This window comes from Curtobacterium sp. NPDC098951 (assembly GCF_044759965.1).
Lineage (GTDB): Bacteria > Actinomycetota > Actinomycetes > Actinomycetales > Microbacteriaceae > Curtobacterium.
In genome coordinates, this window is the sequence record NZ_JBIWAG010000001.1 from 401,945 (window position 1) to 457,121 (window position 55,177).

61 protein-coding genes and 1 pseudogene (2 of these 62 cut by a window edge) are annotated in these 55,177 nt (G+C 73.3%); 33 read left to right on the forward strand and 29 right to left on the reverse strand.

The window, feature by feature from the left end; genetic code table 11:
* The 7 genes in view from ACIQUC_RS01855 to ACIQUC_RS01885 are tightly spaced (at most 55 nt apart) and all read left to right on the forward strand, a layout consistent with a single transcriptional unit that may run on beyond the window.
* On the forward strand, positions 1 to 51 hold the 3' portion of the coding sequence (locus tag ACIQUC_RS01855; RefSeq protein ID WP_402262588.1) for a hypothetical protein. It extends 585 nt beyond the left edge of the window; 51 of the gene's 636 nt are visible here — the last part of the coding sequence; its start codon lies beyond the left edge, outside the window; it ends in the stop codon at positions 49 to 51.
* The gene (locus tag ACIQUC_RS01860) at positions 48 to 1,400 is read left to right on the forward strand and encodes a FliI/YscN family ATPase (protein WP_402262591.1); all 1,353 of its coding nucleotides are present in this window, start codon (positions 48 to 50) and stop codon (positions 1,398 to 1,400) included. Before ACIQUC_RS01855 ends, ACIQUC_RS01860 begins: the two co-directional genes overlap by 4 nt.
* A complete protein-coding gene (locus ACIQUC_RS01865; RefSeq protein ID WP_402262594.1) occupies positions 1,400 to 1,831 on the forward strand; it encodes a flagellar FliJ family protein in 432 nt (143 codons plus the stop codon). The genes ACIQUC_RS01860 and ACIQUC_RS01865 overlap by 1 nt, the downstream gene beginning before the upstream one ends.
* Positions 1,828 to 2,535, forward strand: a complete 708-nt coding sequence (locus ACIQUC_RS01870; protein ID WP_402262598.1) for a C40 family peptidase — start codon at positions 1,828 to 1,830, stop codon at positions 2,533 to 2,535. Before ACIQUC_RS01865 ends, ACIQUC_RS01870 begins: the two co-directional genes overlap by 4 nt.
* The gene (locus tag ACIQUC_RS01875; protein ID WP_402262601.1) at positions 2,532 to 4,130 is read left to right on the forward strand and encodes a flagellar hook-length control protein FliK; all 1,599 of its coding nucleotides are present in this window, start codon (positions 2,532 to 2,534) and stop codon (positions 4,128 to 4,130) included. Before ACIQUC_RS01870 ends, ACIQUC_RS01875 begins: the two co-directional genes overlap by 4 nt.
* Positions 4,131 to 4,170: 40 nt before the next feature.
* Positions 4,171 to 4,605: a flagellar hook assembly protein FlgD gene (locus ACIQUC_RS01880; RefSeq protein ID WP_402262604.1), complete on the forward strand. Its 435-nt coding sequence runs from the start codon at positions 4,171 to 4,173 to the stop codon at positions 4,603 to 4,605.
* 55 nt (positions 4,606 to 4,660) lie between these two features.
* Positions 4,661 to 5,836 carry a flagellar hook protein FlgE gene (locus ACIQUC_RS01885; RefSeq protein ID WP_402262607.1) on the forward strand — a complete coding sequence of 392 codons (1,176 nt, stop codon included), beginning with the start codon at positions 4,661 to 4,663 and terminating at the stop codon, positions 5,834 to 5,836.
* 352 nt (positions 5,837 to 6,188) lie between these two features.
* Here the strand turns inward: ACIQUC_RS01885 and ACIQUC_RS01890 are convergent, their stop codons facing one another.
* The 3 genes from ACIQUC_RS01890 to ACIQUC_RS01900 form a co-directional block, all read right to left on the reverse strand.
* Positions 6,189 to 7,061 carry a universal stress protein gene (locus ACIQUC_RS01890; RefSeq protein ID WP_402262610.1) on the reverse strand — a complete coding sequence of 291 codons (873 nt, stop codon included), beginning with the start codon at positions 7,059 to 7,061 and terminating at the stop codon, positions 6,189 to 6,191.
* A 204-nt stretch (positions 7,062 to 7,265) separates the two neighbouring features.
* Positions 7,266 to 7,391, reverse strand: a complete 126-nt coding sequence (locus ACIQUC_RS01895; RefSeq protein ID WP_402262613.1) for a hypothetical protein — start codon at positions 7,389 to 7,391, stop codon at positions 7,266 to 7,268.
* A gap of 218 nt (positions 7,392 to 7,609) precedes the next feature.
* Positions 7,610 to 7,858: a hypothetical protein gene (locus ACIQUC_RS01900; protein ID WP_402262616.1), complete on the reverse strand. Its 249-nt coding sequence runs from the start codon at positions 7,856 to 7,858 to the stop codon at positions 7,610 to 7,612.
* A gap of 270 nt (positions 7,859 to 8,128) precedes the next feature.
* On the opposite strand from ACIQUC_RS01900, the gene ACIQUC_RS01905 reads away from it, so the two are divergent.
* On the forward strand, positions 8,129 to 10,009 hold the full coding sequence (locus ACIQUC_RS01905; protein ID WP_402262619.1) for a heavy metal translocating P-type ATPase: 1,881 nt from the start codon (positions 8,129 to 8,131) through the stop codon (positions 10,007 to 10,009).
* Here the strand turns inward: ACIQUC_RS01905 and ACIQUC_RS01910 are convergent.
* A complete protein-coding gene (locus ACIQUC_RS01910) occupies positions 9,984 to 10,814 on the reverse strand; it encodes a universal stress protein (protein ID WP_402262622.1) in 831 nt (276 codons plus the stop codon). The genes ACIQUC_RS01905 and ACIQUC_RS01910 overlap by 26 nt on opposite strands.
* Positions 10,815 to 11,110: 296 nt before the next feature.
* On the reverse strand, positions 11,111 to 11,779 hold the full coding sequence (locus ACIQUC_RS01915) for a BON domain-containing protein (protein WP_402262625.1): 669 nt from the start codon (positions 11,777 to 11,779) through the stop codon (positions 11,111 to 11,113).
* A 176-nt stretch (positions 11,780 to 11,955) separates the two neighbouring features.
* Here ACIQUC_RS01915 and ACIQUC_RS01920 point away from each other — a divergent pair, with 176 nt between their 5' ends.
* Positions 11,956 to 12,801 carry a universal stress protein gene (locus ACIQUC_RS01920; protein WP_402262628.1) on the forward strand — a complete coding sequence of 282 codons (846 nt, stop codon included), beginning with the start codon at positions 11,956 to 11,958 and terminating at the stop codon, positions 12,799 to 12,801.
* 6 nt (positions 12,802 to 12,807) lie between these two features.
* Here ACIQUC_RS01920 and ACIQUC_RS01925 read toward each other — a convergent pair whose 3' ends face one another.
* From ACIQUC_RS01925 to ACIQUC_RS01965, 9 genes are all read right to left on the reverse strand, one after another.
* Entirely contained in the window at positions 12,808 to 13,305 is a 498-nt protein-coding gene (locus ACIQUC_RS01925; protein WP_402262631.1) for a BON domain-containing protein, read from the reverse strand.
* Positions 13,302 to 13,736 carry a pyridoxamine 5'-phosphate oxidase family protein gene (locus ACIQUC_RS01930; RefSeq protein WP_402262634.1) on the reverse strand — a complete coding sequence of 145 codons (435 nt, stop codon included), beginning with the start codon at positions 13,734 to 13,736 and terminating at the stop codon, positions 13,302 to 13,304. Before ACIQUC_RS01930 ends, ACIQUC_RS01925 begins: the two co-directional genes overlap by 4 nt.
* Positions 13,737 to 13,848: 112 nt before the next feature.
* Positions 13,849 to 14,913 carry an alcohol dehydrogenase AdhP gene (adhP, locus tag ACIQUC_RS01935; protein WP_022905774.1) on the reverse strand — a complete coding sequence of 355 codons (1,065 nt, stop codon included), beginning with the start codon at positions 14,911 to 14,913 and terminating at the stop codon, positions 13,849 to 13,851.
* 65 nt (positions 14,914 to 14,978) lie between these two features.
* The gene (locus tag ACIQUC_RS01940; RefSeq protein ID WP_402262637.1) at positions 14,979 to 15,416 is read right to left on the reverse strand and encodes a hypothetical protein; all 438 of its coding nucleotides are present in this window, start codon (positions 15,414 to 15,416) and stop codon (positions 14,979 to 14,981) included.
* Positions 15,417 to 15,774: 358 nt separating this feature from the next.
* A complete protein-coding gene (locus ACIQUC_RS01945) occupies positions 15,775 to 16,416 on the reverse strand; it encodes a response regulator (protein WP_402262640.1) in 642 nt (213 codons plus the stop codon).
* Positions 16,413 to 18,125, reverse strand: a complete 1,713-nt coding sequence (locus ACIQUC_RS01950) for a GAF domain-containing protein (RefSeq protein ID WP_402262643.1) — start codon at positions 18,123 to 18,125, stop codon at positions 16,413 to 16,415. Before ACIQUC_RS01950 ends, ACIQUC_RS01945 begins: the two co-directional genes overlap by 4 nt.
* A 68-nt stretch (positions 18,126 to 18,193) precedes the next feature.
* The gene (locus tag ACIQUC_RS01955) at positions 18,194 to 18,670 is read right to left on the reverse strand and encodes a cation-transporting P-type ATPase (RefSeq protein ID WP_402262646.1); all 477 of its coding nucleotides are present in this window, start codon (positions 18,668 to 18,670) and stop codon (positions 18,194 to 18,196) included.
* A complete protein-coding gene (locus tag ACIQUC_RS01960) occupies positions 18,667 to 19,524 on the reverse strand; it encodes a universal stress protein (protein WP_402262649.1) in 858 nt (285 codons plus the stop codon). Before ACIQUC_RS01960 ends, ACIQUC_RS01955 begins: the two co-directional genes overlap by 4 nt.
* Positions 19,524 to 20,399, reverse strand: coding sequence for a universal stress protein (locus ACIQUC_RS01965; protein ID WP_022908652.1), 876 nt, complete (start codon positions 20,397 to 20,399; stop codon positions 19,524 to 19,526). The genes ACIQUC_RS01960 and ACIQUC_RS01965 overlap by 1 nt, the downstream gene beginning before the upstream one ends.
* A 205-nt stretch (positions 20,400 to 20,604) precedes the next feature.
* Here ACIQUC_RS01965 and ACIQUC_RS01970 point away from each other — a divergent pair, with 205 nt between their 5' ends.
* A complete protein-coding gene (locus tag ACIQUC_RS01970; RefSeq protein WP_402262652.1) occupies positions 20,605 to 21,372 on the forward strand; it encodes a universal stress protein in 768 nt (255 codons plus the stop codon).
* A 19-nt stretch (positions 21,373 to 21,391) separates the two neighbouring features.
* Here the strand turns inward: ACIQUC_RS01970 and ACIQUC_RS01975 are convergent.
* A pseudogene (locus ACIQUC_RS01975) lies at positions 21,392 to 21,751 on the reverse strand (phosphoketolase); the annotation flags it as partial.
* Positions 21,752 to 21,917: 166 nt separating this feature from the next.
* Here ACIQUC_RS01975 and ACIQUC_RS01980 point away from each other — a divergent pair.
* A complete protein-coding gene (locus tag ACIQUC_RS01980) occupies positions 21,918 to 22,832 on the forward strand; it encodes a universal stress protein (RefSeq protein WP_402262655.1) in 915 nt (304 codons plus the stop codon).
* 21 nt (positions 22,833 to 22,853) lie between these two features.
* Here ACIQUC_RS01980 and ACIQUC_RS01985 read toward each other — a convergent pair whose 3' ends face one another.
* Positions 22,854 to 23,318 (reverse strand): DUF2231 domain-containing protein, encoded by a 465-nt coding sequence (locus ACIQUC_RS01985; protein ID WP_022908285.1) that lies wholly within the window; start codon positions 23,316 to 23,318, stop codon positions 22,854 to 22,856.
* Positions 23,319 to 23,477: 159 nt separating this feature from the next.
* On the opposite strand from ACIQUC_RS01985, the gene ACIQUC_RS01990 reads away from it, so the two are divergent.
* The 7 genes from ACIQUC_RS01990 to katG all read left to right on the forward strand — a co-directional run bounded on the left by ACIQUC_RS01990 (position 23,478) and on the right by katG (position 31,660).
* Positions 23,478 to 24,197, forward strand: coding sequence for a VIT family protein (locus tag ACIQUC_RS01990; RefSeq protein ID WP_402262658.1), 720 nt, complete (start codon positions 23,478 to 23,480; stop codon positions 24,195 to 24,197).
* Position 24,198: 1 nt separating this feature from the next.
* Positions 24,199 to 24,882 (forward strand): response regulator transcription factor, encoded by a 684-nt coding sequence (locus ACIQUC_RS01995; protein WP_402262661.1) that lies wholly within the window; start codon positions 24,199 to 24,201, stop codon positions 24,880 to 24,882.
* Complete coding sequence (locus ACIQUC_RS02000) at positions 24,879 to 26,243, forward strand: sensor histidine kinase (protein WP_402262663.1); 1,365 nt, start codon at positions 24,879 to 24,881, stop codon at positions 26,241 to 26,243. The genes ACIQUC_RS01995 and ACIQUC_RS02000 overlap by 4 nt, the downstream gene beginning before the upstream one ends.
* Before the next feature lie 191 nt (positions 26,244 to 26,434).
* Entirely contained in the window at positions 26,435 to 27,901 is a 1,467-nt protein-coding gene (locus tag ACIQUC_RS02005; RefSeq protein ID WP_402262666.1) for a ferric reductase-like transmembrane domain-containing protein, read from the forward strand.
* Positions 27,898 to 28,422: an FMN-binding protein gene (locus ACIQUC_RS02010; protein WP_402262669.1), complete on the forward strand. Its 525-nt coding sequence runs from the start codon at positions 27,898 to 27,900 to the stop codon at positions 28,420 to 28,422. Before ACIQUC_RS02005 ends, ACIQUC_RS02010 begins: the two co-directional genes overlap by 4 nt.
* Complete coding sequence (locus ACIQUC_RS02015) at positions 28,419 to 29,237, forward strand: FAD:protein FMN transferase (protein ID WP_402262672.1); 819 nt, start codon at positions 28,419 to 28,421, stop codon at positions 29,235 to 29,237. The genes ACIQUC_RS02010 and ACIQUC_RS02015 overlap by 4 nt, the downstream gene beginning before the upstream one ends.
* 131 nt (positions 29,238 to 29,368) lie before the next feature.
* Positions 29,369 to 31,660, forward strand: a complete 2,292-nt coding sequence (katG, locus tag ACIQUC_RS02020) for a catalase/peroxidase HPI (RefSeq protein ID WP_402262675.1) — start codon at positions 29,369 to 29,371, stop codon at positions 31,658 to 31,660.
* A 109-nt stretch (positions 31,661 to 31,769) separates the two neighbouring features.
* Here the strand turns inward: katG and ACIQUC_RS02025 are convergent, their stop codons facing one another.
* The 3 genes from ACIQUC_RS02025 to ACIQUC_RS02035 are packed head-to-tail and all read right to left on the reverse strand — an operon-like array spanning position 31,770 to position 33,304.
* Positions 31,770 to 32,159, reverse strand: a complete 390-nt coding sequence (locus ACIQUC_RS02025) for a hypothetical protein (RefSeq protein WP_402262678.1) — start codon at positions 32,157 to 32,159, stop codon at positions 31,770 to 31,772.
* Between the two features lie 9 nt (positions 32,160 to 32,168).
* Positions 32,169 to 32,750 carry a hypothetical protein gene (locus ACIQUC_RS02030; RefSeq protein ID WP_402262681.1) on the reverse strand — a complete coding sequence of 194 codons (582 nt, stop codon included), beginning with the start codon at positions 32,748 to 32,750 and terminating at the stop codon, positions 32,169 to 32,171.
* Complete coding sequence (locus ACIQUC_RS02035) at positions 32,747 to 33,304, reverse strand: RNA polymerase sigma factor (protein ID WP_031261095.1); 558 nt, start codon at positions 33,302 to 33,304, stop codon at positions 32,747 to 32,749. The genes ACIQUC_RS02030 and ACIQUC_RS02035 overlap by 4 nt, the downstream gene beginning before the upstream one ends.
* Before the next feature lie 143 nt (positions 33,305 to 33,447).
* Between ACIQUC_RS02035 and ACIQUC_RS02040 the strand changes: the two genes are divergently transcribed.
* The 3 genes from ACIQUC_RS02040 (at position 33,448) to ACIQUC_RS02050 (ending at position 36,201) form a co-directional block, all read left to right on the forward strand.
* Positions 33,448 to 33,681, forward strand: coding sequence for a hypothetical protein (locus ACIQUC_RS02040; protein WP_022905533.1), 234 nt, complete (start codon positions 33,448 to 33,450; stop codon positions 33,679 to 33,681).
* A gap of 1,101 nt (positions 33,682 to 34,782) precedes the next feature.
* Positions 34,783 to 35,556, forward strand: coding sequence for an aquaporin Z (gene aqpZ / locus ACIQUC_RS02045; protein WP_402262685.1), 774 nt, complete (start codon positions 34,783 to 34,785; stop codon positions 35,554 to 35,556).
* A 105-nt stretch (positions 35,557 to 35,661) separates the two neighbouring features.
* Complete coding sequence (locus ACIQUC_RS02050) at positions 35,662 to 36,201, forward strand: DoxX family protein (RefSeq protein ID WP_402262688.1); 540 nt, start codon at positions 35,662 to 35,664, stop codon at positions 36,199 to 36,201.
* Between the two features lie 93 nt (positions 36,202 to 36,294).
* Here the strand turns inward: ACIQUC_RS02050 and ACIQUC_RS02055 are convergent, their stop codons facing one another.
* Both ACIQUC_RS02055 and ACIQUC_RS02060 read right to left on the reverse strand, forming a co-directional pair.
* Positions 36,295 to 37,056, reverse strand: coding sequence for a hypothetical protein (locus ACIQUC_RS02055; protein ID WP_402262690.1), 762 nt, complete (start codon positions 37,054 to 37,056; stop codon positions 36,295 to 36,297).
* 47 nt (positions 37,057 to 37,103) lie between these two features.
* The gene (locus tag ACIQUC_RS02060; RefSeq protein WP_022905527.1) at positions 37,104 to 37,853 is read right to left on the reverse strand and encodes an ABC transporter permease; all 750 of its coding nucleotides are present in this window, start codon (positions 37,851 to 37,853) and stop codon (positions 37,104 to 37,106) included.
* A 70-nt stretch (positions 37,854 to 37,923) separates the two neighbouring features.
* On the opposite strand from ACIQUC_RS02060, the gene ACIQUC_RS02065 reads away from it, so the two are divergent.
* Positions 37,924 to 38,586: a response regulator transcription factor gene (locus ACIQUC_RS02065; protein WP_022905526.1), complete on the forward strand. Its 663-nt coding sequence runs from the start codon at positions 37,924 to 37,926 to the stop codon at positions 38,584 to 38,586.
* On the forward strand, positions 38,583 to 39,605 hold the full coding sequence (locus ACIQUC_RS02070; RefSeq protein WP_022905525.1) for a sensor histidine kinase KdpD: 1,023 nt from the start codon (positions 38,583 to 38,585) through the stop codon (positions 39,603 to 39,605). The genes ACIQUC_RS02065 and ACIQUC_RS02070 overlap by 4 nt, the downstream gene beginning before the upstream one ends.
* Here ACIQUC_RS02070 and ACIQUC_RS02075 read toward each other — a convergent pair.
* The 3 genes from ACIQUC_RS02075 to ACIQUC_RS02085 form a co-directional block, all read right to left on the reverse strand.
* Positions 39,550 to 40,377, reverse strand: coding sequence for a hypothetical protein (locus ACIQUC_RS02075; RefSeq protein WP_402262694.1), 828 nt, complete (start codon positions 40,375 to 40,377; stop codon positions 39,550 to 39,552). The genes ACIQUC_RS02070 and ACIQUC_RS02075 overlap by 56 nt on opposite strands.
* 35 nt (positions 40,378 to 40,412) lie before the next feature.
* On the reverse strand, positions 40,413 to 41,030 hold the full coding sequence (locus ACIQUC_RS02080; RefSeq protein ID WP_402262697.1) for a DedA family protein: 618 nt from the start codon (positions 41,028 to 41,030) through the stop codon (positions 40,413 to 40,415).
* Between the two features lie 68 nt (positions 41,031 to 41,098).
* The gene (locus ACIQUC_RS02085; protein ID WP_402262699.1) at positions 41,099 to 42,679 is read right to left on the reverse strand and encodes a Na+/H+ antiporter; all 1,581 of its coding nucleotides are present in this window, start codon (positions 42,677 to 42,679) and stop codon (positions 41,099 to 41,101) included.
* Positions 42,680 to 42,782: 103 nt separating this feature from the next.
* Between ACIQUC_RS02085 and ACIQUC_RS02090 the strand changes: the two genes are divergently transcribed.
* Positions 42,783 to 44,207, forward strand: a complete 1,425-nt coding sequence (locus ACIQUC_RS02090) for a hypothetical protein (protein ID WP_402262702.1) — start codon at positions 42,783 to 42,785, stop codon at positions 44,205 to 44,207.
* A gap of 40 nt (positions 44,208 to 44,247) precedes the next feature.
* Positions 44,248 to 45,009, forward strand: a complete 762-nt coding sequence (locus ACIQUC_RS02095; protein WP_402262704.1) for an SDR family oxidoreductase — start codon at positions 44,248 to 44,250, stop codon at positions 45,007 to 45,009.
* An 83-nt stretch (positions 45,010 to 45,092) separates the two neighbouring features.
* Here ACIQUC_RS02095 and ACIQUC_RS02100 read toward each other — a convergent pair whose 3' ends face one another.
* The 5 genes from ACIQUC_RS02100 to ACIQUC_RS02120 form a co-directional block, all read right to left on the reverse strand.
* Positions 45,093 to 46,661 carry a helix-turn-helix domain-containing protein gene (locus ACIQUC_RS02100; RefSeq protein ID WP_402262706.1) on the reverse strand — a complete coding sequence of 523 codons (1,569 nt, stop codon included), beginning with the start codon at positions 46,659 to 46,661 and terminating at the stop codon, positions 45,093 to 45,095.
* Between the two features lie 134 nt (positions 46,662 to 46,795).
* Positions 46,796 to 47,617, reverse strand: coding sequence for an anti-sigma factor domain-containing protein (locus ACIQUC_RS02105; RefSeq protein ID WP_402262708.1), 822 nt, complete (start codon positions 47,615 to 47,617; stop codon positions 46,796 to 46,798).
* Complete coding sequence (locus ACIQUC_RS02110) at positions 47,614 to 48,159, reverse strand: RNA polymerase sigma factor (protein WP_402262711.1); 546 nt, start codon at positions 48,157 to 48,159, stop codon at positions 47,614 to 47,616. The genes ACIQUC_RS02105 and ACIQUC_RS02110 overlap by 4 nt, the downstream gene beginning before the upstream one ends.
* Positions 48,160 to 48,212: 53 nt before the next feature.
* Positions 48,213 to 48,818, reverse strand: coding sequence for a sortase domain-bontaining protein (locus ACIQUC_RS02115; protein WP_402262714.1), 606 nt, complete (start codon positions 48,816 to 48,818; stop codon positions 48,213 to 48,215).
* Between the two features lie 50 nt (positions 48,819 to 48,868).
* On the reverse strand, positions 48,869 to 49,726 hold the full coding sequence (locus tag ACIQUC_RS02120; RefSeq protein ID WP_402262716.1) for a DUF4397 domain-containing protein: 858 nt from the start codon (positions 49,724 to 49,726) through the stop codon (positions 48,869 to 48,871).
* A 236-nt stretch (positions 49,727 to 49,962) separates the two neighbouring features.
* On the opposite strand from ACIQUC_RS02120, the gene ACIQUC_RS02125 reads away from it, so the two are divergent.
* The 8 genes from ACIQUC_RS02125 to fliQ all read left to right on the forward strand — a co-directional run.
* Positions 49,963 to 50,268, forward strand: a complete 306-nt coding sequence (locus tag ACIQUC_RS02125) for a flagellar FlbD family protein (protein ID WP_402262719.1) — start codon at positions 49,963 to 49,965, stop codon at positions 50,266 to 50,268.
* Between the two features lies 1 nt (position 50,269).
* Positions 50,270 to 51,100, forward strand: a complete 831-nt coding sequence (locus tag ACIQUC_RS02130; protein WP_402262722.1) for a motility protein A — start codon at positions 50,270 to 50,272, stop codon at positions 51,098 to 51,100.
* 2 nt (positions 51,101 to 51,102) lie between these two features.
* Positions 51,103 to 52,032, forward strand: coding sequence for a flagellar motor protein MotB (locus ACIQUC_RS02135; protein WP_022907982.1), 930 nt, complete (start codon positions 51,103 to 51,105; stop codon positions 52,030 to 52,032).
* An 88-nt stretch (positions 52,033 to 52,120) separates the two neighbouring features.
* A complete protein-coding gene (locus ACIQUC_RS02140; RefSeq protein ID WP_022907981.1) occupies positions 52,121 to 52,999 on the forward strand; it encodes a flagellar motor switch protein FliM in 879 nt (292 codons plus the stop codon).
* Positions 52,996 to 53,712 carry a flagellar motor switch protein FliN gene (gene fliN, locus ACIQUC_RS02145; protein WP_402262726.1) on the forward strand — a complete coding sequence of 239 codons (717 nt, stop codon included), beginning with the start codon at positions 52,996 to 52,998 and terminating at the stop codon, positions 53,710 to 53,712. The genes ACIQUC_RS02140 and fliN overlap by 4 nt, the downstream gene beginning before the upstream one ends.
* An 8-nt stretch (positions 53,713 to 53,720) precedes the next feature.
* Positions 53,721 to 54,254 (forward strand): FliO/MopB family protein, encoded by a 534-nt coding sequence (locus ACIQUC_RS02150; RefSeq protein ID WP_402262729.1) that lies wholly within the window; start codon positions 53,721 to 53,723, stop codon positions 54,252 to 54,254.
* A complete protein-coding gene (gene fliP, locus ACIQUC_RS02155; RefSeq protein ID WP_022907978.1) occupies positions 54,251 to 55,072 on the forward strand; it encodes a flagellar type III secretion system pore protein FliP in 822 nt (273 codons plus the stop codon). Before ACIQUC_RS02150 ends, fliP begins: the two co-directional genes overlap by 4 nt.
* Positions 55,072 to 55,177, forward strand: the start of a protein-coding gene (fliQ, locus tag ACIQUC_RS02160; RefSeq protein WP_022907977.1) for a flagellar biosynthesis protein FliQ. 170 nt of this gene lie beyond the right edge of the window; only the first 106 of its 276 coding nucleotides appear in the window; the start codon lies at positions 55,072 to 55,074; its stop codon lies beyond the right edge, outside the window. The genes fliP and fliQ overlap by 1 nt, the downstream gene beginning before the upstream one ends.

Below are 55,177 nucleotides of genomic sequence, written 5' to 3' on the forward strand. Positions count from 1 at the left end.
ATCGCCACGGCGCTCGACCGCGCCCGCACGGCGCTGGGGGTGGCACCGTGACCGCGACGCTCCTGCGCCCCCGCGGGCTCGACGAGGCACTCCGGCAGGCCGCTCCGCAGCGCGTCGGGGTCGTCACGAGCGCCGTCGGCCTCGGCCTCACGATCGCCGGACTCGACGCGCACGTCGGTGAGGTCGTCTCGGTCGGCGCCGAGGGTGCACAGCAGACCCTCGTCGAGGTCGTGGCGACCGACTCCTCCGGCGTCCGCTGCATGCCGCTCGGACGCCTCACCGGTGTCACCGCCGGCACGCCCGCCCGGCCCACCGGTCGACCGGTGCTCGTGCCGACCGGCACGGGACTGTTCGGGCGCGTGCTCGACGGGCTCGGACGGCCGATCGACGACCGCGGTCCGCTCGTCGGGGTCGGCGGCGAGCCGGTCGCGTGGGTGCCGCTCGACCACGAGACGCCGAACGCGATGGCGCGGACGCGCATCGACACCCCGATGCAGCTCGGCGTCCGCGTGCTCGACACCCTCACCACGGTCGGGCGCGGGCAGCGCATGGGCCTGTTCGCGGGCTCCGGCGTCGGCAAGTCCTCGCTGCTGTCGATGATCGCCCGGGGGAGCGACGCCGCCGTCAACGTCATCGCGCTCGTCGGTGAGCGTGGACGCGAGGTCCGGGAGTTCCTCGAGGACGACCTCGGCCCCGAGGGCCTGGCCCGCTCGATCGTCGTCGTGTCCACCTCGGACGAGCCGGCGCTCATGCGGCTGCGGGCCGCGTTCGTCGCCACCCGCATCGCCGAGTCGTTCCGCGACGCCGGCCAGGACGTCGTGCTGATGATGGACTCGCTCACCCGCGTGGCGATGGCGCAGCGCGAGATCGGGCTGTCCGTGGGGGAGCCGCCGGCCACCCGGGGGTACCCGCCGTCGACGTTCTCGGTGCTCGCCGGGCTGCTCGAACGGGCCGGGACCGACCGGGTCGGCAGCGTCACGGGCCTCTACACGGTGCTCGTCGACGGCGACGACCACAACGAACCGATCGCCGACGCCGCCCGGAGCATCCTGGACGGGCACGTCGTGCTCGACCGGAAGCTCGCGATCACCGGCCACTTCCCGTCGGTCGACGCGCTCGGCTCGGTGTCCCGCGTGGCATCGAAGGTGACCACGCCCGGACAGCGCGGCGCCGCGACGGCCCTCCGCACGGTGATGGCCGCCCGGAAGGCGGCGCAGGACCTCCTCGACGTCGGTGCGTACCAGCGCGGCACGAACCCGCTCGTCGACGCCGCCGTCGACCACCAGGACGCGATCGACGGCTTCCTGCGGCAGGGCATGGACGAGCGCGCCACCGCGTCCTCGTCGTGGCGCTTGCTCGACCAGCTGGTCGCCACCCTCGGCGTCGAAGGTCGTGCCTGATGGCCCGCCGCTTCCCGCTCGCCGGGCTCCTGCGCCTCCGGCACGCCGAACAGGACCGTGCCGCCGCGGCGCTCGCCACCGCGAACGAGCGGGTACGAGACGCCGCCGACGCACGGATCGCCGCGCGCCGGAACCTCGCCGACACCGAGGGGACGCAGCACGTGCAGGACGCCGCGACCCTCAGCGCCGTCGCCGCGGCCCGTGCCGCCACCCGGGGGATGCTCGAGGAGCTCGACGCCGTGGTCCGGAACCGCCGCGCCGACGCCGACCGGGCGCAGGACGACTACACCGCCGCACGCCGCTCGGCCCTCGGGCTCGAGAAGCTCGAGGTCCAGCACGACCAGCAGCAGGTCGCCGACGAGCTCCGCACCGAACAGAACGCCCTCGACGAGATCGCGGCACGCAGCCGCACGGAAGGTGGTGCCCGATGAGCGTGGACGCCGTGCTCTCGCGGATCTCCGTGATCCGGACCCAGATCGATGCCCTGCGCACCGGGACGACCGCCGCGGCGGCGACCTCGCAGACCGCGGGTGCCGACACCTCCAGCGCCTTCGCCGACGCGATGGCGACCGCGACCGGGACCGGGACGACCGGCACGGCGGCGACCGCGGCGTCGGCGTCGACCGCTCCCGCGACGTCGGTCGACGCCGGCACGGGGACCATCGCGACGGGCAGCGGCGCGACCGGTGCCGACGTGGTGGCGGACGCGAAGAAGTACCTCGGCGTGCCGTACGTCTTCGGCGGCACCACGACGAGCGGCATGGACTGCTCGGGGCTCGTGCAGACGGTGTTCAAGGACCTCGGGGTGACCATGCCCCGTGTCGTGCCGGACCAGGCGAAGATGGGCGTCGAGGTGGGGTCGCTCAAGGACGCCCAGCCCGGGGACCTGATCGTCCCGAAGGGCGAGGGCCACGTCGTCATCTACGTCGGCGACGGCAAGGTGCTGCACGCGCCGCGACCGGGCAAGGACGTCCGGATCGTCGACAACTGGTACAAGGACTCGGACATCGCCACGATCCGACGCATCGTGCCCGCGCAGGCGTCCGCCACGACCGCGACGTCCGCGGCGTCAGGTGGGACGGACCTGCAGACGGCGGCGCTGCTCTCCCTGATGCAGTCCGGGAGCGCAGCATGAGCCTGACGATCAGCACGCAGCCGGCCGCCCCGGCACCCGCTCGCGCCGGGTCGTCGGCACCGGCCCCGGCGTCCGCCGACTCGTTCGGCGCCGCGCTGGCCGCAGCCGGGTCCGCGGCAGCCGGCACCGCCGCGGACGGGGACCGCCGCACGGCTCCGTCCGACGCACGCCGTCCGGCACCGCACGGGACGGACCGGGACACGCGTCCCACGACCTCGCCGGCCGGACGACGACCGACGGACGACACCCCGACCGACGACGCCGCGACCGGTCCGGCCGCGGGCGGGACGACCGGTGGTGCGGACGTGACGCCGACCGCCGACCCCGCTGCGACGGTGGCCGCACTCGTGGCGTCCGCCGCCGCGGCCCCGTCTGCCGGTGCCGAGACGCTCGGGGCCTCCGCCGTCGTCCCGGACGTGACCTCCCCGACGCCGCCGGCACCGGCCGCCGCGGTCGCTCCGGCCGGCGACGCGTCGCCGCTCGCAGGGACCGCGATCCAGTCGGGCGCGCGCCTCCGTGCGACCGCCACGCCTGCGACGATCGACGCCTCGCCGGCAGCGGTCCCGACCCCGACGGCCGCGCCCGCCACCACCGGCAGGGCAGCCGCGGCCCTGAACCAGACCGACGCGACCCCCGTGGCGACGGCCCCCGCACCCGCGACGACCGCCGCACCCGTGACGACCGCCGCACCCGTGACGACCGCCGCACCCGCCACCGCCGTAACCGCGACCGCCGCATCCGCGACGCCCCCGCCGGTCGCGGGTCCGGCGAGCGCCCTGCCCGCCGCGGCACCGGCCCCGTCGACGACCGGCGGCCCCGCGACCCCGACCACCCCGAGCGCAACGACCTCGGCGTCGGTGTCCCCGACCTCGACGACCCCGACCCCGACCACCCCGGTCGCCCCGGTGGTCCAGGCGACCCCGGGTGCCACCGACACCGCCGCACCGACCCAGCCCGTCTTCGCCACGGCGACGGCCGTCCCGACCGTCGGCACCGCGGGCGTCGATGCCCGGACCGGCCACGGGTCGGACGGAGGGACGCGCGACCAGGGTGATCCGCGCCTCCAGTCCGTCACCGCACCCCGTGGCGGTGAGGGCGCCTTCGCGGTCCCGGCCACCTCGACCACCGCGTCGGTCGCACCGGCGGCCGCGACGGCCGGTTCCGCGACCGCGAACGCGCCGGTGCCGCTCCAGCAGCAGCTGAGCCGTCCGGTGTTCGCGCTCGCGCAGGCCGGCCCGGGGGAGCACGTCGTGACCGTCCAGGTGACCCCCGACGCGCTCGGCCCCGTCACCGTCCGAGCGCACGTGACCGCGCACGGCATGCACGTCGAGCTGTTCGCGGCGTCGGACGCCGGTCGGGACGCCGTGCGACAGGTGCTGCCGGACCTCCGCCGCGACGCCGCCGGGTCCGCCCTGTCGACGACGCTCGACCTGTCCTCGCAGAACCACCCGGACGCACGGTCCGGGCAGGACGACCGGCCCACCCCGGCGAGCCCCCGCCTCGACCCCGGCCAGGAGGCGCGGCCCACCCCGCGCGCACCCGGCACCGCCCACACGCCCACCGTCCGCAGCGTCGGACTCGACGTCCTCGCCTGAGCGACGACCTCCAGCACCGGCAGAACCGAAGGGAACCACTATGCCGATCGACGGCATCACCGGCACCGTGGACCAGGCCGCGCAGGCCGCGGCCCTCGCCGCCAACCAGTCCGGCTCGCGCTCGCAGACGATGGACTCCGAGGTGTTCATGAAGCTCCTGGTCACGCAGCTGCAGAACCAGGACCCGTCCTCGCCGATGGACACGAACCAGATGATCAGCCAGCAGACGCAGCTCGCGATGATGGAGCAGATCACCAACCAGACCACGACGGCGAACGAGAACTTCTCGCTGCAGATGCGGATCGCCGCCGCCAACCTCGTCGGGAAGCAGGTCAGCTACACCGACGCCACGTCCGGCACGACGATCACGGGGACGGCGACCGCGGTCTCCTACGCCCAGAGCGTGCCGACCGTGACGGTGAACGGGAAGGAGGTCAACCTCGACGTGATCTCCGGCATCAAGACGACCCCCTGACCCCCGCTCCCTCCTCCTCTTCTTCTTCTTCGGTACCTCCACGAAAGGACGCACCATGCTCCGCTCGCTCTACTCCGGGATCTCCGGCCTCCGTTCGCACCAGCAGATGCTGGACGTCACGGGCAACAACATCGCCAACGTCAACACGGTCGGCTTCAAGTCGTCGTCGACGGTCTTCCAGGACACCCTGTCGCAGATGACCCAGGGTGCCGGTGGACCGCAGACCGGCATCGGCGGCACGAACCCGGCCCAGATCGGCCTCGGCGTCCAGGTCGCCGGCGTCTCCACGAACTTCGCGCAGGGCTCCGCCCAGGCGACCGGCAAGGCCACCGACCTGATGATCTCCGGCGACGGCTTCTTCGTCACCCGGCTCGGCAACGACACCGTGTACAGCCGTGCCGGCGCGTTCGACTTCGACGCTGACGGTCGCCTCGTCACCGCCGACGGCAAGATCGTGCAGGGGTACCCGGCCACGAACGGCGTCGTCAACGAGAACGGCGCGCTGTCCGACATCGTCCTGCCGCTCGACGCCGCCGCCCCCGCCGTCCGCACCTCCACCGCCGGGGTGACCGGCAACCTGCCGTCCGAGACCGCGGTCGGCCAGGTCCTCACGCGCGACGCCACCGTCTACGACGCCTCGGGCGCGAAGCACACCATGTCGATCGCGTACGAGCGCACCGCCGCCGGGTGGGACGTCACCGCGACCGACGGACAGGGCACGCAGGCGACGACGTCGCTCACCTTCGGCGCCGACGGCAAGCTCACGGCCGGTGGCACGCTCGCCGTCGGGGGCATCGCGGTCGACATGCGGCAGCTCACGGGCTTCGCGTCGCTGAACACCGCGTCGATCTCGTCGCAGAACGGCCACGAGGCCGGCTCGCTCCAGGGCTACTCCATCTCGAAGGACGGCACGGTCGTCGGGACGTTCTCGAACGGCGCGTCGCTCGCCATCGGCCGGATCGCCCTCGCGACGTTCGCGAACCCGGCGGGCCTCGAGAAGACCGGGGCCTCGGGCTACCGGGCCACCGCGAACTCCGGCAACGCCTCGGTCGGCGCCCCGGGGTCGCCCGGCGTCGGGCAGCTCGCGTCGGGAACGCTCGAGATGTCGAACGTCGACCTGTCGCAGGAGTTCACGAACCTCATCGTGGCGCAGCGCGGGTTCCAGGCGAACGCGCGCATCATCACGACCTCGGACGAGGTGCTGCAGGAGCTGACGAACCTGAAGCGCTAGGCGCGGTGTGGCTGCGTCGCGGCGCGGTCGCGGCGCGGACTGCGTTCGCACAACCGAAGGCACCGCGAACCACGGGCACCCGTGGTTCGCGGTGCCGTTCGTTGCGCGGCGGGTGCGGGTTCGGCGGGGCAGGCCCGACGCGGCGGCGCGGGTTCGGCGGGGCAGGCCCGGCGCGGCGGGGCGTGGTGCGGCGAGGTGCGGAGCGGGGGTCGCGACGCGACCACACGACGGCCGGGAGGCGCGGGGCGGGCCCGCACCGTGCCTCCCGTCCGTCAGCGGGTCACCGCACCGTCGCGTGACGGTGGAGGGTCCCCGGCCGTGGCGGCGGAGGACGACGGTCCGTCGTGACCGGTCAGTCGGTCCGGCGTGCGAGGTGCGTCGGACGGCTGGGATCAGCGGGCGACACCGAGGTCGGCGGGACCACGAGCACCGGGACGTGCGCGTCGTGCATGACCGACTCGCCGACGCTGCCGGCGAGCAAGCCGCCCACAGCACTCCCGTGCCGGCGACCGACGACGACCAGTGATGCCGAGGCCGACTCGTGCAGCAGGACTCGCGCGGCGGAACCCCGTCGGGCTCGTCCGAGGGCGGAGACCTCGGGGTACGCAGCGTCGACGGCGTGGAGCGCTGCCGCGAGCTGCAGATCGGCCGTCCGCGCCCAGGCCGACAGGTCGCCCTCGAAGTACACGGCGCCGAACGGGGTCGTCGTCGAGGGCGATTGCCATGCCCGGACGAGGACGAGCTCGCGGTGCCAGCGGGCTGCGAACGCACCCGCGTACGCGAGTGCTCCGGCTCCGGAGCGGCTGTCCACACCGACGACGACGGGGCCGCCGTGTTCGACGCGTTCCTCCGGGACGACGATCACGGGCGTCGCCGCCCCGGCGACCACGCGCTCGGCGACCCGGCCGTGCAACGAGGCGAGCAGACGTCGTCGCTGGCGACCACCGATGACGAGCACGTCCCCCGTGGCTGCCCCGCCGAGGATCCCGCGCACGGTTCCGCCGTCGACCAGGCTCGTCGTCACGGACAACCTCGGATGGTGGCGCAGCAGGACGGATCGCGTCTCGACGAGCCGACGCTCGGCCGTGGACGGGAGGTCCCCGACGAGTTCGGGGACGCTGATCACCCGGACGACGTCGAGTCTCGGGTCGACGGTCTCGGCCAGCCATGCCACCGCCGCCTCGGTGGCATCCGAGTCGTCCACTGCGATCGTGTACCGGGTCATCCAGACCTCCACCACTCACGACGCTGCGGTCGCCGCCCCGTCCAGCGACCGTAGTGTCGGGGGTCGTCCCGGGGCTGGGTCGAAGGTCCCGTCACGGCGCTCGGCGGCCGGCGCTCGGCGGCCGGCGCTCGGCGGCCGGCGCTCGGCGGCCGGCGCTCGGCGGCCGGCGCTCGGCGGCCGGCGCTCGGCGGCCGGCCCCTCGGCTCAGAGACCGTCGTCGAGCTCGATGTGCTCGTCCGACGGGATCCTGATCGTCTGGACGTCGCGGTCCGTCCGGTGCACCGTCAGGACGGTGACCGAGACGCCTCCGTACCTGGTGTGCTGGATCACGGTGAGCTCGTCGCGATCGTCCAACGCCAGTCCCGCGCCGAGTGGTGGAGATCCGAGCGGGCCGGCCGTGTACTCGTGTCGAACCATCGAGACGCTCCGTCCCGGATGGCATCCGTCGTTCGCAGCGTCCTCTCGTTCCCGGCGCGGTGCGAGCGGCAACGGTCTGTCCACCGCTCCTCGAGGCGCAGAGTCCGCGGGGTGCGGACACGCGAAGAGGGTCAGGCGTCACCCGTCACGGTGCTGGTGCCGATCCGAGCAGGCGTCGCGCACCCGCTGTGACGTGCATCGACTCGTGCTCGGTGAACCGCGACGTCGGCGGCGGGACCGAGCAGGGCCTCGAGGTGCACCCACGGCGGCGCCCCGCCACGGAACTCGGCTTCGGATGCGCGGCGGAGGACGCGTTCGGCGTCGTCCGCCGCCGGGTCGGCGGGGAGTACCCGGAGTTCGGTGGCGACGTCGTCGGACATCGCGGGTCCACGCCGCACCGTGACGATGCGGAGCTCCGCGGTGAGGAGTCGGGCGAGTGCTGCCGCTGGGCGGAGGCCGGTGTGGGGATCGTCGGCGCTGAACCCGGTACCGAACCGACCGACGCGGAGCGTGTCGATGCGCGCCCTGCGCGCCCTGCGCGCCGTCCGTCGCTGACGGACGGGGGACCTTCGGCACTGGTCACGGCGCCCGGGACCGCCGAAGCTCGTGACGGCGCTGACCGGCGTCGTCGCTCGAGCGTCGGAGGCTCCGTGGATCGGTCGTCCTCGCAGGGAACGCTCGTCCGCACACGCCTCGTCGTCGTGTGCGCGGTGGGCATCGTGGCGCTCGTCGCGGCCTGGTCGGGCGCGCCCGGGGTCGTCCCGCCGCTGCTGACCATGACGGCCCTCGCCGCCGCGCTCCTGGCGGCCGTGTCGATGGTCCGCGAGATGGTGCACGGACGCTTCGGTGTCGACCTGCTGGCCGTGACGGCGATCGTCGCCACCGTCGCGGTCGGCGAGTGGCTGGCCGCGTTCGTCGTCGTGCTCATGCTCGTCGGGGGCGAGGCGCTCGAGGCCCACGCGCAGCGACGAGCGACGAGTGCGCTGTCCCGGCTGCTCTCCGACGCCCCGAAGACCGCGCACCGGAGTATCGACGGTGCCGTCGTGGACGTCCCCGTCGCCGAGGTGGCGGTCGGGGACGTCCTGGTCGTGCGTCCGTACGAGGTCGTGCCCGTCGACGGTCTGCTGGTGACCGACACGGCGACGTTCGACGAGTCGAGACTGACCGGGGAGAGCGTGCCGGTGGGGGTGTCCGCCGGATCGTCGGTGCCGAGCGGTGCTGTCAACGGCACCGCAGCGGTCCTGCTGCGGGCGGATCGGACGGCGGATGCGAGCGAGTACCAGCAGATCGTCGCGCTCGTCTCCGGGGCGATGTCGTCGCGGTCGCCGATGGTCCGACTCGCCGACCGGTACGCGCCGTGGTTCACCGCCTTCGCCGTCGTCCTCGGTGCCGTTTCCTGGTGGGTCGCCGGGGATCCACGACGGTTCGCCGAGGTCCTGGTGCTCGCCACCCCCTGTCCGATGCTGATCGCGGCACCGGTGGCGTTCCTCGGCGGCATCGGGCGCGCCGCGCGGGCCGACGTGGTGGTGAAGGACGCATCGGTGCTGGAACGGCTCGCAGCGGTCGAGACCGTCGTGTTCGACAAGACCGGCACCCTCACCCTCGGTCGTCCGACGGTGGACCGCGTCGTGACCACCCCGGACGGTCCGGATCGTGTGCGGCTCCTGCAGCTCGCCGCCAGCGCGGAGCAGTACTCGTCGCACACGCTCGCGGCGTCGATCGTGGCGGCAGCGCGCACCGAGGGCATCGCGTTGTGCGGCGCCACGGACGCCGTCGAGTCCGAGTCGGACGGTGTCGCGGCCCGGGTCGACGGGCACGAGGTCGCGGTCGGGACGCTGGCGTTCGCTCGGCGACGTGCACCGGAATCCGAGCCACTCGTCGTCGCCGGCGGTCGTGTGGTGTCCTACGTGCTCGTCGACGGACGCCCTTCCGGCGCCCTGGTGTTGGGTGACCCGGTGCGTCCTGAGGCCCGGGCGACGGTCGAGGCCATCCGCGCACAGGGGATCGCGGACGTCGTCATGCTCACGGGCGATGCGCAGTCGACCGCCGAGGCGGCGGCGGCGGAGGTCGGCGTCGCCGTGCTCCGAGCCGAGTGCCGTCCGGGCGACAAGGTCTCCGCGGTCCGGGCGCTCACCCGGCGGCCCGTCCTGATGATCGGCGACGGGGTCAACGACGCGCCGGTGCTCGCCGTCGCCGACGTCGGCGTCGCGATGGGCGCCCGGGGTGCGTCGGCCGCGAGCGACACCGCCGACGCCGTCGTCCTGGTGGAGTCGGTCGAACGGGTGGCCGTCGCGCTCCGCATCGGCCGCGACACCGTCCGGATCGCACGGCAGAGCATCTGGATCGGTATGGGCGCGTCGGTCGGCCTGATGCTCGTCGCATCGACGGGTGTCGTGCCCGCCGTGGTCGGCGCGCTGCTGCAGGAGGTCGTCGACGTCGTCACGATCGTCGCGTCGCTCCGGGCCACCGCCGGCCCGACGAGCGCTGCCGGTGGCGGTGCTCCGGTCAGGATCGCGGTACCGGAACGATGACGACCGGCGTCCGTGACCGGTGCATCGTCTCCCGCGCGACGGACCCGAGCAACGCACCACCGAGCGTGGTCCGGTGCCGGCGGCCGACGACCACCATGGACGCGTCCGCCCCCGCGTTCGCGAGGGCGTCGCCCGCGTCGCCCTCCCAGAGGGTGGCACGGACGGGGACGGACGGTTCCCGGATCGCAGCGTGCCGTCCTGCCGCGTCGAGCACGAGGCGCGCGGACTGCTCGTCGGCGCTCGAGGCGTCCTCGAGCAGGGCGATTGGACGCGCCGCGACCGGTACCGTCACGCGCCAGGCGTGCACCAGTCGCAGCGGGCGGCCGGTGTGTCGGGCCTCGCGCAGTCCGAACGCGAGCGCGGCCTCGGACGTGTCTGCATCGACGCCGACGATGATCGGGCCGCTGCCGGACGACCAGTCGTCCGGGACGACGACGGTGGGCACCGCCGCCGACGTCGCGACGCGCTGGGGCAGGGACCCGGTCAGGGCGGAACGGATCGTGTGGCTCCGGTGCGCTCCGATGACGAGGAGGTCCGCCGCGGCTGCTGCGGCCACGAGTGTCGGCGCGGCGAAGCCCCGCTCGACCGCGGTCTCGACGACGACTCCCGGGGCTGTGCCGCGGATGAACGCCGCCGCCCCGGCGAGCCGCTCGCGGACGACGAGCTGATCGGTGTCGGTGCGTTCGAGCGCGTGGACGATCCGGATGTGGGCCGGGCCGTCGGCGGCGCGCTCGGCCGCCCATCGCAGTGCCGTCCAGCTTGCCTGGCAGGCGTCGAGACCGACGACGATCCGCTCAACGGACATGGAGTCCTCCTGTTCCTCCGAGCCCGCGCGGGAACCGTGTGTGGTCCGTGCGGGCAGCGTCGGCGGCGACGCTAACCGTGCCGGCGGCGTCCGACGAGGGTCGAACGTCCCACGCGAGGTCATCGTCCCGGGGCGGAGGACCCTGGTGCGGTGCCGTGTCCGGCCCTGGAGTGGGGACCGACCGGACGCGATCTGCGGTGCAGAAGACGTGGGGACCGCGGGACGGGAGGCGCGGGTCGAGCCCGACCCGCGCCTCCCGTCCCGCGGTCCCGCGGTCCACCGCGCGGTCGGTGCGGTCACGCGTCGACGACGACGTGGTCCTCGACCGCCGTGACGTGTGGCGACCGCCAGGCGGCGATCTCCGCCTGGCGGCGCTCGGCCCAGGAGCGTGCGGTCCCGGTGAGCGTGACCGTCGTGCCGGCGACGGCGACGCCGATCCGGTCGGCGTCGAGTGCGGCGTTGCGGATGAACGCCGCACGGATCCGCTCCGCGGTGTCCGGTGCGCTCGGGCGAGGCGACAGTTCGAGCCGGTCGAGGACGAACTGTGCACCGCCCACGCGCTCGGCGTCGCGCACCGCGGCGAGCCGCTGGAAGTACCAGTGCGTCGAGCCGGAGAGGGTCACGATGCGGTCCCGGACCTGGACGTCGATCGTGTCCGACGGCACGGAGGCATCGGCGTCGAGCGCGGCGCGGACGGCGGAGGCGATGTCCGCGTCGGAGTGGACGCTCGGACCGCGGACGTCGAGCTCCTCGGCGAGGCCGCGGACACCGGTGACGCGCAGCACGGCGCGCGCCGCCTGCACGCGCTCGGTGTGGGAGCCGACCTGTCCGGTGAGGGTGACGACGCCGTCCTCGACCGCGACGCCGACCCCGGCGGCATCGACCCCCGGCGTCCAGTCGAGTTCTTCTTCGACGTCGGCCTTGACGTCGTCGTCCGGACGGTGGTGCACGCTGTGGTCTGTCATGCGATCACGATCCGACCGCGAGCCGACGAGCGCGAGGGTCCTTCGTCCCATCGTCGGCCTGTCGGCTGCTCGTTCGTCGGTGTGTCCGGAGCAGGGACCTTCGGCTCTCGCCGCCGCGCTGTGGCGGACGTAGCGTCACGACGACGGGCGACCGCCCGACGGAGCGGACGGAGCGGATGATGCACGAGGACGTCGAACGGATCACGATCGGCCTGGACGACACCGAGGCGAGCTGGACGGCGCTCCGGTGGGTCGCCGAGCGCGCCGCCCGACATGCCTGCCGCGTCCGCATCCTCCGCGCGGTCGATCCGCTCGAACCCGAAGAAGGGTGGACCCACCACCGACTCGTGGCGGGGCGCTCCCTCGTGCTGCAGTCCGCGCCGGGGACCCAGGTGGAGCTCAGCGCACCGCCGGCGTCGATCGTCGACGCCCTCGTCGACGCCGCGCGGCCGGACGACCTCCTCGTCGTCGGCAGCCATCGCCGACGACGTCTGCAGTCCGCGCTCACCGGGCTCCTGCCCGACCGGATCGCCGGGGCGTCGACCGTCCCGACGGTGATCGTGCCCGACGACTGGCCGAGCGGACAGCTCGATGCCGACGTCGTGCTCGCCGTGGACACGGACACTGCTCCCGAGGTCGTGGACTTCGCGGCCTCCGAGGCGGCTCGGCACGGCGCGTCGCTCGTCGTGGTCCACGCGTGGCGGGAGTCCGCGCCGATCGGCCCGCCGGTGGTCGCGGCCGACACGGAGTCCCCGATCGTCGAGCGAGCGGCCGCGCGGGCTGTGGTCGAGGATGCCGAGTCGCGGATCGCGGCGACGTGGCCGGGCCTGACGGTGCGGACCGCGCTGCTCCGCGGCGCCTACGGAGGCACGATCTCGTCGGCGGCGGAACACCACGGGCTGGTCGTCGTCGGGCGTCGGCACCGGTCGACCCTCGGCGGCGAGGTCCTGGGATCGGTGGCACAGGACCTGATGGCGGAGTCCACGACCGCACTCTGCGTCGTGCCCACCCGGCAGGGGTGATCGGGATCAGCTGGTGATCGGGTCGGCCGACAGGTGGTCGACGACGAAGTGCACGCCACCGCACCGCGCGGCGGCCGCGTGCACCGCGCGTCGTTCCGCGTCGGTCACGACGGAGCCGCTGATGGTCACGACGTGGTCCAGGACGTCGACGGACACCGCGGTGCTCGGCGCGACGAGGGCGACGGCGTGTGCGACGCGGGTCCGGACGTCGGCGTCGGTCTCCTCGGGGTCGCACGCGTAGGCTCGGACGACGATCCGGTTCTCGATCCGGTGCATCGGATCCGCCTGCGCGGCCAGGGCGAGGGCAGTCACCCGATCACTGTGGCACCCGACGTCGCCGCTGAGGACGAGGCGCCCGTCCCGGAGCGCGGCGTCGAGGGAGCTGGCGTCGAGCGACCGCTCCGCCGCCCACGCGCCGAGGACCCGGTCGCGTACAGCGGCCGGTACGACGGGTGGACCGACCGGGGTGTCGATGCGGTCGCGGTCCCGACCGGCGCCGGTCACGGCGCGGCCTGGTCGAACAGGCGTCCCGTGATCGAGCTCGGTGCCAGCACGACCGTCGCACGCTTGGGCGTGGCGAGCATCGACCGCAGCCGCTGCGCGGTGACGTTCCGGGTGTCCGGAAGGTGGGCCGTCCCCTTCGCGACGACGCTCCACGCGGTCCAGCCGTCGTGTTCGTCGGCCTCCATCGCGATCTCGCGGCCGGCGTGCACGGCGTCGAGGATCACGGTGCTCGAGGTGGCGAACACCAGCTGTCGGTCCTCGGCGACGTAGTTGACCGGGATCACCTCGATCGAGTCCTCGGTGCGGAACGCGACGCGTGCAGTGCGAGAGCGGTGGAGGCGTTCCCAGCACTGGTCGGCATCCAACCGGACGACAAGGTCGTCGTCCGGCACCGGGTCCGGCGGTGGCGTGGGGGCGGTCGGCATGGTCATGCCGCCACCGCCGGTCGCGTCGGACCCTGAGCGGACTCCGGGACGATCTCGAGGAGCGCCCAGCACTCCTCGGGTCCGAGGGAACGGTCGGCTGTGCCGAGCACGGCGGCGGTCATCGCCCGACCCGCTCGTCCGGCCCGACCACGAGCGACTCGCGCTCGACGGTCGGCAGTTCGAGCACGATGCGCGCCGGCACACGGCCCGCGAGGACGTCCGCCATCGCGGCGTTCACGTCGGCGAGCGCACGGCGGACCGACACGACGCGGGTCCGGCCGGCGGCGTGCAGCGCGAACACCTCGGCGAGGTCCTGCCGCGTCCCGACGATCGACCCGATGATCGAGATGCCCTTGAGGACGGTGTCGAAGATCGGGATGACCATCGTCCCGTCGGCCGGCAGCGCCACGCACACCAGGCGGCCGCCGCGCTTCAGCGATGCGAAGGCCTGCTCGAACACCTGGGCCGACGCAGCCAGGACGACGGCCACATCGGCTCCGCCGAGCTCCTGGACCTGCGCCGCGGCGTCGCCGGACGACCCGTCGACCGTGTGGTCGGCGCCGAGCTCCCGCGCGAGCCGGAGCTTCTCCGGTTCGATGTCCACCGCGATGACCTCGGCGCCGAAGACCCGCGCGTACTGCACCGCGAGGTGTCCCAGCCCACCGACACCGAACACCGCCACGGTCTCGGCCGGTACGACGTGCGCGACCTTGAGGGCCTTGTAGGTGGTCACGCCGGCGCAGGTGAGCGGCGCGGCGTCCCACGGGTCGACCCCGTTCGGTACCGGTACGGCGTACCGTGCGTCGGCGACCGCGAACTGGGCGAACGCGCCGTCGATCGAGTACCCGGTGTTCTGCTGCTGCTCGCAGAGCGTCTCCCGTCCGTCCACGCAGTAGCGGCAGGCTCCGCAGGCGTGCCCGAGCCAGGGGAGCGCGACGCGATCGCCGACGCGACGAACGGTGACGTCGGGGCCGACGGCCTCGATGATGCCCACCCCCTCGTGCCCGGGGACGAACGGCGGGGTCGGGCGGACCGGCCAGTCGCCGTGTGCCGCGTGGATGTCGGTGTGGCAGAGACCCGAGGCCTCGATGCGGACGAGGACCTGGCCGGGGCCCGGATCCGGGAGCGGGCGTTCCTCGACGACGAGGGGCTGCCCGAGTGCGTGGACGACTGCTGCCTGCATGGTCGGCCTTTCCGGTGGGTGCGGGGTGGGACGACCTGTCCCTCGTCCGGTTGACGCCCGCACGCTCACGATGTCGGTGCAGCCGGAGGACGGGCAGGGTCGGAGGTCCCGTCGACGACGCTCCACGTCCGCACCACCGCCGCGAGGGCGCTGATCGTCGGCGATCGGTCCGTGACGCATCCGGGGGAGAGCCACACCACGCGGTCGGTACCCCCCGCGACCAGCCGGTCGCCCCGACTGACCTGCAGGACTCCCTCGGGCAGGAGTGCTGCCACGGCGCGGACGTAGCGGAGCGTGCCCGCCGTGACTTCGCCGGAGAGCCCGAACAGCACGGACTCGCCGTCGATCAGCGCCGCGGCGAGGTGCAGCGCCGCCCGCTCGAGGGGGAAGTCGACGTCGACGACGAGTTCGGTACGGGACCTCGGGTCGACGGCGTCGTCGATCGGCAGCGCGGCTGCGGACACGGCGACGTCGCGCAGGACTCGATCGCACCGCGACGCCACGTCGGTGCCGTCCTGTTCGGCGGCCGACCGGCAGTCCGCACCGTCCGGTCCTGGAGGGGACGGGCTGGTGCCCTGCAGCGCGATCCCGCTGCACGCTGCGAGCAGTCGAGCCCGCCCGGAGGTGCCGAGGGACGACCATGTCGTGTGGGAGTCGGAGCGCCGCCCGTCATGGGGCGCGGCACCAGGCGTGTGCGGCAGCGCCGTGCTCGTACCCTCGGGGGTGACGGGCGCCCTGCTGTGTACGGTACGGTCCAGCGTCGTGGTCATGGGACGGGTCCCCTCGGACGGTCGGCGAGGTTGCCCAGACTCCTCGGCGCGCCGGGGACTCGACAGGGCCGATGGTCCCGCGGTGTCGGCGTCAGCGACGGCGGTCGCGGACCCCGTGGTCGGCGCCGTAGACCGCGGCTTGCGTCCGGCGCTCCAGACCGAGTTTCGCGAGCAAGCCGGACACGTAGTTCTTCACGGTCTTCTCGGCCAGGCCCAGACGGTCGCCGATCTGGCGGTTCGTGAGCCCACCCGCGATGAGTTCGAGGACCTGTCGCTCGCGGAGGGTGAGCTCGGGCACGTCGTCGCGGACGCCGTCGGTCAGCCGCTCGACGGTCGACGGCACGGTCGCGGCGGGCAGGAGCCGCCGTCCTGCGGCGACGCGTCGGATGTCCTCGACCAGCGTCTGTCCACGGATGTCCTTCACGACGTAGCCGGCGGCCCCGGCGAGGATCGCTGCCTGCATCGCACGGTCGTCGTCGTACGCGGTCAGCATGAGGCAGGCGATGTCCGGGAAGGCGGACCGGACCGATCGGCACGCATCGATGCCGCTGCCGTCCGGGAGTCGGACGTCGAGGACGACCACGTCCGGGAGGGTCGCGGCGACCCGTCCGACGGTGTCACGGACCGTTGCGGCCTCGCCCACCACCGCGAGGTCGGGTTCGGCGTCGATGAGGTCGGCGACGCCGCGCCGCACGATCTCGTGGTCGTCGACGAGGAACACTCGTGTCGTCATGGCTGTGCCGTCCCGGGATCGATCGGGACCGTCCAGCGGACGCGCGTCCCACCCTCGGGACATGCGTCGAGGCGGTAGGTGCCTCCACGCAGCCGAGCTCGGGCTGCGAGGTTCGCCGTCCCGCTCCGTCGGCCGCGGTCGCCGGAGCCGGGCCCGGGGCCGTCGTCCTCGACGAGGACGAGGACGACCTCGTCGTCGACCGAGACCTCGATCCGGCAGCTCGCCTCGGGTGCGTGCCGGGCGACGTTCGCGAGCGACTCGCGGACGACCGCCGTGACGTCGAGCGCCAGGTCACCCGAGAGCACGGTGTCGACCGGGCCGACGAACGCGATCCGGGGCGCGGTGCTGAACGCCGGCCCGAGTTCGGCGACGACGTCGAGCAGTCGGTCGCGCGCGGTCCGGGGTCGGTGGCGGTCCGGGGACTCGAGCGCGAACACGGCGGTGCGGATCTCGCCGATCGCCTCGTCGATGACGGTCACCTGTGCGTCGATGCGGTCGCGGACCTGCTCGGGGGCGCGCTGGGCCGTCGCCTGCAGGGACAGACCCGCTGCGAAGAGCCGTTGGATCACGTGGTCGTGCAGGTCCCGGGCGATCCGGCCGCGGTCCTCGGCGCGTTCGACGAGCCGACGGTCCGTCCGTCCCCGGGCGACCGCCAGCGCCACGCTCGTCTGCCGCCCGAACTCGTCCGCCATCTCGGCCTCGCTCGGGGAGAACGGCCGAGCTCCTGGTCCGCGGGAGATGATGAGCGCGCCCAGTGGTGTGCTGGCGTCCCGCAACGGGATCGCCAGCGTCGGACCGAGCGGGGGCGCCCAGTCGTAGTCCGGGAGGTCCGTCCCGGTCTGGTCGGCGATCACGGACCCCGACGCCATCGCACGTCCGGCGAGCGATCCCTCGGCGCGGTACTCCCGGCCCTGGACGCCTTCCGCCCGGCTGCCGACGGCGACGGCGACGTGGATGGTGTCCGGATCGCTCCGCGGCTCGACGACCCCGACGAGGACGGCGTCGACGAACGCGATCACCCGGTCGGCGATGAGCGTCAGCACGTCCTCGAGGGTCTCGTCGCCGACCAGTGCGGCCGACACCTCGGCCGCGGCCGTCGTCCATCGCTCACGCTGCCGTACCTCGTCGAAGAGCCGTGCGTTGTCGATCGCGACGCCGGCCGTCGCGGCCAGTGCCTGCACGAGCTCCTCGTCCTCGTCGGTGAACCGCCCGCGTGACGGGTTCGCGAGGTAGAGGTTGCCGTAGACGGTGTCGCGAACGCGGACCGGGACGCCGAGGAACCCCTCCATCGGTGGATGGCCGTCGGGGAAACCGGTGGAACGCGCGTCCGCGCCGATCGAGTCGATGCGGATCGCGGCCTGCTCGTGCACGACCGCCCCGAGGAGACCCTCCCCGTGCGGTGGGTGGCCGATGCGGGCGACCAGGTCGGCGTCCATGCCGACGTGGATGAACCGTTCGAGGGCCGTGCCGTCCGGGGCCATCACCCCCAGGGCCCCGTACCGGGCCCCGACGAGCTCCACGGCGGCGTGGACGACCGACCGGAGCGTGTCCTCGAGGTCGAGGTGTTCCACGATCCGTCGGTTGGCGGCGAGCAGGGCTCGGAGCCGGCCCTGCGTGCTGAGGACTGCCTGGGCACGGTCGACGAGCTCCTCGATGGTGCGTTCGAGGCTGGACCGGGGGCCGTCGGGGAACGCGAGCTCGTCGGGCATCGTCGGCCACCCCTTCCCTCCAGCGTCCGGGCCGAATCTACTCCGACGACGGCGTGCGGCAAGGCGGGTCACCGCGACGGTCCGAACCGCGCGGCGGCGCGACGAAGGTGGTGGACGGCGTGGTGCGTGGTCGACGGCTCCCGGAACACGGAACGGAACAGGAGCGCCTTCAGCGTCTCGGCGAGGACCAGGTACGCGACGGCGATGACGCCGATCGTCGCGAGCAGCGGCCACGTGAGCGGTGCGAACCCGACCACGGGTCCCAGGGGACTCAGCGGGACCGCGACCGCGACCAGCGCCGAGCCGAGTGCCCCGGCCGTGAGCCAGGGCCCGGGGCGACTCCGCCAGGACACGCCCGAGACGCCCGCCGTGACGAGCAGCAGGACGAGCACGACGTTGCGGAATTGGACCCCGACGATCCGCCACAGGTTCGGGGACGACGACGCGACGACGTTCGGTCCGTCCGTGCCGAGGCGCCGGGCGGCCTCGTCCGTCCTGAGTCCGGGCGCATGCGCCGCACCGGCGACGACGGGCGACGACGTCATCGCCCGTCCGGGTGCGGCGTCCTGAGCGGTGCGACGCACACCGGAGTCCGCGAGCCGGCGATGAGCTCGTGTGCGGTGGACCCGAAGAAGAGCCCGCCGATCACCGAGCGGTGCTGTCGGCCCAGGACGACCACCGAGGCGTCCGCCGCGTGCCGCCTGAGGACGTCCGGGGGATCGCCCTCCTCGAGGAGGGCGCGGTGGCGGAGCCCGGGGAACCGGATGTGGAGCAGGCGCTCGGCGTCGACGAGGACGCCGTGGGCGTGCTCCCGGATCGACTCCGGGTCCTCGAGGACGCTGAGGGCTCCGACCCGGGCGCCCACCGGGGCCTTCCAGGCACGGACGAGGGTCAGCCGTCGGTGGTCCCGGACGGCCTGCGCCCCGGCGAACCGGAGCGCCGCGTCGCCGCTCGCGTCGTCGACGCCGAGCAGGACGTCACCGTGCGTGGGCCGCCAGTCCTCGGGGACGACGACCGTCGGGACCGTCGACAGTGTCGGGACACGCTCCGGCATCCAGCCGTCGAGCGCCGTGCGGACGCGGTGCTGGCGGCGGGAGCCGATGACGAGCAGGTCGGCCTTCGCCGCGGTCTCGACCAGGACGCGGTCCGGCGCCCCGAAGAGCGTCGCCGTCGTGACCTCGACGCGCGGGTGTGCTCCCGTGAGCCGCTCGGCCGCCCGGTGCAGACGTCGGTCGAGCGCGGCCACGTCGCCGCCCCAGCCGTTCGTCACCGTGACGACCTCGATGTGGCTGCCGGGGACGACCCGGCGCATCGCGACCCAGTCGACCGCTCGGTCACTCGCGTCGTCGTCGACACCGACGACGATGCGCTCGGCCCCGACGACGGTGCCGTCGCGCATCACCGGGCCCCGGCGTGCGCGGGTTCGTCGGCTCGGTCCTCGTCCCGGACCGCCCGTCGCGGCTGGGGCACGATGCACACCGGAGCGTGTCCGTGGTGCATGAGCCGCTCGCCCACGGACCCGGCCAGGAAGCCTCCGAGGGCGGTCCGGTGTCGCCGGCCGACGACCACGAGCGACGCGCCGCGGGACGACTGCAGCACCACGTCGCGCGGCTGACCCTCGACCGACGCTCCGTCCACGCGGAGGGCGGGGTGTGCCTCGCCGACCGCCCGCAGCGCCGCACGGAGCTCGATGTCGGCCTCGTTGGACCAGAGCACGCGGTCCTCCTCGAGGTAGATGTTCGCGTACGGTGCCATGGCGGTCGGGACCGCCCATGCCCGCACCAGGGCGAGGTCTCGGCCGCGTCGGTCGGCAGCGTCGGCGGCCCAGGCGAGGGCGGCGGCGGCAGACCGTGCGTCGACTCCGACGACGATCGGTCCGTCGCTGCGCTCCCACTGCTCGGGGACCGCCACGACCGGTGTGGTGGCGTGCGCCACGACCCGTTCCGCGACGCGCCCCCTGATCGTCGCGGCGATGGTGTGCACCTGCCGCGCACCGATCACGAGGACGTCTCCGAGCGCCGCGTCCGCAACGAGTCGATCGGCGGTCGGTCCACCCGTGACGTCGTGCGTGATCGCGAGCCCGGGATGCGCGTTCCGCAGCCGCTGTTCCGCGGCCTCGAGACGGTGTTCCGAGCGCGTCAGTGCTTCGCCGTAGACCTCGCTGACGGTCAGCAGTCGCACGACGTCGGCTGCCGGGTCGACGGCCTCGACGGTCCAGTCGACGGTCTTCCAGCCGGCGACGCTGTCGTCGATCGCGACGGTGTAGGCGGTCATGATCGCTCCTTCCGCGGCTGACGCCGGGTGCGTCGCCGGCGGCTCGCACCGCTTCGGTCTCCCGGACGGTACGGCGACCGGACGGTCGTGGGGCAGGGCCGAAGGTCCCGCCCCGGCGAGGGACCAACGCCACTGCCCGGACGGCGGTCGTGCGCGCAGGGTGGTCCGGACGGCGTCGGAACGACGCCGGGAGAGCAGGCAGACCATGACCACGCGCATCGTACTCGGCTGGGACGGCGGGACAGCCGCCCGTGCCGCCCTTCGTTGGGCCGCGGCACGGGTGACGGGTTCGGTGGGGCGGCTCGTCGTCGTGCACGCGGTGCCCGACGACCCGGGCGCACCGGTCCTCGCCGTCGCTGACCGCGAAGTGCGCGCCAGCGTCTGGGCGGCGGCCGGCTCGCCCGACGTCGACCTCGCCGTCGAGGTGCACCGCGGCGGGCCGGTCGCGGTGCTCCTCGGCGCCGTCGACGGCGACTGCGTCCTCGTCGTCGGGCACGACGTCGTCCCCGACGCCCGCGGCTCCCGCCCGTCGGTCGCCGCCCGGCTCGTGGACGCAGCACCGTGCTCCGTCGTCGTCGTCCCGGCCGACACGACGACGGGACGCGGGGTCGTCGTCGGTGTCGACGTCCGGTCCGCATCGGCGACGGCCCTCCGCTTCGCGGGCCAGGAGGCGCGACGCACCGGCGCGACGCTGCGTGCGCTCGCCGTCTGGTCACCACCAGGGCACGACGCGGACGCACGTCGTCACGAACTGCAGCTGCTCGAGGAGCGCGTCGAGGACGCGCTCCTCGGCCTGCCCGACGTCGACGTCCACAGGGAGCTCGTCGAGGGTCCCGTGGCCCGTCGTCTGATCGACGCGGCGGACGGAGCCGCCCTGCTGGTCCTGGGTGCCGGGCCACACCACCGACGGGGCTGGACCGTCGTCGACCAGGTGATCCGCGCCTCCCGAACCGCCGTCGCGGTCGTGCGCTGACCAGGGCGAGGTCCCCTCGTCAGTCCGACCACCGCCAGTCGGCCACCGACGGCACGTCCTCGTCGTGGAGGCGATCGAGGTCGTTGAGCATGAGCATGTCGAACGGCGTGGTCGTCGTGCCCTGCTCGACGTACCCACGGACGTGCACGTCGGCGTTCGCCGCGCGGCGGTGGGTCAGGCGGTGGACGAGCCACGGGTAGCCGTGGAACGCGAACACCACCGGGCGATCGCGGGTGAACAGGGCGTCGAAGGCCTCGTCGGGCAGGCCGTGCGGGTGCTGCTCCGGACTCGTCAGGCGCATCAGGTCGACGACGTCGACGACCCGGACCCGGAGCTCCGGCACCGCGTCACGGAGGATCGCGGCGGCCGCGAGGACCTCCTGTCGGGCCCGGCGCGGCCTCCGGTCCTGTCGGGCCCGGCGCGGCCTCCGGTCCTGTCGGGCCTGCGGTGCGGTCGTGTCGGGCGGCTTCCCTCCGGGGGACCAAGGGCCTGGTGGGCGCTGCCCGCACCGGGCATCGTCGTGAGCGGACCCGACGGGAGACCCCATGTCACGACCGACCCGCTGGACCGTCGCGCTGGACGAGACCGAGGCGGCCTGGAACAGCCTGGGCTGGGTGGAGACCGTGGTGCGCGACGCTGACTCCGTCCGTCTGGTCACCGTCCACGAGCAGCTCGGGGAGAGCAGGGAGCGGTCGACCGGTCGACTCACGATCGCGACCCACCTGCTGCGGGACCGTCACCCGCACCTGGAGGTGGCACACGAGGTCGTCAGCGGACCCACGGTCGCCCGTCTGGTCACCGACGCCGTCGACGGCGACGTCCTCGTCGTCGGCGGACGCCACTCCGACCGCCTGTGGGCGTGCCTCACCGGCCGGGTCACCGAACGGGTCGTCGCCCACGTCACGACACCCGTGGTGGTCGTGCCGGAACGCTGGCGACCCGGACGGGACGAGGACGCCGTCGTCGTGGGTGTCGACGGTGGCACCGCTGCGTCGGCGCTGGCCGTGGGGGCGGTGCTCGCCGAGGGGCGCCGGGACGGCCTCGTGCTCGTGCGGGCCTGGCGGTCGCTCCCGGACGGCGGCCCGTTCCGCGATGCCACTGCCGTGCACGGCCGCGCCATGTCGGAACACGACGGACAGCTGGAACTCGACGCGGCGATCCGGTGGGTGAGCCGAGTGCACCCCGAACTCAGGATGCGCGCCGAACTCCGCCAGGGGACTCCGTCCGAGGCGCTGGCGCGGGCCGGCCGGATCACGGCCCTGATCGTGGTCGGACGTCGCCACCGCACGGCGGTGGGAGCGTTCCTCGGTGGCTCGGTCGGCGAGGCGCTCGTGCACCGTTCGTCGACCCCGCTGTGCGTGGTACCGCAGTCGTCCGTGCCACCGGTCGGAGCGCCGACTGCTCCGCCGGCGCGGACGACGTGGAACCGACCGGCGATCGCCGACCCGTCCGTGTCGTGACCTCGGGTCCCGAGGCCGGGGTCAGCCCTTCCAGACCGACTCGGCGCCGGCGTGCCCGATGATCACGACCTCGACGATCGAGACGACGGCGACCGCGACGAGCAGCACCGGGCCGATCACGGCGACGGCGCGCACGACACCGCGGTTGTCCACGCGGGCTGCGCCGAGGCGGTGCCAGCCCCACCAGAGCACGAGGAGCGCGAAGACGGCGATCGACCACGGCAGCATGCCGTCGGCGAGCTCGGTGTGCCGTTCGAGCAGCGCCGTCTCCTTCTCGTGGTGCTCCAGCCACTCGCCCGAGGACGTCGCGAGCGGGACGGACACGAGCGCGACGAGGCCGATGATCGGTGCACCGACCGCGAGCCACCGCCTGGCCGCGGGCCAGACCGCCACCGCGATCGCCGTGAGGGCCGCGACCGGGACCGCGACCGAGGTGAGGTGGACGAAGAGGGGGTGGAGCGGGATCCCGCCGAACTGCCAGTCCATGACGGCCTTTCACGTCGTGCGCCGTCCTCGAGACGGCGCGGTGGGATCAGACAACAGGACGTCTCGGCCCCGCGTCACGGTCGTCGTCCGCGTGGCGCATCCCGGGATCACTCGAAACCTCACACGAACGATGCCACCCGGACCTGGTTCGCTGGGCGCATGACCACTCCTGGACCGCACGCCGGTGAGGCGCACACGGGCGACCTCGCGGCACGACTGAACTGGCTCCGCGCCGGGGTGCTCGGCGCGAACGACGGCATCGTCTCCACGGCGTCGATCGTCGTCGGGGTCGCGGGCGCGTCGACCTCGGTCCCGGCGATCGCGACCGCCGGGATCGCCGCGCTCGTGGGCGGCGCGGTCTCGATGGCGCTCGGCGAGTACGTCTCGGTGAGCAGTCAGAAGGACAGCCAACGGGCACTCATCGAACAGGAACGGCGGGAGCTGCGCGAGGACCCGGGAGCCGAGCTCGAGGAACTCACGCAGCTGTGGGAGGCCCGTGGACTCCGGCGCGAGACCGCCGAGGCCGTCGCCGCCGAGCTGACGGACCGGGACGCCCTGCGGGCGCACCTGACGACCGAACTCGGGATCGACGAGGACGAGGTGGTGAGCCCGTGGCACGCGGCGTTCGCGTCGGCGGCCGCGTTCTCGATCGGCGCGGTGCTGCCGCTGCTCGCGATCCTGCTGCCACCCGAGTCCGTCCGGGTCCCGGTGACGTTCGTCGTCGTCCTGCTCGCCCTGGCACTCACGGGTGCGACGGGTGCGAGGATCGGGGGAGGCTCGATGCCGCGCGCCACCGTCCGCGTGGTCGTCGGTGGTGCACTTGCCCTCGCGGCGACGTTCGTCATCGGATCCCTCCTCGGCACGAGCGGGGTGGTGTGACGTGGCGAGGATCCTGGTGGTCGAGGACGACCCGGAGATGGGCGCGCTCGTCGAACGCGGGCTCGTCGGCGAGGGGCACGAGGTCACCGTGGTGTCGGACGGTGTCGCCGCGCTCGTCCAGGCGCGCGGGCAGTCGTTCGACGCGGCCGCGATCGACGTCATGCTCCCCGAGATGACCGGGTTCGAGGTGTGCCGGCGGCTCCGCGAGATGGGCCAGGACTTCCCGGTCGTCCTCGTGACCGCCCGCGACGCGGTGGACGACCGCGTGTTCGGACTCGACTCCGGCGCCGACGACTACCTCACGAAGCCGTTCGCGATCGCCGAGCTGAACGCACGGATCCGGGCGCACCTGCGACGACGGGCAGCCGGCTCGGCGACCGTGGTCGAGGCCGGGGCCGTGCGGCTCGACACCGTCGCGGTCCGGGCGTCGGTGCGGGGTCGGGACCTGCCGCTCAGCGTCAAGGAGTTCTCGTTGCTGCGGTTCCTCATCCAGGGTGCACCGGCGCCGCGCACCCGGGCCGAGGTGCTCGAGGAGGTCTGGGGGAGCGCCGAGCACTTCGACCCGACGATCGTCGACCAGTACGTCAGCTACGTCCGGAAGAAGCTGCAGGCGGCGGACGCCGACGTGGTGATCCGGACCGTGCGTGGGGTCGGGTACGCGCTCGAGGTCGTGCCGACCGCATGAGGGCCCTCCGTCGCCTCTCGATCCGGGCCCGCATCACGCTCGGCAGCCTGCTGGTCGGCGCGGTCGTGCTGTCCGGCGTCGCGGTGGTGCTGCACGTCCAGATCGAGCGGGCGACGCTGGCGACCGACGAGTCCCTCGCCGCCGGCGACGCCGCACCGTTCGTCTCCGACCTGCGGAACAACCCCGGCGAGCCCCCGGACCGACCCGCCGAGGACGTGATGGTGGGGATCCGGGACGCGTCGGGTCGATGGGTGGTCGACTCGCTCCCGCGGGACGTCCGACGGTCGCTGCCGACCGCAGTACTGGACGATGAGGTCACGCTCCGCCTGCACACCGGACACCGGTCGGTCACGGTCGTGGGGATCCCGGTCCGGAGCGACGCCGGGACCTCGGTCGTCTGGGCCGCCCACGACGGCCGCGCCGGGCACGAGACCGTGGAACGCGTCGACCGCTCCCTCGCCGTCGGGACCGTCCTCGCGCTCCTCGCCTTCGCCGCGACCGCCTGGCTGCTCTCGACCCTGGCGCTCCGGCCGGTCGGCCGGATGCGTCGGACGGCCGAGGAGCTGAGCGCCGGCGCCGCGGCCGGGCACCTGCCCGTCGGGACCTCGGACGACGAGCTCGCCGCGCTCGCACGGACCCTCAACGCGTTCATCGACCGCCAGCGCGAACACGCCGAGCGGGAACGCCGCATGGTGTCCGATGCCAGTCACGAGCTCCGGACACCGCTCGCGGCCCTCACCGCCCGGCTCGAGCTGGCGCACCGGTCCGCCGGGGACGCCGAGGCGCTCGAGCGCGAGCTGCGCCAGGCCGAGGGGGACGCCGCGCGGCTGGTCGCGCTCGCGGACACGATGCTCGAGCTGAGCCGACTGGACGAGGCCGGACCGGCACCCTCGACACCGGGGTCCGCGCTCGTGACCGAACTCATGGGAGCGATCGACCGTGTCCGTGCCCTCGGGGGTGCCGTCGACCGCGACATCGACTTCCAGGTGACGCTCGACGCGCCCGACGAGCGGTACGCCCTCGAGACGGCCGCGTTCGCCCGGATCGTCGACAACCTCGTCGCGAACGCCGTCGCAGCGGGGGAGGAGGGCGGCGTGATCCGCGTGACCCTCACCCAGGACGCCGCGCGGACCCTCGAGCTGACCGTCGTCGACGACGGCCGCGGGGTGCCCGAGGACTTCCTGCCCCAGGCGTTCGAGCGGTTCGCCCGGGCGGACAGCGCCCGGCGCGCGGTGCTCGGCGGCAGCGGGCTCGGACTCGCGCTCGTCCGCGGGATCGCCGAGCGCGCAGGCGGGTCGGCGTCGCTCCGGAACGGCGCGCACGGCGGTGCCGTCGCCACGGTCAGCGTCCCCGCGGTCTGAGCCGGTCGTCGCCGCGGTGCGCGGCCGACGGACGACCGTGCCCCCCGACGGGCATCCGAGCCCCGCCGCCCGGCGGCCGTGCCGGATCACTCGAAGTCTCGAACGAAGCGGACGGTCCGTTCCGGGTTCCTCCACAGTCCCGCTGCCGATGCTGTGGAGCACCCGAACACCTGCTGGAGAGGACCGAGACGATGATCGACACCGCTCGCCCCACCGCCCGCCCCGCCCCCGGTCCCTCCGGAGGCGGCCGCCGACGTGGCACCGTGCCGCCGGCCGAGCCGCTCGCGGTCGCGGCACGTCGCCGTCGCCGCGCCGGACGTCGCCGGGGCGCGCTGACCGACCTGCTCGGGATCCTCGCCTGGGTGTCCGCCGCGGTGGCCGTCCTGCTCTGGCTCGTGTCGCCCGGATCCCACACGGTCGTCGGCATCGGCGGGTGGCTCACCGACGCCGGGATCGTCGCCGGTCTTGTCGCGACCGACCTCGTGCTCGTGATGCTCGTCCTCGCCGCGCGGGTCCCGCTCATCGACCGGACCTTCGGGCAGGACAACGCGATCGCGGTCCACCGGTCGCTCGGGAAGCCCGTGCTGTACCTGCTGCTCGCGCACGGTGCGTTCCTGACGCTCGGGTACGGCGCCTCGGCGGGCACCGGACCGATCGCCGAGACGATCGCGCTCTTCTCCACGCCCGACATGCCCCTGGCCTACCTGGGACTCGGACTGTTCGTCGCCGTGGTCGTCTCGTCCCTCGTCGCCGTCCGACGTCGCCTGCCCTACGAGGCCTGGCACGTCATCCACCTGCTCAGCTACGCGGCGGTGCTCGTCGCGCTGCCGCACATGCTCAGCGTCGGCAGCGTCCTCGCCCAGGGCACGTGGCAGCGCGTCTACTGGATCGCGCTGTACGTCGTGGCGCTCGGACTGATCGCCGTATACCGGTTCGCCCTGCCGGTCGTCGTGACGTTCCGCCACCGCATCCGCGTGGTCGGGGTCGAGGCCATCGCGCCGGGGGTCGTGTCGATCCACCTCGCGGGCCGTGACCTCGACCGACTCGGCGCCGAGGGCGGCCAGTACGGGGTCTGGCGGTTCTGGACCGCCCGGACCTGGTGGCACGCCCATCCGGTGTCGTTCTCCGCGGTCCCCGGTCGTGACCGCGCCCGGATCACCGTGCGCGACCTCGGTGCCGGCTCCGCACGGCTCGGCCGGATCACCCCGGGGGCGTTCGTCTCCCTCGAGGGGCCGTACGGGCTGTTCACGAGCCGGGCGCGCACGGCCCCGTACCTGGCGCTCGTCGCGTCGGGCATCGGGATCACCCCCGTGCGGTCGCTGCTCGAGGACACCGACCTCCGCCCGGGCGAGGCCACCGTGCTGCTGCGCGGGACGGACGCCGACCAGCAGTACCTCTGGCGGGAGACCGCCGACCTCGCCGCTGCGACGGGCAGCCGGCTGTACACGATGGTCGGCCGCCGGGCGCACTCCCGCGAGAGCTGGATGACCCAGGAGGACGTGCGCCGCGGGGTCTCGCTCCGGTCCGTCTTCCCGGACCTGCTCGACTCCGACCTGTACGTGTGCGGCCCGCGCGCCTGGTCCGACCTCGTCGTCCGCGAGGCACGGCTCGCCGGCGTCCCGGAGCACCAGATCCACCACGAACGGTTCGAGTCGTGAGGGCCCGCGTCGTCGCCGGCGGGGTCGTGTCGTCCGTCGCCGTCCTCGTCATCGGCTGGCAGCTCGGCGGCCAACCCGCGGTCACCGCCCCGGCACAGCAGAGCACGACGGCCGGCACCGGCACGAGCGGCTCCGCCACCACCGGCGGGGCGAGCGGCCGGAGCAGCACCGGGACCGGCACCTCCGGCTCCGGCACCTCCGGCTCCGGCACCTCGGGCACCGGTACCTCGGGCGGCTCCTCCGCCTCCGGGACCTTCGCCGGCGACACGACCCAGACGCAGTACGGCCCCGTGCAGGTGCAGATCACCGTCGCGAACGGGAAGATCACCGACGTCACCGCGCTGCAGCTGACCGACCAGGGCGGTCGCTCCGTGCAGATCAGCGCGCAGGCCGCCCCGATCCTCCGCCAGGAGGCGCTGCAGGCGCAGTCCGCGAAGATCCAGTCCGTCAGCGGTGCGACCTTCACCAGTGAGGGCTACACGACGTCGCTCCAGTCCGCGATCGACAAGGCCGGGCTGTGACCGGCGTCACCACCTTCGAGACGATGGGGACGGTCGTGAGCCTGCGCGGCGCCACCCCGGAGGCCGCGTCCGAGGTCCGTGCGGTGTTCGCCGGCCACGACCACCGGTACAGCCTCTACGACCCGTCGTCGGTGCTCAGTCGGATCGCGGCGGGGTCGCTCCGCCTCGCCGACGCACCCGCCGAGGTGCGGGACGTCTACGCCCTCGCGCTCGAGTGGCGGGAGCGGACCGGGGGAGCGTTCACCCCGCACCGACCGGACGGCGTCATCGACCTGTCCGGGGTCGTCAAGGCCCTCGCGATCCGCGGCGCCGGGGACGTCCTCGACGCAGCCGGCTGTGCCGACTGGATGATCAGTGCCGGCGGCGACGTGCTCGTCCGCGGTCACCACCGGGGCGACGAGCCCTGGAGCGTCGGCGTCGTCGACCCGGCGCACCGTGAAACCGTCGTCGGCGTCATCCGGCTCGACGCACCCCGTCGGGCCGTGGCGACCTCGGGGACCGCCGAGCGCGGCGAGCACATCTGGCGTCGGACCGCCACGACGTTCGTCCAGGCGACCGTCGTCGCCGACGACATCGTCACCGCGGACGTCCTCGCGACCGCGATCGTCGCGGGGGACGAGGACGACCTCCGCCGGGTGACGAGCGACGGCGGCGTCGACGTGCTGGCGTTCGGCGCCGACGGTCGGGTCTGGGCCACACCGGGCGCCCGGCGTGCGGTCCACGGCGCGGAGCAGCCGACCGCCACCGAGCCGACCAGCACCGAGCCGACCGCCACCGCGCCGACCGGCACCGAGCCGACCACCACCGCGCCGTGACGGGCGGTTCGTTCGAGGATTCGAATCGCGAAGCGCACCCCGGTTCGGCATCTCCCAGGCGGCGAGCGCATCGTGGCGGGCACGCACCGCCGACGGGGGCCGGTGCGTCCACCGCGCGATGAGGAGCAGCAGTGAGCACTGACGGAACCGACACCTGCACGTACCACATGGGGGGATCCCTGCCAGCCGGCGGCGACCACCTCGGTGGGGCCTTCGGCCAGGCGCCGACGCTCGAGCACTGGTACCCCCAGCGGCTCCGCGTCGAGCTGCTGCACCGGAACGGCGTCGACGCCGACCCGCTGGGGGCCGACTTCGACTACGCGGCGGCGTTCGCCACGATCGACCTCGAGGAGCTGAAGCGCGACATCAAATCGCTGCTCACGACGAGCGTAGACTGGTGGCCGGCCGACTACGGCAACTACGGCCCGCAGATGATCCGGATGGCCTGGCACGCAGCCGGCACGTACCGGATCGCCGACGGTCGTGGTGGCGCCGGGACCGCGATGCAGCGGTTCGCGCCGATCGGGAGCTGGTGGGACAACGGCAACACCGACAAGTCCCGACGCCTGCTGCAGCCGATCAAGCACAAGTACGGCAACGCGCTGTCCTGGGCCGACCTCATGGTCCTGACCGGCAACTGCTCGCTCGAGCTCATGGGCCTGCCGACGTACGGCTTCGGCGGCGGCCGGCTCGACGCCTGGGAGCCGGACGACGGCACGTGGTGGGGCCCCGAGGTGTGGAACCCGCACGACGTGCACAGCATGGACGAGATGGTCTCGCGCGACGAGCGGTGGCACGGCGAGAACGGCGACGCCGACTACGACCTGCAGAGCCCGCTCGCGGCCTCGCACCAGGCGCTCATCTACGTGAACCCCGAGGGCCCGTACGCGAACGGCGACCCGCTCGGGTCCGCACGCGACATCCGCACGACCTTCACCCGCATGGCGATGAACGACGAGGAGACCGTGGCGCTCATCGCGGGCGGCCACGCGTTCGGCAAGAGCCACGGGCAGGTCCCGGCGACCGAGATCGGCCCGTCGCCCGAGCTCGCGCCCATCGAGTCGATGGGCCTCGGCTGGCACAACCCGCGCGGGACCGGCAACGCCGAGTTCACGTCGACGAACGGCATCGAGGGCAGCTGGACGCAGGACCCGACGCGCTGGGACAACAGCTACCTGGAGAACCTGTTCGGCCACGAGTGGGAGCAGACCCGGAGCCCGGCCGGCGCCCTGCAGTGGACGCCGAAGGACCCCGACGCGCCGAAGACGCCCGACGCGCACGTCGCCGGGCAGGAGCACCCGCTCATGATGATGACCTCGGACATCGCCCTCAAGGTCGACCCGGAGTACCGGAAGGTCTGTGAGCGCTTCCTCGCCGACTTCGACCTCTTCACGACCGCGTTCTCGAAGGCCTGGTACAAGCTGACGCACCGCGACATGGGGCCGAAGCACCGCTACCTCGGCCCCGAGGTGACGATCGAGGACGAGCTGCTCTGGCAGGACCCGCTCCCCGACGCTGCGGGCGCGCCCCTGACCGACGCCGACGTGGCGACGCTCAAGGCTGCCGTCCGCGACGCGGGGATCGACGCGTCCGACCTCGTGTTCACCGCCTACTCGGCGGCGTCGACCTACCGCGACAGCGACAAGCGCGGCGGCGCGAACGGCGGCCGGATCGCCCTGTCCCCGCAGAAGGACTGGGCGGTCAACGGCCGCACGGTGCCCGTGGTGGAGGCGCTGCAGCGCATCCGCGCACAGCACCCCGCCGTGTCCCTCGCGGACCTCGTCGTGCTCGCCGGGTGCGTCGGGGTCGAGGACGCCGCCCGCGCCGCCGGCGTCGAGGTCACCGTGCCGTTCACGCCGGGTCGGGTGGACACCACGCAGGAGCTCACCGACATCGAGATGTTCGAGTGGCTCCGGCCGATCGCGGACGGCTTCCGGAACTTCCGGTCCGAGCGGTTCGAGCAGTTCGCCCCCGGCGTCGCGCTCGAGCAGGTGTTCCTCGACCGGGCGAACCTGCTCACGCTGACCGCACCGGAGTGGACTGTCCTGACCGGCGGCCTGCGGGTGCTCGGCACGAACTGGGACGGCTCCGACGTCGGCGTCCTGACGCACCGCGTCGGCACGCTCTCGACCGACTGGTTCGTCAACCTGACCGACACCGATCTCGTCTGGACGAAGACCGATGACACCGAGACGGTGTTCGCCGGCACCGTCCAGGCGACCGGCGAGCAGCGCTGGACGGCCTCCCGGCACGACCTCGTGTTCGGGTCGAACGCGCAGCTCCGGTCGGTCGTCGACGCGTACGCGGGTCGTGACGGACAGGAACGCTTCGTCCGCGACTTCGTGGCCGCCTGGGACAAGCTCATGATGCTCGACCGCTACGACGTGAAGGGGCACCGCCGGTACGGGCCGATGGCGGCCTGAGACCGGCGGGTCGCGTCCGGACCACGAGGCGGACGGGAGGCGCGGTGCGGGCCAGCACCGCGCCTCCCGTCCGTCATCCGGTCGCGTCCGCGACCGCGCGCCGACCCCGTCACCCGGCCGTCGGCACGCGCTCGCCCGGGTCGGGTCCGGTGGCGTCGTCGGTGGGCGCCCCGATGTCCTCGACGAGCCGGATCGTCACCTCGACGAGGTCGGCCGGCCCACCGGTCCGCTCGTCGACGAGGTCGCGGACGCGCTCGCCCACCTCGCGCACCGTCTCGGTCGCGGGGCGGGTGTCGTCGACGGCGATGCCCGCGTGCACCCGCAGCGTCGTGCCCTCGCGCTGCACGTCCACCAGGACGTCGGGTTCCTGCAGCGAGAAGGTGGACGCGACGGCCTCGGCGGCGGCGTGCACGAGTGGCCGGCTCGGGTACACCCCCGTGACGCCCGGGACGCTCCGGATCCGGTCGGTGAGGGCTCGGGACAGGGCTTCGTCGCTCACGTCGTGCTCCTAGGGCAGGTGGACGTCGTCGAACACGACGTCGATGGACGCCACGGTCATGGCGGTGTGCCGTGCGAGGGCCGCCGCGATCCTGTCCCGGAGCCGGTCGGCGGTCTCGGCCGCCGGCGCCCCGTAGACCAGTCCGGCGGTGACCCGCACGTGCACCGGGGCTCCGAGGTCGCCGAGCTCGCCGTCGAGCGTGCAGCTGCCCATCACGACGCCGCCCATCGTGTCGCCGGCGCGACGGACCAGGCCGCGCACGGCGGCCTCGGTCATCGCGAGTCGGAGTCTCGGGTCGGGGTGGGGGACCGGGACGTCACGACCCGGTCGGACCTCGGAGCGGATCGTCGCGAGCAGGCGGTCGATCCAGTCGGTCTCGCGGTCCGGCTCGGCGTCCGCCCGGCGCTGCAGGGCACCGAGCGAGAGCTCCCGCAGGCGTGCCATGTTCGACAGCGCGAGCCGGCAGGACGCGGACGCCTCGATGGCGGGGTCGCGTGGGGTCCGACCACGGTCGAGGTAGTCGGCGAGCTCCTCCATGGTGTGGCCGTCGAGGTCGTCCTCGGGAACGGGGACATCGTCGATGTCGCTCATCGCCATGCCTCCATCTCCACGGTCAGGAACCGACGGGCACGGGCGAGCAGCCCACGCACCGTCGACACCGGCAGTTCGAGTTCGTCGGCGATCTGCTGGTAGCTGTAGCCGGCGGTCTCGCGGAGGAGCCAGCACCGCCGCTGGTCTGCGGGGAGGCGGTCCAACGCGGTCCACATCGCGTCGAGCTGCATCCGCGTCTCGACGATACGCTCCGGCTGCCTGGTTGCGTCCGTCGGGTGCTGTGCGCCGTCGACGTCGTCGTGGTGGCGGCGCCGACGGAGCCGGTCGAGCGCCTTCCGGGTGACGATCTGCATCATCCACGGACGGAACCGCGCGGGGTCGTTGAGGTCGGAGAGTCGACGCCACCCGGTCAGGAACGACTCCTGCACGACGTCGTCCGACTCGACGTTCGAGCCGAGCATCTGCTCGGCGTACACGCGCATCACCGGCCCGTGTCGACGCGCGAGCACCTCGAACGAGCGGACGTCGCCGTCGGCGGCGCGGACCACCAGGGTGGGGTCCTCCGCACGCAGGAGGGGATCGTCGTGGTCCATCCCCGCCTTCCGATCGTCGCCGACGGCCGCCGTCCGACGGCCGTCCCGTTCCACACTGCACCGGGCGGCGGGGACACGCCCGGGTGCACCGGACGGCGACGGATCCGTGACGGATCCGGTCCCCACGACGTCCACATGACGGAATGATCGACGACACCAACACCACCCCCGTGCCCGACGCCACCGATCCGGTCCGCTCCGCGGCGCCGTCGGGCGTCGGCGCGGACCGACTGCCCCGCGACCTCTGCCTGAGCGTCTTCGACCGCTGGCGCTGCGGGCTCGCCCACGGACACGGCGGGCACCACGAGTCCCTCGACGGGGGATCGGCCGCGCGGTGGAGCGACGGCGCGACGGGTCGGCGGCTCAAGGACCTGTAGCGCGGCGGGCCGCTGGTCGTGCGGGCGGCGGGTGGCGGGTGTCGGGCGGCGGGCGGCGGGCGGCGGGCGGCGGGCGTCGGGTCTGGGTGCAGCGCCGCACGGTGCGACGTCCGTCGCCCCGTGCGAGCTTGCCCGCTGGGTGCGCCGCTACAAGCCCGCACCGAGCGGGCACCTCCGCACCCGGTGGACAAGCTCGCACCGTGCGAACCGACGGTGCGCGGCGCCGCAAAGTGCGACGTCCGTCACCCCGTGCGAGCTTGCCCGCACGGTGCCTCGCTACAACCCCGCACCGAGCGGGCAGCCCCGCATCCGGTGAACAAGCCCGCACGGTGCGAACCGCCGGCGCCGCGCGCCGCACGGTGCGACGTCCGTCACCCCGTGCGAGCTTGCCCGCCCGGTGCCTCGCTACAAGCCCGCACCGAGCGGGCAGCTCCGCACCCGGTGGACATGCCCGCACCGAACGGGCACCCCCGCGCCCGGTGGACAAGCCCGCACCGAACGGGCACCCCCGCGCCCAACGAACGAGCCCGCACGGTGCGAACCGTCACACCGCGGCGCAGCACGGTGCGACGTCCGTCACCCCGTGCGAGCTTGCCCGCTGGGTGTTCCGCTACAAGCCCGCACCGAGCGGGCAACACCGCACCCAGTGAACAAGTCCGCACCATGCGAACCGCCGGTGCGCGGCGCCCGCCACCCCTCCGGCCCGCGCGGCACGGTACGGGTCCGGGCGGGGCAGGCCGGACCCGCGCGGGAACAGGACAGCGGGCGCGACGCCGGGGCCGCTTTGCGCGCCGGACGGCCGCGGGACGGGCACCGGGGGACAGGAACCCGGCCGTCGCGGGGGCTTCCTGGGACGTGTCTGGAAAGTCCGCCGCCGGCGTGACCACCGTCTGGTGTGCCCCGTCCCATCCGCGGACGGCGACCGCCGGACCGGCCCGATCCCGGGTCCACCCACCGGCGGCGTCCGTCCCGGCCGCGCCGCAGGGAGCGGCGTCCACCGACACGCCCCGCGTGCACCCACGACGACAGACGAACCCGAAGGAGACCCTCATGGCTCAGCGCCGACCCGACCGCGACCGAAACCGCGGACGCAACGAACCGGTGAGCGGATCGACCTCCGAGCAGCGCCGTGAGGACGCGGTGACCTGGTCGCCGCTCGCCCGGTACGCGTCCGAGTTCTTCGGCACCTTCCTGCTCGTCCTCGGCGGTGTCGGGACCGCGCTGTTCGCCGCGAACGTCCCGAGCGCCACGGACAACCAGCAGGGCGTCGGCTACCTCGGCGTCGCCCTGGCGTTCGGGCTGACGCTCGTCGCGGGGATCTCCGCCGTCGGGCACATCTCCGGCGGCCACTTCAACCCGGCGGTCACCCTCGGGCTGCTCGCCGCCGGACGCACCGACGCGCGGCACGTCGCCGGCTACATCGTGTCCCAGGTCGTCGGCGGGCTCGTCGCGACGAGCATCCTCGCCGCCGTGCTCTCCGGCAAGTCCGGGGCGTTCCAGGCCGCGCGGGACGGCGGGTTCGCCTCGAACGGCTACGGTTCGGCGAGCCCCGGCGGGTACGGGCTCGGGTCGGTCTTCCTCACCGAGGCCGTGCTGACGGGGGTCTTCATCGCGGTCATCCTGTCGATCACGGCCAAGCGGGAGTACCAGGCGGTCGCCCCGCTCGGCATCGGGCTCACGCTCACCCTGATCCACCTCGTGAGCATCCCGGTCAGCAACACGTCCGTGAACCCGGCCCGCTCGATCGCCGCTGCCGTCTACGGCGGCGCGACCCCGCTGTCCCAGCTCTGGGTGTTCATCGTCGCCCCGATCGTGGGCGCGGTCGTCGCCGGGGTGATCGTCCGGGTCGGCGGCCGGCGCCGGATCACCAGCTGACCCCTCGAACACCGCGGGACGCCCCGCCGGTCCGCCTCGGGCCGGCGGGGCGTACCGTCTGCTGGACCGTGACGATCGACCGCACACCGACGTCAGGGAGATCGCATGAGCTCGCGCACCACCACCGCCTCCGTCAGCGCCAGGACCCTGCTGCGCATCGCCCTCGGCGCCGTACTCGTCTCGCACGGCTCCCAGAAGCTGTTCGGCGCCTTCGGCGGCGGCGGCATCGAGGGCACCGCCCAGGGCATGCACCAGATGGGCTTCCGGCCCGGTCGCCGCAACGCCGTCCTCGCCGGCCTCGGCGAGGCGGGCTCCGGCGCCGCACTCGCCCTCGGTCTCGCCACCCCGATCGCCGGCGCCGGCGCCGCGACCACGATGGGCGTCGCGTCGAGCGTCCACACGCCCAACGGCTTCTTCAACGCGGACGGCGGCTTCGAGTTCCCGGCGTTCCTCGGCTTCTCCGCCGCGATGTTCGCACTCGGTGGTCCCGGCCCGGTCTCGCTCGACCACGCGACGCGGCACGTGTTCGACCGGCCGTGGCTGCGGGCGGTCGCCCTCGCCGCGGTCCCGATCGCCGTCGCGGTGCAGGTCGCGCAGCGTCGGAAGGCGCTCGCGTCGGAACCGGCGGCGACCGACGAGTCGTAGGGCCTGCTGGACGGGAGGCGCGGTGCCGGCCCGCACCGCGCCTCCCGTCGGTCGTCCCGATCGTCGCGGGCCCCGCTGGCGCAGCGGGACGGGTCAGGACCTGACGGCGGCCTGCCCGCCGGGCCGGATCCCCCTGCGCTGACCGGAGGCGAGTGCGGACACGGCCGCCAGGATGACGATCGCGAGGACCGCCGAGACGAGTCCGGTCCCGGCGCCGAGGCCGCCGCGCGAGGGCGCCACCGCGACCCAGTCCGCGAACGACGCGCCGAGCGGACGGGTGAGCACGTACGCGGCCCAGAACGCGGCGACGGGCCCGACGATGCCGAGCCCGCGCGCCACGACGACGCCGGCGATCCCAGCCAGGAAGATCAGTCCGCCAGCGAGGAACCCGAATCCGGCGGACGACGCGACGAGGTCGCCGACGGTGGTGCCGAGCGCGAAGGTCACGGCCACGGCGGCCCAGTACCAGAGCTCGCGGCCCAGCGTGTCGACGTGGTGCACGTCGAAGCTACCCGCCGTGCGTCGCCAGCCGACGAACACGACGACGAGCGCGAGGGCGAACACCAGCGTCGATGCCCAGTACGGCACGCCGACGGCGACGTGCGCCGCGTCGGCGGCCATCGTTCCGAACACCGCGACCATCACCACGGCACCCCAGTACCGCCACGGCGAGGACCGCACGCTCGTCAGCTGCACGGCGAGCACGACCGCGAAGACGACCGCCGTGACGAGCACCGTCGGGACGGGGTCGAACCGTCGCACCAGGAAGTCTGACAGAGCCTCGCCGAAGCCCGTGGTCAGCACCTTGACGGACCAGAAGGACGTGGAGGGGGCCGGGACCTTGTTCGCGCGCACCCGTCGACGGTCGCGTGCCCGTTCGGAGGATCCTCTGAGAAACGCTGTCAGGCGGGCTGCGGGGGCCGGGTCCGGACCGGCGCCAGGGTGTGGGTCAGCGTCGTCGCGACGACCGCACCGGCCGCGATGATCGCGGCGAGGACGACGATCTGGAAGCGTCCGGCCTCGATCGGGGAGACCCCGCCGAAGATCGCACCGACGAAGGCGCCGGGCAGGGTGACCAGTCCGGTTGTGCGCGTCTGGTCGGTGCTCGGCACCATCGCGGCGTGGACCGCCCGGCGGACGAGCTCGGCGGTCGACTGCCGCGGGGTGGCACCGAGCGCGAGCCAGCCCTCGACGTCGTCCCACCGGTCGTCGACGAGCTCGACGAACCGTCGCCCGGAGAGCGTGGCGCTCGTCATGGCGTTCCCGATGACGATGCCCCCGATCGCGAGCACGTACCGCGGTGTGAAGGCGATCGCACCGGTGGCGAACACGACCGCGAGCGCACCGACGATCCCCGCCGACATCGCCAGGGCGACGGGGAGGAGCCGGGTCCGCAGCGTGCCGAGCCGTCGCGCCGCCGTCGTCGTGGCCACGCCGAACATCACCACGAGCGCCGCGGCGATCCAGAGCGGGTCACGGATCACGCCGCTGAGGACCAGGCTGATCAGCGCCAGTTGCACCGTGCCGCGCACGACCGCGAGCGCCGGCGCCCACGGCGACGGAGCGCGCGCGAGCAGGAGCACGAGGGTGGCCAGGGAAACCAGGACGACGACACCGACGAGCGTCCACAGGATGCTGCTCGGCTCGTTCACGGGTCGAGCCTGCCACGGCTGTGCCAGGCTGGACGGACGGTGCCACCCGCGACGCGCCGGAGGAGGCACGGTGACGAGGACGGACCGGTTGCTGCTCGTCGAGGACGACCCGCGACTCGGGCCCCTCGTGGCGGACGTGCTCGGCGAGGACTGGGACGTGACGCTCGTGACGAGCGGCGAGGATGCGCTGGACGCGGCGGCGGACCGGATGTACGCGGTGATGGTCGTTGACCGACGGCTGCCCGGGATCGACGGTGCCGAGGTCGTGGCCCGACTGCGGCGTCGACGCGACGCGACCCCGGTGCTGATGCTCACGGCCCTCGGCGCGCTCGGCGACCGGGTCTCCGGGCTCGACGCCGGAGCGAACGACTACCTCGTGAAACCGTTCGAGTTCGAAGAGCTCGCCGCGCGGTTGCGCGCCCTGACGCGGGACTTCCGGTCGGAGGGGGACCCGCTGCCGATCGGTGCGTGGACCTTCTACCCGGACACCGCGACCGTGTACTCGCCGTACTCCGGGCGGATCCAGTTGACGGATCGCGAGAACGCCCTGCTGGAACTCCTGGCCCGGGCACCGACGACGGCGTTCAGCCGGGCGCACATCCTGTCGACCGTGTTCGGCGACAGCGAGGTCGAGGGCACGGTCGACACGTACGTGCACTACATCCGGCGGAAGACCGACCGTGAGCTCATCACGACGATCCGCGGGACCGGCTACCGGATCGGTTCACCGTGACCCGTGACGCGGACGACGTCGCGGTCCGGCGGTCGGCGGTGCGGATCGGTGTGCAGGTCGCCCTCGTGTCGGCCGGGCTGGTCGTGGTGATCGTCGGCCTCGTGTTCGCGTACGTGCTCTGGCAGTCCACGCCGACCGAGGTGCACGAGCAGCACGCGGCGGACACCACGCGGATCTTCGTCGACCGCGACGCGTTGCTCGGCGCCCTGGCCGTGATCGGCGCCGGTGCGGTGCTGCTCGCGGGGCTCGCGACGTGGTTCGTCGCCCGACGTGCGGTCGTGCCGCTGGGGGAGGCGCTGCGGCTGCAGCGGACCTTCGTCGCCGATGCGAGCCACGAGCTGCGCACGCCGCTCACCGTGATGAGTGCGCGGGTGCAGCAGCTGCAGCGCAGGATGTCCGCCGACGACGACCGCACGCCCATCGTCGACGCCCTCCGCGAGGACACGCGGTCGCTCGCGGCGGTGGTGGACGACCTGCTGCGGGCCGCGACGATGGACGGCGATGACGGATCGGCGGCGACGCCGGTGTCCCTCGAGGTCGACGGTGCGGTCGCCGACCTGCAGGTGGTCGCCGAGCAGCGTGCCGTGCGCATCGTGCACCGCGGAGACGGCGGAGGCGACGTCGACGTGGCGGTCCGGATGTCCGCGACGCCGCTCCGCCGAGCTCTCGTCGCACTCCTCGACAACGCGGTGGGGCACGCTCCGGCGGGTTCCGACGTCGAGGTCCGGGTCACGGCGACGCCACGGACCGTCGAGATCGCGGTGCGGGACCGTGGCGACGGCATCACCGGGATCGACCCGGACCGGGTCTTCGACCGCTTCGCGCACGGGACGCCCGCGGCGGGTCCCGCCGAGCGTCGGACGAGCTACGGGATCGGCCTGGCCCTGGTCCGCGAGATCGCCGTCCGGGCCGGGGGATCGGTCCGTGTCGGCGCCACCGGCCCGGGCGGGACCATGTTCGTGCTCAGTCTGCCGCGGGTGACCGGCGGAGCCGAACCGCCTCGACCGACCCGTCGGTGAGCGCAGCGGAGGACCGCCGGAGCCGCACGGACGTCGCCCCGACGACCACGAGGATCGCGGCGAGGAACACCGTGCTCGTGGTGATCGTGCCGATGCCCAGTCCGCCATCGGACGTCGGCTGCGAGAGCAGGTCTCCCAGCGAAGCGCCGAGCGGCCGGGTGAGCACGTACGCTGCCCAGAAGCACGCGACCCCGTCGACCCGGAGCCCGAAGCGGAGCAGGGCGACCAAGGCGATGCCGCCGGCGAAGAGCAGCAGTGCCGGGAAGTACCCGATACCGGTCTGTTCCCCGATGAGGTCGCCCGCGGCGGTGCCGAGGGCGAAGGTGAACAGGATCGCGAGCCAGTAGAAGGCCTCGCGGCGCACCGTGTCGATCCGGTGGATGGACAGCGTGCCCTCCACCCGGTGCCAGGCGAGGAACACCACGACGAGGCCGACCCCGAACACCGTCGTGCTCGTCCACAGCGGGACGCCGAGCCCGTCCGTGAGGTTGTCTGTGATGCACGTGCCCACGATGCTGATGAGGACGACGGTGACCCAGTAGACTGACGGACGGTAGGAACGTGCGCGGAACTGCAGGACGAGGAACAGCACCAGCACGGCGCCCATCACGACCGTGGTCAGGGGGAGGCCGAGTCCGAGCGTCTCGCTCATCAGGTCGGCGGCCGTCTCACCGACGGTCGTCGCGAGGACCTTGACGATCCAGAACGACGCCGTCGGGTCCGGGACCTTGTTGCGGACGGTGGCGACGTGGGCGGGGGTCGAGCGTGGCATGGGGATCCTTCGCGATCGGGTGGGGGACGAGGCGCTCAGCTGGTGGTGGAACGGCTCCGGCGGCCGCGCCGCGCGCGGACCGCGCCGATGACGACGGGCAGGACCGAGAAGACGACGATGACGAGCGCGAGGACGTCGATGTTGTGCGCCACGAACGGGATGCCGCCGAGCAGGACGCCGACCAGGGTCATGAGGACGACCCACACCGTGCCACCGAGCGCGTTCCACAGCGTGAAGCGGCGCCAGCGCACGTCGGCGGTGCCGGCGGCGAGGGGGACGTACGTGCGGACGACCGGGACGAACCGACCGAGCACGAGCGAGAGGGCGCCGTAGCGCGCGAAGAACGACTCCGCCTCGTGCAACCGCGAGGTCTTCAGCACGCGGGCGTCGTCTCGGAACAGCCGGCGTCCGGCACCGCGCCCGATCCAGAACCCGACCTGGTCTCCGAGGAACGCCGCGACCACCCCGACGACGACGATCTGCCACGCCGTGATGCCGAGTCCGCCCGAGAGGATCGCCGCGGTGACGATCAGGGAGTCACCGGGGAGGAACGGGAAGAGCACGCCGGACTCGATGAACACGACCACGCCGATGCCGAGCAGGACCCAGGGGCCGAAGGCGTGCAGGAGGGAGGCGGCGTCGAGGAGGTGCATGGCGACAGCCTCGGGCGCCGGGGATCAGGATCGTCCAAGAATCGCAGATCGTCGGAAGAGGACGGGGGTCAGCCCGACGACGCGCCGTTCAGTCGGGCCTCTTCCGCGTCGTACCCCGAGCGGACCTGGCGGAGCACGAGGTCGTCGATCTCGTCGGCGTCCCGCATCCGCAGGAGCGTGGCGGCCTTGTGCCGGACGAGTTCGAGCTCGAGGGCGACGGCGGTGTCGTGCCGCTGCAGCGCCGGGTGGTCGTCGTCCGACTCCTCGCGCGCCTGGATGACGTCCAGGTGGGCCTCGTAGTCCTTCCGCACCCGGTCCACGGTGGCCCGGTCCGCGCCGGTGGCACGGGCGAGGCGGGGGAGCGCGTCGAGGGCCTCCTCGATCGCGGTCCGCTCCGCCGTCCGACGCTCCTCGCCCACGGACTCGTCCTCGGGCAGGGCCGCCCGGCGGAGCACCGCCGGCAGGACGAGGGCCTGCCCGACGATCGTGACGACGACCACCCCGGCGGTGACGAAGACGATGAGGTCCCGGTCGGGGAACGCGCCACCGGACTGGAGCGTCCGGGGGACGGCGACGGCCATCGCGAGCGACACGGCCCCGCGGAACCCGGCGAAGCCGCTGACGAGCCGGTCGCGGTGTCCCTCGCGCGGTGCACCGCCCGAGCGTCGGGTGACGAGCCAGACCGTGCCGCCGGCGGCGTTGAGGAAGGCGAACCGCACGAGCACGAGGACCACCGACACCGCGGCGATCACCCCGGTGGCGCGGAGCAACTCGGCCGGGTCGAGCGCGCGCGCCGCCACCATCGCCTCGATGCCGACGAGGACGAAGAGCGCGCCGTTCAGGAGGAAGGTCAGGAACGACCAGAACGCCCGGACCTGCTGGCGCGTCTCGGCGCGGTCGAGCTTCGGGCCGACCTGGCTGACGACGATCCCCGCCGCGACGACGGCCAGCACGCCGGACGCACCGATCGCCTCGGCGCCGAGGAACGCGACGAAGGGCACGAGCAGCGTCACGAGGTTCTCGAGCACGACGGTGTCGACCCGGCGGAGCACCTGGGTGCCGAGCCACGCCGCCACCAGACCCGCGGCGACACCGCCGAGGTACGACAGTGCGAGCATGCCGGAGACACCCCAGAAGGTCAGCTCCTCGGTGCCGACCGTCACCGCGACCGCGATGCCGTAGACCACGAGGGTGGTGCCGTCGTTCACGAGGCTCTCCGCCCGCAGCACCGTGACGTTCCGTCGCGGCAGCATCTTCGTGAGCACCCCGACCGCGGTGGCGTCGGTCGGTGCGACGGCGGCGCCGAGCACCCAGGCGGGCCCCCACGGCAGGCCGAGCAGGTGGAGCAGCACGGCGACCGCGCCGGCGGTCACCACGACGAGCAGCGTGCCCATCAGGACGATGCCTCGGAGGTTCTTGCGGATCTCGCGCAGCGACGTCGTCAGGCTCTCCCAGTAGAGCAGCGCCGGCAGGAACAGCAGCAGCACGGCGTCGGCGGGGAGCTGCACGCCGGCGAACTCCGGGACGAGGGCGAGCAGCGCGCCGAAGACGAGCAGCAGGACGGGCGGAGCGACCCGGATGCGGTCGGCGATGCCCGCCGTCAGCGCGATGGCGAGGCCGAGCACGACCACCAGTTCAGGTCCGAGCACGCATTCCTCCTCGTGGCGTCGGACCGGATGCGGCCGACACCCCAGTCAACCCGCTCGCGGCTGACGGTGCCGTCGGACACCCGTGACCGGTAGCGTCACGCACGTGACCGACGCGCGTGACCCCGACCACCTGCTCCCGCTCGACGTCGTGTCCATCGGTCACCGGCTGGTGGTCCCGGACCTGCACCGTCCCGTGGCTGCCGTCGTCGAGGAGGGAACGGTCGTGCGGTGGCTGACCTGGCCGACCGCTCCGCTGCCCGAGCGGGCCGTCGAGGAGGCCGAGGCCTGGCCCACGGGCGAGGGCGTGTGGGTCGTCTACTCCTCGGACGGCATCGACGAGGTCACCCGGACCGCGGTGCACCTCGACCCGGACCGCGTCGGCGCCGCCGTCGACCTCGGGGACCGGAGAGTCGTCGCCGCGGAAGCCGGAGGCCTCTGGCTCGCCGATCCTCGCGATGCATCGACGTGGATGGCTGGCACGACGATCGACGACGACGAGGACCTCGCGGCGTTGGTCGATTCCGATCTCCAGTGGGCAGAGGCCGACCCGTTCTGGCCCGACCCAGCGGCCTGGACCGAGCCTGACGACGACGAAGACGACGCGGACGACGCACCCTGGCCCGACGACGACCTCGAGGCGGGTGCCGACCACGATCCGGACGACGACGGGACGAGGGTCATGACCGCGTACCAGTGGTCCATCGGCTTCGGCGACACGGAGGACGACTCCGCCGACGGTGACGGCGCCGCCGACGCAGCGGAGCCGCCGGGCCCGCCATCGCCGACGCCGCCCACCGAGCTCGTCCGCGTCGCGCCGGACGGCTCCCGCACGACCATCGCTGTCGACCACCTCGTCGAGGACGTGACGGTCGAGGGTGACCGGATGACCCTGCGGTTCCACCGAACGGGTCCGGACCTCGTACCCCGTGCGTCCGGCTCCCGGGACGTCGTCTACCGGCCGCGCGAGGTCGTCGTCGACGTGTCCGGCGGCCTGCCGGTCACGATCGACACCGACGCCCTCGACTCGGTCCCGGTCGAGGACCCGGTCGAGTGGGACGCCGAGGCCGCGGACGCCGAGTGGGAGCGCTCGGTCGAGGAGCGCGAGGCCCGTCGCGCCCCGTGGATCGAGCGCATCGACCTCACGGGCGTCGACGGCACGCGGTGGCCCCGGTGGGACGCGGACACCGTGCGCCGCGCACGCAGCGTCGCCCGGCTCGTGGAGGAGTTCGCACACCTCGCCGACCCGGTGATCGTCTGGTCACGCGGCGTCGACGGACCGCGACGCGCCCGGAGCGACTTCCGAGAGGTCCGCGTCGAGGTCGAGGGCGACTGGCCCGCGACCGAGGTCGTGGTGTCGTTCGAGCACACGGCGGTCCCCTTCCTCCGACTCCGCCGCCGCTACCGGGTGTTCGACGACACCGGTCGTCCCGTCGACCACGGCTACGTGACGATGTACCTCGAGGAAGAGATCGCGACCGGCCACATCCCGCCCCGCAGCACCGCGGTCGACGGCGTCCTCGACATCTGACGCCTGCCGTCGACGGGCCCATCCGCGGTAGCGTGCGGGCATGAGCGACGACACCACCGACCACCAGGAGCGCACCGCGATCGTCACCGGGGGCGGGAGCGGCATCGGCCGCTCCGCCGCCCTGGCACTGGCGGCCGACGGGTGGACGGTCGTGGTCGCCGGTCGGCGCGCCGAGCCGCTCGACGAGGTCGCAGCGCAGTCTCCCCGCATCGTCCCGATCGTCGCCGACGTCTCAACCGAGGCGGACGTCCGGCGCCTCTTCGACGAGACCGTGCAGCGCTTCGGTCGACTCGACCTGCTCTTCAACAACGCCGGCACCGGCGCACCGGCGACCCAGTTCGACGAGCTCACGCTCGACACCTGGAACGCGGTGCTGTCGGTGACGCTCACCGGCTCGTTCCTCTGCGCCCGCGAGGCCTTCCGCATCATGCGGACCCAGACACCGCAGGGTGGCCGCATCATCAACAACGGCTCGATCTCCGCGCACGCACCGCGTCCGCTGTCCGCGCCCTACACGGTCGCCAAGCACGCGGTGGCCGGACTCACGAAGCAGCTCCAGCTCGACGGGCGCCCCTTCGACATCGCCTGCGGACAGATCGACATCGGCAACGCCGCCACCACGATGGGGTCCGGCGCCGCGGACGGCACGCTCCAGGCGGACGGCTCGACGCGCCCCGAACCGACGATGGACGTCGCCGAGACGGGCCGTGCGGTCGCGTACATGGCCGGCATGCCGGCCGGCACGAACGTGCCGAACCTGACGGTGATGCCGACCGCCATGCCGTTCGTCGGTCGCGGCTGACGACGGACTGGAGGCGCGGGACGGATCCGCCCCGCGCCTCCAGCCCGTCATCCGGTCACGTCAGTGACCGCAGCCCGCGTCGATCAGTCGTGGAACGTCTCGATGGAGGCGCCCAGCGAGTTGAGCCGCTCCTGCAGCTGCTCGTAGCCGCGGGCGATGATGCCCACGTTGCGCAGGACGCTCTCGCCCTTGGCGGCGAGCATCGCGAGCAGGATGACCACCGCGGGGCGCAGCGCCGGCGGGCAGCTGACCTCGGCGCCGGAGAAGTGCGTCGGCCCGGTCACGTCGAGACGGTGCGGGTCGCGCAGGGTCACGCTCGCGCCGAGGCGGGTGAGGTCGAGCAGGTGGATCGCACGCCCCTCGTAGACCCAGTCGTGCACGAGCGTCGTGCCCTCGGCCATCGCGGCGATGACGACGAAGAACGGCAGGTTGTCGATGTTCAGACCGGGGAACGGCATCGCGTGGATCTTGTCGATCGGCGCGTGCAGCTCGGACGGGTGCACCGTGATGTCGACCAGGCGGGTACGGCCGTTCGCGGCGGGGTACTCCGGCGAGACGTCGAAGCGCAGGCCCATCTCGGCCAGGGTCGCGAGCTCGATCTCGAGGAACTCGATCGGGGCCCGCGTGACGGTGAGCGTGGAGTCGGTGACGATGCCGGCGGTCAGCAGGCTCATCGCCTCGACCGGGTCCTCGCTCGGCCAGTAGTCCACGACCTCGTCGATGCGGCTCTTGCCGGTGATGCGGAGGGTCGTCGTGCCGATGCCCTCGATGCGGACGCCGAGGAGCTCGAGGAAGAAGCAGAGGTCCTGCACCATGTAGTTCGGGCTGGCGTTCCGGATGACGGTCTCGCCGTCGCGGGCGGCCGCGGCGAGGATCGCGTTCTCGGTGACGGTGTCGCCGCGTTCGGTGAGCACGACGGACTTCGTGGGGACGTGCTGGCTCGCGACGCCGACCTCGTACCAGCCGGAGGTCGCCTCGACGTCGACGCCGAAGGGACGGAGCGCGATGAGGTGCGGCTCGACCGTGCGGGTCCCGAGGTCACAGCCGCCCGCGTAGGGCAGCCGGAAGGACTCGTACCGGCCGCTGAGCGGGCCGAGGAACATCAGGACGCTCCGGGTCCGGCGGGCGGCGTCGGCGTCGATGGCGTCGAGGTGCAGGTCGGACGGGGCGACGATCTCGAGGGTCTCGCCGTCCTCGGACCACGTGACGCTGGCGCCGAGGCTGCGGAGCACGTCGATGATCCGGTCGACCTCGACGATGCGCGCGACCTTGTGCAGGCGGGTGACACCGCGGTTCAGCAGCGAGGCGCAGAGCAGGGCGACGGCGGCGTTCTTGCTCGAGTTCACCGCGATGGAGCCGCTGAGCTTCCGACCGCCCTGCACGCGGAGGTGCGCACGCTGCGGGGCACCGCCGATGGAGACGATCTGCTGGTCGAGGGCGTCGCTGATGCGGGTGAGCATCTCGAGGGACAGGTTCTGCCCACCCTGCTCGATGCGGTTGATCGCGCTCTGGCTGGTGCCGACGCGTTCGGCGAGCTGGGCCTGGGTCATGCTGCGGCCCTTGCGTGCGCCCCGGATCAGGGCGCCGACCTCGCGGAGCGGTGCCGGGGTCCCCGCGGGGGTCGGCGTGACGACGGTGGTGGTGTCGGACATGGCGCCAACGTAACACGCTCATGAGATAAAAACCGGGGGACAACACCCAGGAATCTCCCGGGCGCAGCAGGAATACACCGTCTGTGAGACTTTAGGCGCCGACCGTTGTCCAAGGGTCGACGCTCCACGCGAGCCTACGGGGACGTGAAGGTGCCCCGGACGATCGAGTCGCCGGAGTGCGCGGGCTTGCCGTCGTCGGGCTCCGCCGACACGTCGACGACCGGGTAACGCGCGAGGTCCATGCCGGCCGGCACCCGGAACCGCCCACGGTCCCCGTCGAGGTACCCGACGCTCACCAGGCCCTTGAGGTCGGTCTGCATCATCCAGACCTCGCGGAGGGCCCCGGCGTCCCCGTTCCGGTCGCCGTCACCGTGCACGTCGACGACGAGGGTCAGTCGCCCGTCGCGGTCGCGCTCGAGCTCCGCGTTGCCGCGGGCGCCGGACCAGCTCGGGAGCGCACTGAGGTCCGTGGTCGCGACGACGGTCTCGCCGCTGCCGGCCCCCGGCACGACGCCGGTGACGACGCCGATGCCCACGAGGAGGGCGAGGACGCCGATGCCCGCCGCGACGACCCCGGCGATCGTGCGTCGGCGACGACGGACCGCGGTCCCGCGGCCCGCACGCGGGCCGCCAGCGGGTCGGTCGGCCGGACCGGCCGGCCGCGGTGCCGGAGCCGGGGCGACGGCGTGGGGGACTGACGGGGCGGGGTCGACCCGCGCCTCCCGGTCGGCGTCCTGCTCGGCGCGGACCGCGGCCTGGATGCGGTCCCAGACGCGCTCCGGCGGGGCCACCAGCTCGAGGTCCGCGCTCGACCGCGTGACCGCGGCCACGCGCTGGAACTCCGCGACCGCGTCGCGGCAGACGGCGCATGCGGCCAGGTGCGCCGCGACGTCGTCGTCGGCGACCGTGTCGGTGACCGCGAGCATCGCCAGCGTCTCGTCGTCGACGTGCTTCATTCGATCACCTCCAAACGTGTTCGGAGCCGAGCCAGACTCCGATGGATGTGGCTCTTCACCGTGCCGAGGGGCAGGTCCAGCCGTTCCGCGATCTCACGATGGCTGAGGTCCTCCCAGAACGCCAACCGCATGACCTTCCGCGGGACCTCGTCGAGCCGGTCGAGCTCGCCGGCGACGAGCGCGCGTTCGGCCAGGTCGAACGCGGGTTCGGGGGCGGCGGTGGTCTCCTCGACGACGACGGGGTCGGCGGCGCTCGGGTGTCGCTGCCGGTCGTTCAGGGCGTCGGTGATGCAGTTCCGGGTGATGCCGACGAGCCATGCGCCGAGCGGGGCCCTCGTGGGGTCGTACCGCGCACTGTGCCGCCAGGCCTTGACGAAGACCTGCTGGGTGACGTCCTCGGCCGCGCTCGGGTCGGCGAGCGCCCGGAGGGCGAGGGAGTGGACGAGTGGCGACCAGCGCTCGTAGGCAGCGCGCAGAGCGGGTTCGCCCCCGGCACTGAAGGCGTCGGAGAGCTCGCTGTCGTCCGGGAGGATGGCCGTCACGTCTTCCTGTCGCTGGTGCGGTCGTCGTCGACCGCGCACTCCGATCGTACGGGTCAGGACCCGATCGGTGTGGCGGTGATGACGAGGTTGCTCTCGTAGTGGTGGGTGGTGGTGTCGAACTCCCCGCCGCAGGTGACGAGCACGAGCTGGCGCGGTCCGTCCGTCCGGAACACCGACGCCCACGGCAGGCCGCGCTTCTCGAGCAGGTCGACGGAGGTGATGCGCCACCGCGTGTCGGCGCCGTCCGTGTCGGTGAGGGTGACGGTCGTGCCGTCGGGGACGTCGCGCAGGTGGGCGAACGGTCCGACGCCGTACCCGACCGCGTCGACGTGGGCCGCGATCACCACGGCCCCCGCGGTCGAGGACGGGGCCGCGCCGTACCGGTACCAGCCGGCCGTGGCCGGGTCCGGTGGCAGGGCCATGGCGCCCTGCTCGTCGACGCCCTTGGGACGGACCGGGGCGGTGACACCCGCCCAGTCGACCGTGATGCGGTCGGGGGCCGCCGCGGTCGTGACGGGCGGCAGGGTGGCCGCCTGCTGCGGGACCGCCGTCGAGAAGGCGGACGGCACCGGCGTGGGTGCCGCGGGGACGAGCGAGGGGTGCCCGCCGGGGGAGGGGGACCCGGCCGACGAGCACCCGGTCAGGAGGGCCGTGGCCACCGCGGCGACGACGAGCGTCGCCGCGGTGGTCCGTGCCGTTCGGGCGGTGTTCAGCGTCCCGAGTCCGCTCGGCGGTCCGCCGTCGCCAGATGGCGGCGACGGAGGACGACGGCACCGACGGCGACGGCCGCCGCGAGGGCCGCGGCACCGCCGATGAGCGGTGCGCTGTCGACCCGGTTCGTGGCCACGAGACCGGCGTTGCCCGCGGGGACCCCGTTCGGCGTGCCACCGAGGTTCGAGATCGTCTGCGTGGCGAGCGCCAGGGTCTTGTCGTCCAGGCTGCCCCAGGCGTACACGATCGTGTCGGCGCCGGCGGTGACCGCGACGTCGGCCGGGCCGATCACCGGGTCGGTCGTGCCGGTGGCCGCGACCGAGGCCGAGACGGTTCCGGCGGGGAGCTCGAGCGCCTGCTCGTCCGGGTTCGACAGGTTGCTGACGACGGCCTTGCCGCCGGCCAGGACGTCCACCGCCGGGGCGGCGGCGACGTGCCGGACGATCAGGCGTCCCTGCCCGGCCCGGGTGGCCGAGGTGTCGTTGGTGAACAGGGTTGCCGTGGGGGAGCCGTCCGTCTTGTCGTGGGCGACGGCGGTGTAGTTCGCACCGGCCTGCAGCGTGACGTCGACCGGTCCGATGATCGGCTTCGACGCGTCGGTCGCGTCGGATGCCGTGATCGCGATGCTGTGGGCGCCGGCCGGCACCATCATCGGTCCGGCGAGGGTGCCCGGCTTGAAGTCGTCGAGGGCGCGCTTGCCGTCGAGGTACACGTCGACCGTGACGGCCGGTACGGCGTGCAGGACGGACAGGGTGGCGTCCCCGGACGCGGCGGTCGCCGCGGTCGCGGGCATCACCGCGGCTGCTGCTGCGAACAGGACGCCGGCGGTCAGGCCGGTGGCGAGTGTCTTGCGCATCGAAGGTCTCCTTCTGGCCCGGTGGGCCGGTACGGGCGACGTCGTCGTCGACGTCGTACGGGCACTACCGCCGGGACCCCCGTCGTGGATGCACCCGGTTGCTGGGACCTTCCTGGAGTGGGGTACACGCCGCTAACGCACGACACGTGTGGGCCGATAGTCCTCCGTGCAGCCCACGGACGGGCAGCATCCCGCCCCACGGACGGCGGCGGGACGATCGAGAACCAGGACGGGCCATGATCGTCGTCACACGACTGAACGGCAGCGGATTCGCTGTCAACCCCGATCTCGTGGAGCGCATCCAGGAGACGCCGGACACGACGCTCATCATGGTCGACGGCGCCAAGTACATCGTCCGCGAGTCGATGGCCGACGTCATCGACCTCATCGCCGCGTACCGGGCGCGCATCGTCGGCATGGCGTACGGCACCGACACCGCCGCCCACGACGCCACCGGCCCCCAGCCGACGCTGGCCGCGGTCGCCCCGATCCACCCCGTGTCGTCCGACCGGGCACCCCGCTCGCAGGACGGGGGTCGTTGACGTGGACATCGCGACGATCATCGGCATCCTCCTCGCCTTCGGCGCCCTGTTCGGCATGGTCGAGATGGAGCACGTCGAGCTGGCCGGCCTGTTCCTGCCCGCGCCGATGCTGCTCGTGTTCGGCGCGACGATCGGCTGTGGCATCGCCAGTACGACGCTCAAGGACGCCATCGCGAGCTTCAAGGCCGTCCCGAAGGCGTTCACGGGCAAGGTCACCCCGCCGCAGTCGGTCATCGACGACGTCGTCGGGTTGGCGGAGACCGCCCGCGCGAACGGCCTGCTCGCGCTCGAGCAGGAGGCCGACAAGCACGACGACCCCTTCATGAAGAAGGCGCTGCAGAACATCGCGGACGGCACCGACGGCGACGAGCTGCGGATCCTGCTCGAGGACGAGATCGAGTCGAACGCCGCACCGGTCCGGTCGGCCAGCTCGTTCTTCATGGGGCTCGGCGGGTTCGCCCCCACCGTCGGGATCATCGGCACGGTCGTGTCGCTCACCCACGTGCTCGCGAACCTCGGCAAGCCTGACGAGCTCGGTCCCCTCATCGCGAGTGCGTTCGTCGCGACGCTCTGGGGCCTGCTGACGGCGAACTTCCTGTGGCTGCCGATCGGCGGCAAGCTCCGCAAGCTCGCGCAGCTCGAGGCCGACCGCCAGACGCTGCTCATGGAGGGCCTCCTCGCCGTGCAGGCGGGCAGCCAGCCGCGTCTGCTCGGGGAACGTCTGACCGCGATGGTCCCGCCCGCCGCGCGTGGTGGCGAGGCCAAGGGCGGCAAGGGGAAGTCCGGCAAGGGCAGCGACGCGGGTGCCGACGACCAGCAGCTGGCGGCCTGACCGTGAGCGCGAACCCCCGCGGGCGCGGTCGCGGCCGCTCGAAGAAGTCCCACGACGAGGCCGAGCACCCCGACGAGCGCTGGATGGCGTCCTACATGGACATGATCACCGTGCTGATGTGCATGTTCCTCGTGCTCTTCGCGATGTCGACGGTCGACCAGCAGAAGTACATCCAGCTGAAGAACTCGCTCGCCACGGGCTTCGGCGAGGTCAAGTCGCAGAAGATCGACACCGCGTCCGGGACCGTCGTGACGAAGGACGAGGTGAAGGACGGCTCCGGCTACTCCGTCGACAAGTCGCAGGCGGACCACTCGACCGCGTCGTCCGGCACGAAGGACACGAACGTCGACCCGGCGTCCACCGTCGTCCCGAAGACCGCGACGAAGGCGGACGTCCAGGCGGCGCAGCAGGAGCTCGACGACCTGCAGGCGATCGAGCAGGCCATCAAGGCGAACCTCGCGAAGGCCGGGCAGACGTCGAACGTGCAGTTCACGGTCGACGCGCGCGGTCTCACCGTGCGGCTCGTCGGCAGCGAGACGTACTTCACCACGAACAGCGCCGACCTGTCCGACCAGGCGAAGCGGATCATGGACGCGATCGCCCCGGTGCTGAAGACGAGCGGCCACGACGTCAGCGTCGAGGGCCACGCCGACCAGCGGAACTCGACGGCACCGTACGCGACGAACTGGGAACTCAGCGCCGCCCGCGCGACCGGGGTGCTCCGCGACCTGGTGGAACGCGGCGGGATGCCGGCCGACCACGTCCAGAGCGTCGGGTTCGGGTCGAGTCGTCCGCTGGCGAAGGGCGGGACGGACGCCGACCTCACGCTGAACCGGCGGGTCGACATCGTGGTGCTCTCGAACCAGGACCAGGACGTCAGTGCCCTGATGCCGGCCCTGGCGAAGGCGCAGGACGGAGCACGGACCGGCTGAGCGAACGACCGCCCGCCCGCCCCCAGAAGGAGGCACAGCCGCGGCACAGCACTGACGGGTCCGGCACAGCGGACCGATAGACGCACCCGTGACCGAGACCCTGCCAGCGCCCGAGGTGTACGACTTCGCGCGCCCGTCGACGCTCGCCCGCGAGCACGCCCGGGTCCTCGAGCTTGCCTTCGAGACCTTCGCGCGCCAGTGGGGCACCCAGCTGACGGCGAAGGTCCGCGCGGTGAGCCAGGTCACCTGCGAGCAGGTCCAGATGACGACGTACGACGAGTACGCCGCGTCCCTGCCCGCGCTCACGGGCATGGTCCTGCTGCCGATCGCGGACGTGGTGCCGAAGGGCGTCCTGCAGGTGCCCCTCGACGCCGCCCTCACCTGGGTCTCGCACGCGCTCGGCGCCTCGAAGCCGCTGCCGACGCCGGACCGGACGTTCACCCCGATCGAGCAGGCGCTCGTCCGCAAGATCGTCGAGGACGCCCTCGACGACCTCCGCTACTCGTTCGGCGGGCTGCTCGCGCACGACGTCACCGCGGGCGGGTTCCAGTTCAACTCGCAGTTCGCCCAGGCCGCCCAGAAGGGCGACCTCATGATCGTCGCCTCGTTCACGATCCGCGTCGGGGAGCGCGTCGCCCCCGGCACCCTCGCGCTGCCGGCCGACGCGGTGCTGCCGCAGCTCGGCGAGACCGCCACGCACGTCTCACCAGCCGACGCCCGCGCCCTCGTCGACGCGCAGCTCGCCTCCGTCCCGGTGGGCGTCAGCCTGCGGTTCGCGCCCGCCACGGTCCTGCCGTCGCAGGTCCTCCGCCTGGCCGTCGGCGACGTCCTGCCGCTGCCGCACCCGCAGCACCGTCCCCTCACCATCGCGGTCGACGGCGAGCCCGTCGGCACCGCCGCCGTCGGCGCGAACGGCTCGCGCCTCGCCGGCATCGTCGTCACCACCACATCGGAGCAGCCCGCATGACCGTCACGACCACCCTCCACACGCAGGCGGCCGAGGCACTCGCCGCGCAGCTCCCGACGGCCGCGCCGCTGACCGCGGTGGCCCAGCCAGGAGGCGCGACACCCGTCGCCCTCGAAGCGGCCGGTGACGCCGTGGTCGCGTCCTTCGTCGGCGGCCTGTCGGCCGACCTCGTCCTCGTGCTCACCGACCTCGAGGCCGTCGTCGCCGCCGGTGGCACCGACCACGGGATCGTCGACGTCACCGACGTGCTGCGGCCGTCGCTCGAGGCCGCCGCCGGTGTCCTCGGCGTCGGCGTCCTCGGCGACGCGCGGCGCGAGTCGGCCTCGGCGCTCCTCGCCGACCCGGACACGGTCGTCTTCGAGCTGACCGCCGGTGGCGTCCCCGGCGGCTGGTTCGCCCTGCGCGTCCGCGAGAACGGCACCGTGTCGGCGTCCGCCGTCCAGGCGCCGGTGCTCGGCATGCCCGCCGGGAACCTCGGCCGGATCAACAACGTCGAGATGACCCTGACGGTCGAGATCGGCCGCACCCGGATGTCCGTCCGCGACGTGCTCGGCATGGAGCCCGGCGCGGTCGTCGAGCTCGACCGCAGCGCCGGTGCCCCCGCCGACGTGCTGCTGAACGGCCGGCTCATCGCGCACGGCGAGGTCGTCGTCGTCGACCAGGACTACGCGGTCCGGATCACCAAGATCCTCGACGTCGCCGAGAGCGTCTGAGCCCCGACGTGGACACCGCCGTCATCGTCCTCCGCGTCGCGCTCTCGCTCGGCGTCGTGCTCGCGCTCATGTGGGTGCTGCACCGTCGCGTCGCGAAGAGCGGCCTGGTCGGGAGCAAGACCAAGGGGCGCCGCTCGGCCTCGGTCGAGGTCGTCGGGCGTCAGGGCATCGGCGGCAAGGCGAGCGTCGTCGTGGTCGACGTCGAGGGCGAGCGCCTCGTGCTCGGTGTCTCCGAGCACGGCGTCGCACTGCTCACCAGCGGGCAGGCGCCCGCGCCGGAACTCACCATCGTGACCGGACCCGTGACGCTGCCCGTGCGTCCGACCCCGTCGGCCGAGCGGTTCGGTCAGGAACTCGCGCAGCAGACGGCAGCCGCCCCGTCCCTCCCGTCCGACGCGGCGCAGCCGCTGCCCATGCGCCCCCGCAACCGTCGCGCGCAGCGTGCCGCACTGCCGACCGCCCAGCAGCTGCAGGGGTCGATCCTGTCCGCCGACACCTGGCGGCAGGCCGCCTCGGCGCTCCGGAACCGGCGGGCCGGGTGACCGCGGCGCGGACCGGACGTCTGATCGCCCTCCTGCTGCTGGGGGTGACGGTCGTGGCCGGCTTCCTCATGCTCACCGCCACCGGCGCCCACGCCGCCGGCGTCGTCCAGCCGACCGCTCCCGCCACGCCCACGGCGCCCGCGACCGGTGACTTCAGCGTCAGCGTGAACGGACCGGACGGCACCCCGTCGTCCGCCGTCGTCACGCTGATCGGGATCACGCTGCTGAGCGTCGCGCCCGCCCTGATGCTCATGATGACGTCGTTCACGAAGATCTTCGTCGTGCTCGCGATGACCCGGAACGCCCTGGCGCTGCAGTCCATCCCGCCGAACCAGGTGCTCGCCGGCCTCGCGCTGTTCCTGTCGCTGTTCGTCATGGCGCCCGTGCTCGGCCACATCAACGACGACGCCCTGCAGCCCTACCTCGCCGGGCACCTCGACTTCGCCCAGGCCGTCGAGATCGGGACGAAGCCGCTCCGGACCTTCATGCTGCACCAGACGCGCGAGGAGGACGTGGCGCTCATCACCCGCGCCGCCGGGCAGGACAACCCGAAGTCGATGGCCGACGTCCCGATGACGACGGTGATCCCCGCGTTCGTGATCTCCGAGCTCCGCAGCGCCTTCATCATCGGGTTCGTCATCTTCATCCCGTTCCTGGTGATCGACCTCGTCGTCTCGGCGGCGCTCATGTCGATGGGCATGATGATGCTCCCGCCGGTCATGATCTCGCTCCCGTTCAAGATCCTGCTGTTCGTCCTCGTCGACGGGTGGGGGCTCATCATCAAGTCCCTCATCGAGAGCTACCAGGTGGTGCACTGATGGACCAGCAGGCCGTCATCGACCTCACGCTGCAGGCGCTCCTGGTGTCGGCGAAGCTCGCCGCGCCCGTGCTCGTGACCTCGCTCGTCGTGGGCTTCGCGATCT

Bases quoted from the DNA above. Each gene is read 5' to 3' on its own strand.
- ACIQUC_RS01865 (WP_402262594.1), top strand. From the start codon at position 1,400: ATGGCCCGCCGCTTCCCGCTCGCCGGGCTCCTGCGCCTCCGGCACGCC.
- ACIQUC_RS01870 (WP_402262598.1), top strand. From the start codon at position 1,828: ATGAGCGTGGACGCCGTGCTCTCGCGGATCTCCGTGATCCGGACCCAG.
- ACIQUC_RS01875 (WP_402262601.1), top strand. From the start codon at position 2,532: ATGAGCCTGACGATCAGCACGCAGCCGGCCGCCCCGGCACCCGCTCGC.
- ACIQUC_RS01880 (WP_402262604.1), top strand. From the start codon at position 4,171: ATGCCGATCGACGGCATCACCGGCACCGTGGACCAGGCCGCGCAGGCC.
- ACIQUC_RS01885 (WP_402262607.1), top strand. From the start codon at position 4,661: ATGCTCCGCTCGCTCTACTCCGGGATCTCCGGCCTCCGTTCGCACCAG.
- ACIQUC_RS01890 (WP_402262610.1), bottom strand. From the start codon at position 7,061: ATGACCCGGTACACGATCGCAGTGGACGACTCGGATGCCACCGAGGCG.
- ACIQUC_RS01900 (WP_402262616.1), bottom strand. From the start codon at position 7,858: ATGTCCGACGACGTCGCCACCGAACTCCGGGTACTCCCCGCCGACCCG.
- ACIQUC_RS01910 (WP_402262622.1), bottom strand. From the start codon at position 10,814: ATGTCCGTTGAGCGGATCGTCGTCGGTCTCGACGCCTGCCAGGCAAGC.
- ACIQUC_RS01915 (WP_402262625.1), bottom strand. From the start codon at position 11,779: ATGACAGACCACAGCGTGCACCACCGTCCGGACGACGACGTCAAGGCC.
- ACIQUC_RS01920 (WP_402262628.1), top strand. From the start codon at position 11,956: ATGATGCACGAGGACGTCGAACGGATCACGATCGGCCTGGACGACACC.
- ACIQUC_RS01930 (WP_402262634.1), bottom strand. From the start codon at position 13,736: ATGACCATGCCGACCGCCCCCACGCCACCGCCGGACCCGGTGCCGGAC.
- adhP (WP_022905774.1), bottom strand. From the start codon at position 14,913: ATGCAGGCAGCAGTCGTCCACGCACTCGGGCAGCCCCTCGTCGTCGAG.
- ACIQUC_RS01945 (WP_402262640.1), bottom strand. From the start codon at position 16,416: ATGACGACACGAGTGTTCCTCGTCGACGACCACGAGATCGTGCGGCGC.
- ACIQUC_RS01950 (WP_402262643.1), bottom strand. From the start codon at position 18,125: ATGCCCGACGAGCTCGCGTTCCCCGACGGCCCCCGGTCCAGCCTCGAA.
- ACIQUC_RS01955 (WP_402262646.1), bottom strand. From the start codon at position 18,670: ATGACGTCGTCGCCCGTCGTCGCCGGTGCGGCGCATGCGCCCGGACTC.
- ACIQUC_RS01960 (WP_402262649.1), bottom strand. From the start codon at position 19,524: ATGCGCGACGGCACCGTCGTCGGGGCCGAGCGCATCGTCGTCGGTGTC.
- ACIQUC_RS01965 (WP_022908652.1), bottom strand. From the start codon at position 20,399: ATGACCGCCTACACCGTCGCGATCGACGACAGCGTCGCCGGCTGGAAG.
- ACIQUC_RS01970 (WP_402262652.1), top strand. From the start codon at position 20,605: ATGACCACGCGCATCGTACTCGGCTGGGACGGCGGGACAGCCGCCCGT.
- ACIQUC_RS01980 (WP_402262655.1), top strand. From the start codon at position 21,918: ATGTCACGACCGACCCGCTGGACCGTCGCGCTGGACGAGACCGAGGCG.
- ACIQUC_RS01985 (WP_022908285.1), bottom strand. From the start codon at position 23,318: ATGGACTGGCAGTTCGGCGGGATCCCGCTCCACCCCCTCTTCGTCCAC.
- ACIQUC_RS01990 (WP_402262658.1), top strand. From the start codon at position 23,478: ATGACCACTCCTGGACCGCACGCCGGTGAGGCGCACACGGGCGACCTC.
- ACIQUC_RS02000 (WP_402262663.1), top strand. From the start codon at position 24,879: ATGAGGGCCCTCCGTCGCCTCTCGATCCGGGCCCGCATCACGCTCGGC.
- ACIQUC_RS02005 (WP_402262666.1), top strand. From the start codon at position 26,435: ATGATCGACACCGCTCGCCCCACCGCCCGCCCCGCCCCCGGTCCCTCC.
- ACIQUC_RS02030 (WP_402262681.1), bottom strand. From the start codon at position 32,750: ATGAGCGACATCGACGATGTCCCCGTTCCCGAGGACGACCTCGACGGC.
- ACIQUC_RS02035 (WP_031261095.1), bottom strand. From the start codon at position 33,304: ATGGACCACGACGATCCCCTCCTGCGTGCGGAGGACCCCACCCTGGTG.
- ACIQUC_RS02040 (WP_022905533.1), top strand. From the start codon at position 33,448: ATGATCGACGACACCAACACCACCCCCGTGCCCGACGCCACCGATCCG.
- ACIQUC_RS02050 (WP_402262688.1), top strand. From the start codon at position 35,662: ATGAGCTCGCGCACCACCACCGCCTCCGTCAGCGCCAGGACCCTGCTG.
- ACIQUC_RS02075 (WP_402262694.1), bottom strand. From the start codon at position 40,377: ATGCCACGCTCGACCCCCGCCCACGTCGCCACCGTCCGCAACAAGGTC.
- ACIQUC_RS02080 (WP_402262697.1), bottom strand. From the start codon at position 41,030: ATGCACCTCCTCGACGCCGCCTCCCTCCTGCACGCCTTCGGCCCCTGG.
- ACIQUC_RS02095 (WP_402262704.1), top strand. From the start codon at position 44,248: ATGAGCGACGACACCACCGACCACCAGGAGCGCACCGCGATCGTCACC.
- ACIQUC_RS02100 (WP_402262706.1), bottom strand. From the start codon at position 46,661: ATGTCCGACACCACCACCGTCGTCACGCCGACCCCCGCGGGGACCCCG.
- ACIQUC_RS02105 (WP_402262708.1), bottom strand. From the start codon at position 47,617: ATGAAGCACGTCGACGACGAGACGCTGGCGATGCTCGCGGTCACCGAC.
- ACIQUC_RS02120 (WP_402262716.1), bottom strand. From the start codon at position 49,726: ATGCGCAAGACACTCGCCACCGGCCTGACCGCCGGCGTCCTGTTCGCA.
- ACIQUC_RS02125 (WP_402262719.1), top strand. From the start codon at position 49,963: ATGATCGTCGTCACACGACTGAACGGCAGCGGATTCGCTGTCAACCCC.
- fliN (WP_402262726.1), top strand. From the start codon at position 52,996: ATGACCGTCACGACCACCCTCCACACGCAGGCGGCCGAGGCACTCGCC.